Origin of the sequence: Mesorhizobium sp. M1E.F.Ca.ET.041.01.1.1, assembly GCF_003997355.1 — a bacterium.
Classification (GTDB): Bacteria; Pseudomonadota; Alphaproteobacteria; order Rhizobiales; family Rhizobiaceae; genus Mesorhizobium.
In genome coordinates this window covers 1-55687 of the sequence record NZ_RZSL01000002.1, presented here as the reverse complement: position 1 = coordinate 55687, position 55687 = coordinate 1, and the positions used below count along the sequence as shown (strand labels likewise).

Annotated in this window: 55 protein-coding genes and 1 pseudogene; 27 read left to right on the top strand and 29 right to left on the bottom strand. The window is 60.8% G+C overall.

Translation table 11 applies throughout. The features are described from left to right. Positions 1–784: 784 nt before the first annotated feature. The 4 genes from EOA38_RS00640 to EOA38_RS41055 form a co-directional block, all read right to left on the bottom strand. Positions 785–1060, bottom strand: coding sequence for a hypothetical protein (locus EOA38_RS00640; protein WP_126090128.1), 276 nt, complete (start codon positions 1058–1060; stop codon positions 785–787). A 268-nt stretch (positions 1061–1328) separates the two neighbouring features. Then, positions 1329–2153, bottom strand: coding sequence for a Ku protein (locus tag EOA38_RS00635; protein ID WP_127298271.1), 825 nt, complete (start codon positions 2151–2153; stop codon positions 1329–1331). A 547-nt stretch (positions 2154–2700) separates the two neighbouring features. Further along, positions 2701–3396: an ATP-dependent DNA ligase gene (locus EOA38_RS00630; RefSeq protein WP_348627500.1), complete on the bottom strand. Its 696-nt coding sequence runs from the start codon at positions 3394–3396 to the stop codon at positions 2701–2703. A 24-nt stretch (positions 3397–3420) separates the two neighbouring features. Then, a complete protein-coding gene (locus tag EOA38_RS41055) occupies positions 3421–3579 on the bottom strand; it encodes a hypothetical protein (protein ID WP_348627499.1) in 159 nt (52 codons plus the stop codon). A 126-nt stretch (positions 3580–3705) separates the two neighbouring features. Between EOA38_RS41055 and EOA38_RS00625 the strand changes: the two genes are divergently transcribed. Next, a complete protein-coding gene (locus EOA38_RS00625; protein WP_126090125.1) occupies positions 3706–3897 on the top strand; it encodes a DUF3606 domain-containing protein in 192 nt (63 codons plus the stop codon). A gap of 120 nt (positions 3898–4017) precedes the next feature. On the opposite strand, the gene EOA38_RS41050 is transcribed toward EOA38_RS00625, so the two are convergent. The 4 genes from EOA38_RS41050 to EOA38_RS00600 all read right to left on the bottom strand — a co-directional run bounded on the left by EOA38_RS41050 (position 4018) and on the right by EOA38_RS00600 (position 7230). After that, entirely contained in the window at positions 4018–4161 is a 144-nt protein-coding gene (locus EOA38_RS41050; protein ID WP_348627498.1) for a hypothetical protein, read from the bottom strand. Positions 4162–4539: 378 nt separating this feature from the next. Beyond that, on the bottom strand, positions 4540–4743 hold the full coding sequence (locus EOA38_RS00610) for a CsbD family protein (RefSeq protein ID WP_126090123.1): 204 nt from the start codon (positions 4741–4743) through the stop codon (positions 4540–4542). Positions 4744–5147: 404 nt separating this feature from the next. After that, complete coding sequence (locus tag EOA38_RS00605) at positions 5148–6698, bottom strand: FAD-dependent oxidoreductase (protein ID WP_127298270.1); 1551 nt, start codon at positions 6696–6698, stop codon at positions 5148–5150. 25 nt (positions 6699–6723) lie between these two features. Continuing rightward, positions 6724–7230, bottom strand: a complete 507-nt coding sequence (locus tag EOA38_RS00600) for a ferritin-like domain-containing protein (protein ID WP_127298274.1) — start codon at positions 7228–7230, stop codon at positions 6724–6726. Positions 7231–7493: 263 nt separating this feature from the next. Here EOA38_RS00600 and EOA38_RS00595 point away from each other — a divergent pair, with 263 nt between their 5' ends. After that, positions 7494–7997, top strand: a complete 504-nt coding sequence (locus EOA38_RS00595; protein ID WP_245464809.1) for a c-type cytochrome — start codon at positions 7494–7496, stop codon at positions 7995–7997. Here the strand turns inward: EOA38_RS00595 and EOA38_RS00590 are convergent. The 6 genes from EOA38_RS00590 to EOA38_RS00565 form a co-directional block, all read right to left on the bottom strand. Further along, positions 7969–9447: a cytochrome c gene (locus EOA38_RS00590; protein WP_189434371.1), complete on the bottom strand. Its 1479-nt coding sequence runs from the start codon at positions 9445–9447 to the stop codon at positions 7969–7971. The genes EOA38_RS00595 and EOA38_RS00590 overlap by 29 nt on opposite strands. 74 nt (positions 9448–9521) lie before the next feature. Further along, on the bottom strand, positions 9522–9863 hold the full coding sequence (locus EOA38_RS00585) for a hypothetical protein (RefSeq protein ID WP_127220943.1): 342 nt from the start codon (positions 9861–9863) through the stop codon (positions 9522–9524). A 1-nt stretch (position 9864) separates the two neighbouring features. Continuing rightward, positions 9865–10467: a cytochrome C oxidase subunit III gene (locus EOA38_RS00580; RefSeq protein ID WP_126090121.1), complete on the bottom strand. Its 603-nt coding sequence runs from the start codon at positions 10465–10467 to the stop codon at positions 9865–9867. Continuing rightward, entirely contained in the window at positions 10464–12407 is a 1944-nt protein-coding gene (ctaD, locus tag EOA38_RS00575; RefSeq protein ID WP_127298269.1) for a cytochrome c oxidase subunit I, read from the bottom strand. Before ctaD ends, EOA38_RS00580 begins: the two co-directional genes overlap by 4 nt. Then, positions 12404–13534 carry a cytochrome c oxidase subunit II gene (gene coxB / locus EOA38_RS00570; protein ID WP_245464808.1) on the bottom strand — a complete coding sequence of 377 codons (1131 nt, stop codon included), beginning with the start codon at positions 13532–13534 and terminating at the stop codon, positions 12404–12406. Before coxB ends, ctaD begins: the two co-directional genes overlap by 4 nt. A gap of 322 nt (positions 13535–13856) precedes the next feature. Then, the gene (locus EOA38_RS00565; RefSeq protein WP_126090119.1) at positions 13857–16187 is read right to left on the bottom strand and encodes an FdhF/YdeP family oxidoreductase; all 2331 of its coding nucleotides are present in this window, start codon (positions 16185–16187) and stop codon (positions 13857–13859) included. A gap of 248 nt (positions 16188–16435) precedes the next feature. On the opposite strand from EOA38_RS00565, the gene EOA38_RS00560 reads away from it, so the two are divergent. The 4 genes from EOA38_RS00560 to EOA38_RS00545 are packed head-to-tail and all read left to right on the top strand — an operon-like array spanning position 16436 to position 18910. Next, positions 16436–16960, top strand: a complete 525-nt coding sequence (locus tag EOA38_RS00560; protein WP_245480721.1) for a hypothetical protein — start codon at positions 16436–16438, stop codon at positions 16958–16960. Beyond that, positions 16957–18177 (top strand): divalent metal cation transporter, encoded by a 1221-nt coding sequence (locus tag EOA38_RS00555; RefSeq protein WP_126090118.1) that lies wholly within the window; start codon positions 16957–16959, stop codon positions 18175–18177. Before EOA38_RS00560 ends, EOA38_RS00555 begins: the two co-directional genes overlap by 4 nt. Then, positions 18177–18539: a hypothetical protein gene (locus EOA38_RS00550; RefSeq protein WP_127298268.1), complete on the top strand. Its 363-nt coding sequence runs from the start codon at positions 18177–18179 to the stop codon at positions 18537–18539. Before EOA38_RS00555 ends, EOA38_RS00550 begins: the two co-directional genes overlap by 1 nt. Further along, a complete protein-coding gene (locus tag EOA38_RS00545) occupies positions 18539–18910 on the top strand; it encodes a hypothetical protein (protein WP_126090116.1) in 372 nt (123 codons plus the stop codon). The genes EOA38_RS00550 and EOA38_RS00545 overlap by 1 nt, the downstream gene beginning before the upstream one ends. Here EOA38_RS00545 and EOA38_RS00540 read toward each other — a convergent pair. Together EOA38_RS00540 and EOA38_RS00535 are read right to left on the bottom strand one after the other, a co-directional pair. Beyond that, positions 18907–19221, bottom strand: coding sequence for a hypothetical protein (locus EOA38_RS00540; RefSeq protein ID WP_127220196.1), 315 nt, complete (start codon positions 19219–19221; stop codon positions 18907–18909). The two genes, EOA38_RS00545 and EOA38_RS00540, sit on opposite strands and share 4 nt — an antisense overlap. Before the next feature lie 388 nt (positions 19222–19609). Then, positions 19610–20518 carry a cytochrome c oxidase assembly protein gene (locus EOA38_RS00535; RefSeq protein WP_127298267.1) on the bottom strand — a complete coding sequence of 303 codons (909 nt, stop codon included), beginning with the start codon at positions 20516–20518 and terminating at the stop codon, positions 19610–19612. 438 nt (positions 20519–20956) lie between these two features. On the opposite strand from EOA38_RS00535, the gene EOA38_RS00530 reads away from it, so the two are divergent. The 5 genes from EOA38_RS00530 to EOA38_RS00510 all read left to right on the top strand — a co-directional run bounded on the left by EOA38_RS00530 (position 20957) and on the right by EOA38_RS00510 (position 24242). Continuing rightward, the gene (locus tag EOA38_RS00530) at positions 20957–22120 is read left to right on the top strand and encodes a divalent metal cation transporter (protein ID WP_348627496.1); all 1164 of its coding nucleotides are present in this window, start codon (positions 20957–20959) and stop codon (positions 22118–22120) included. Between the two features lie 576 nt (positions 22121–22696). Beyond that, on the top strand, positions 22697–23128 hold the full coding sequence (locus EOA38_RS00525) for a hypothetical protein (RefSeq protein WP_127220198.1): 432 nt from the start codon (positions 22697–22699) through the stop codon (positions 23126–23128). 313 nt (positions 23129–23441) lie between these two features. Next, positions 23442–23726, top strand: coding sequence for a PRC-barrel domain containing protein (locus tag EOA38_RS00520; RefSeq protein ID WP_126090112.1), 285 nt, complete (start codon positions 23442–23444; stop codon positions 23724–23726). A 9-nt stretch (positions 23727–23735) separates the two neighbouring features. Continuing rightward, positions 23736–23933 carry a hypothetical protein gene (locus tag EOA38_RS00515; protein WP_126090111.1) on the top strand — a complete coding sequence of 66 codons (198 nt, stop codon included), beginning with the start codon at positions 23736–23738 and terminating at the stop codon, positions 23931–23933. A gap of 9 nt (positions 23934–23942) precedes the next feature. Continuing rightward, positions 23943–24242, top strand: coding sequence for a plasmid stabilization protein (locus tag EOA38_RS00510; protein ID WP_126090110.1), 300 nt, complete (start codon positions 23943–23945; stop codon positions 24240–24242). A 476-nt stretch (positions 24243–24718) separates the two neighbouring features. Here the strand turns inward: EOA38_RS00510 and EOA38_RS00505 are convergent, their stop codons facing one another. Then, the gene (locus tag EOA38_RS00505; protein ID WP_126090109.1) at positions 24719–25183 is read right to left on the bottom strand and encodes a hypothetical protein; all 465 of its coding nucleotides are present in this window, start codon (positions 25181–25183) and stop codon (positions 24719–24721) included. Between the two features lie 970 nt (positions 25184–26153). On the opposite strand from EOA38_RS00505, the gene EOA38_RS00495 reads away from it, so the two are divergent. After that, positions 26154–27365 carry an FAD-binding oxidoreductase gene (locus tag EOA38_RS00495; protein WP_126090108.1) on the top strand — a complete coding sequence of 404 codons (1212 nt, stop codon included), beginning with the start codon at positions 26154–26156 and terminating at the stop codon, positions 27363–27365. 23 nt (positions 27366–27388) lie between these two features. Here the strand turns inward: EOA38_RS00495 and EOA38_RS00490 are convergent, their stop codons facing one another. After that, complete coding sequence (locus tag EOA38_RS00490; protein ID WP_281059661.1) at positions 27389–28438, bottom strand: ATP-dependent DNA ligase; 1050 nt, start codon at positions 28436–28438, stop codon at positions 27389–27391. A gap of 70 nt (positions 28439–28508) precedes the next feature. Next, complete coding sequence (locus tag EOA38_RS00485) at positions 28509–28925, bottom strand: HD domain-containing protein (RefSeq protein WP_126090106.1); 417 nt, start codon at positions 28923–28925, stop codon at positions 28509–28511. A 231-nt stretch (positions 28926–29156) separates the two neighbouring features. Here EOA38_RS00485 and EOA38_RS00480 point away from each other — a divergent pair, with 231 nt between their 5' ends. Next, positions 29157–29765, top strand: coding sequence for an isochorismatase family cysteine hydrolase (locus EOA38_RS00480; RefSeq protein ID WP_126090105.1), 609 nt, complete (start codon positions 29157–29159; stop codon positions 29763–29765). Positions 29766–29997: 232 nt separating this feature from the next. On the opposite strand, the gene EOA38_RS00475 is transcribed toward EOA38_RS00480, so the two are convergent. Continuing rightward, positions 29998–30162, bottom strand: coding sequence for a DUF3309 family protein (locus tag EOA38_RS00475; protein WP_126090104.1), 165 nt, complete (start codon positions 30160–30162; stop codon positions 29998–30000). A gap of 72 nt (positions 30163–30234) precedes the next feature. Continuing rightward, the gene (locus tag EOA38_RS00470; protein ID WP_245480720.1) at positions 30235–30450 is read right to left on the bottom strand and encodes a hypothetical protein; all 216 of its coding nucleotides are present in this window, start codon (positions 30448–30450) and stop codon (positions 30235–30237) included. A gap of 303 nt (positions 30451–30753) precedes the next feature. Between EOA38_RS00470 and EOA38_RS00465 the strand changes: the two genes are divergently transcribed. The 4 genes from EOA38_RS00465 (at position 30754) to EOA38_RS00450 (ending at position 32646) form a co-directional block, all read left to right on the top strand. Beyond that, complete coding sequence (locus EOA38_RS00465) at positions 30754–31038, top strand: hypothetical protein (protein ID WP_127298266.1); 285 nt, start codon at positions 30754–30756, stop codon at positions 31036–31038. A gap of 446 nt (positions 31039–31484) precedes the next feature. Continuing rightward, positions 31485–31841: a KTSC domain-containing protein gene (locus EOA38_RS00460; protein ID WP_126090102.1), complete on the top strand. Its 357-nt coding sequence runs from the start codon at positions 31485–31487 to the stop codon at positions 31839–31841. Further along, positions 31768–32046: a hypothetical protein gene (locus tag EOA38_RS00455; RefSeq protein ID WP_127298265.1), complete on the top strand. Its 279-nt coding sequence runs from the start codon at positions 31768–31770 to the stop codon at positions 32044–32046. The genes EOA38_RS00460 and EOA38_RS00455 overlap by 74 nt, the downstream gene beginning before the upstream one ends. Positions 32047–32430: 384 nt before the next feature. Next, entirely contained in the window at positions 32431–32646 is a 216-nt protein-coding gene (locus tag EOA38_RS00450; RefSeq protein WP_127220201.1) for a KTSC domain-containing protein, read from the top strand. Positions 32647–32844: 198 nt separating this feature from the next. Here the strand turns inward: EOA38_RS00450 and EOA38_RS00440 are convergent, their stop codons facing one another. After that, complete coding sequence (locus tag EOA38_RS00440) at positions 32845–33147, bottom strand: hypothetical protein (protein WP_127298264.1); 303 nt, start codon at positions 33145–33147, stop codon at positions 32845–32847. Between the two features lie 2121 nt (positions 33148–35268). On the opposite strand from EOA38_RS00440, the gene EOA38_RS00430 reads away from it, so the two are divergent. From EOA38_RS00430 to EOA38_RS00420, 3 genes are read left to right on the top strand one after another with little or no spacing between them, the layout of a single operon-like run. After that, entirely contained in the window at positions 35269–36369 is a 1101-nt protein-coding gene (locus EOA38_RS00430) for a chemotaxis protein CheB (RefSeq protein ID WP_126095626.1), read from the top strand. Then, entirely contained in the window at positions 36323–39928 is a 3606-nt protein-coding gene (locus tag EOA38_RS00425) for a CheR family methyltransferase (protein WP_127298262.1), read from the top strand. Before EOA38_RS00430 ends, EOA38_RS00425 begins: the two co-directional genes overlap by 47 nt. Beyond that, a complete protein-coding gene (locus EOA38_RS00420) occupies positions 39925–40299 on the top strand; it encodes a response regulator (protein ID WP_127298261.1) in 375 nt (124 codons plus the stop codon). Before EOA38_RS00425 ends, EOA38_RS00420 begins: the two co-directional genes overlap by 4 nt. A gap of 560 nt (positions 40300–40859) precedes the next feature. Here the strand turns inward: EOA38_RS00420 and EOA38_RS00415 are convergent. From EOA38_RS00415 to EOA38_RS00405, 3 genes are all read right to left on the bottom strand, one after another. After that, positions 40860–41474 (bottom strand): methyltransferase domain-containing protein, encoded by a 615-nt coding sequence (locus EOA38_RS00415; protein ID WP_127298260.1) that lies wholly within the window; start codon positions 41472–41474, stop codon positions 40860–40862. Positions 41475–41594: 120 nt separating this feature from the next. Then, on the bottom strand, positions 41595–41912 hold the full coding sequence (locus tag EOA38_RS00410) for a YMGG-like glycine zipper-containing protein (protein WP_127221297.1): 318 nt from the start codon (positions 41910–41912) through the stop codon (positions 41595–41597). A 581-nt stretch (positions 41913–42493) separates the two neighbouring features. After that, a complete protein-coding gene (locus tag EOA38_RS00405; protein ID WP_126090094.1) occupies positions 42494–42778 on the bottom strand; it encodes a type II toxin-antitoxin system HicB family antitoxin in 285 nt (94 codons plus the stop codon). 722 nt (positions 42779–43500) lie between these two features. Between EOA38_RS00405 and EOA38_RS00400 the strand changes: the two genes are divergently transcribed. Then, positions 43501–44676, top strand: coding sequence for a Fic family protein (locus tag EOA38_RS00400; RefSeq protein WP_127298259.1), 1176 nt, complete (start codon positions 43501–43503; stop codon positions 44674–44676). Between the two features lie 269 nt (positions 44677–44945). On the opposite strand, the pseudogene EOA38_RS40050 reads toward EOA38_RS00400, so the two are convergent. After that, positions 44946–45437, bottom strand: a pseudogene (locus EOA38_RS40050) (tyrosine-type recombinase/integrase); the annotation flags it as partial. A gap of 169 nt (positions 45438–45606) precedes the next feature. Here EOA38_RS40050 and EOA38_RS40045 point away from each other — a divergent pair. Beyond that, positions 45607–45747, top strand: coding sequence for a hypothetical protein (locus EOA38_RS40045; RefSeq protein ID WP_189478921.1), 141 nt, complete (start codon positions 45607–45609; stop codon positions 45745–45747). Positions 45748–46057: 310 nt separating this feature from the next. Here the strand turns inward: EOA38_RS40045 and EOA38_RS00390 are convergent, their stop codons facing one another. Next, complete coding sequence (locus EOA38_RS00390) at positions 46058–46306, bottom strand: hypothetical protein (protein WP_127221238.1); 249 nt, start codon at positions 46304–46306, stop codon at positions 46058–46060. A 571-nt stretch (positions 46307–46877) separates the two neighbouring features. Next, complete coding sequence (locus tag EOA38_RS00385; protein WP_127298258.1) at positions 46878–47996, bottom strand: FAD-binding oxidoreductase; 1119 nt, start codon at positions 47994–47996, stop codon at positions 46878–46880. 98 nt (positions 47997–48094) lie between these two features. Between EOA38_RS00385 and EOA38_RS00380 the strand changes: the two genes are divergently transcribed. From EOA38_RS00380 to EOA38_RS00360, 5 genes are all read left to right on the top strand, one after another. Beyond that, a complete protein-coding gene (locus tag EOA38_RS00380) occupies positions 48095–49000 on the top strand; it encodes a LysR family transcriptional regulator (protein ID WP_127298257.1) in 906 nt (301 codons plus the stop codon). Positions 49001–49089: 89 nt separating this feature from the next. Continuing rightward, complete coding sequence (locus tag EOA38_RS00375) at positions 49090–51168, top strand: hydantoinase/oxoprolinase family protein (RefSeq protein WP_127298256.1); 2079 nt, start codon at positions 49090–49092, stop codon at positions 51166–51168. A 4-nt stretch (positions 51169–51172) separates the two neighbouring features. Continuing rightward, positions 51173–53158 carry a hydantoinase B/oxoprolinase family protein gene (locus tag EOA38_RS00370; protein ID WP_127298255.1) on the top strand — a complete coding sequence of 662 codons (1986 nt, stop codon included), beginning with the start codon at positions 51173–51175 and terminating at the stop codon, positions 53156–53158. Next, a complete protein-coding gene (locus EOA38_RS00365) occupies positions 53155–53457 on the top strand; it encodes a (2Fe-2S)-binding protein (protein WP_127298254.1) in 303 nt (100 codons plus the stop codon). Before EOA38_RS00370 ends, EOA38_RS00365 begins: the two co-directional genes overlap by 4 nt. Next, complete coding sequence (locus tag EOA38_RS00360) at positions 53454–54821, top strand: FAD/NAD(P)-binding oxidoreductase (RefSeq protein WP_127298253.1); 1368 nt, start codon at positions 53454–53456, stop codon at positions 54819–54821. The genes EOA38_RS00365 and EOA38_RS00360 overlap by 4 nt, the downstream gene beginning before the upstream one ends. A gap of 38 nt (positions 54822–54859) precedes the next feature. Here EOA38_RS00360 and EOA38_RS00355 read toward each other — a convergent pair. Then, positions 54860–55687: FAD-binding oxidoreductase (locus EOA38_RS00355; protein WP_145965907.1), on the bottom strand; the 828-nt coding region annotated here is incomplete at its 5' end.

The following is a 55687-nucleotide window of genomic DNA, read 5'->3' as shown; positions in this document are numbered from 1 at the left end:
CTGGGCACACGGTCCCAGTCGGAATAGACCGAAGTCCCAGCGGGGCGCTCAGGTGGCCCGTCGGAGCGCTTGAGCGCACTGCCTTGCCCGGCCAAGCGATCCTGCAAGCCATGTCGAAATCAGCGCTTTTTCGTGGTGGCTCGCCAACAGCGATGCTGGCTAAGGCTCTGCTTCAAGCAGGCGCCGCTCCGAATCGGGAGATGGGTGCTTTAATGCAATCCGCAATTTGTAGACTCCGGCGATGCATCGGCAGCTAGTGACTCCGTCCAGGCTAAAGGAGGGAGATGCCCGCGAACCGGGAGGAAAACGATGTCTGTCCAAGAAAAAGACTATCGAACGAACAGAGCCGACTATGCGGTCGCCTCAATGCAAGGGCGATCGGCCGCTGATGACGATCGCCATGAGACACTGGAAAGCAAGAAATCTCTGTGGCTAAGAGATCGGCGAATCGCTCGATTGGCTGCAAATCCGTGTGAAAGCTTGCCACCAAGAGCCAGGCCCCAGCGCGGGAATTAGGTCGTTGGTGCTTCGTTAGTCTGTGCCGTGTCTCGCCCCCCGAGCCCTACCTAGTCAGGTCTGGCGTGTGCTGGCCTAGCCCACCAGCCTTGCCGGACCGCTAGCACTTGGCCTTGAATCCGTAACGTCAGGACCCTTCGTTCGCATGACGGAATGCTCTCCCGAGAGCTGATATAACCCGGCCAGCCGGTGTGCGGTTTGTTTTGAGTTCCAGCCACCGGTCGGCCCGGTGGGTCTTCCTGAGCTGGCTTGCCGGGCCGCTCCCGCTTCAAGGACAAAGCGTCCAGCCTTTGCGCTTGCCCGGCGTCACCGCATGGTTGGTGAAATGCAGGTTGCGGTCATCGCGGCCGGCGTCGCGGCATTCATGGCAATAGAGCACCTTGAGCAGGTCATAGTGCATGCACGACTGGTCCGGCCCGAGCCGGCGCACCAATTCTGCAACGTCAAGGATCGCATGACGCCGGCAAGTGAGGCAGTCGACCGACATGCCCGTGCCGGCTTCGAGCTTCTTGCCGAGCGTGTCTTCTGTGAAGGGGAATTTCATCGTCTAGGGCGATCCTCGTGAGATGGGTCGCCGCACCAAAAAGGATGATATTCCTAATTCGGCACTTTGCCAAGGTTGCCTTGCATACGCATCGGAAGCGAACCGGATACCCGGCCTGTCGGGGAAGTCGAGGGGCGACTTGGGCGTACAGGCCAGGCCTTACCCCGGTCTCGGACCCGGGGCAGATGCATATTATGCGCTACCTTGAAGCGCCCGGCATTAACAACGTTAGGCTTAGCTAATAAAAAGCCCCGCCGCCGGAGGACAGTCACGCCGACTTGCGGCCGGCCTTTGCTTTGTGCTGTCGCTTGATGCCTTCTTTCTCCAGGCTCTGGCGAAGCACTGAAGCGAGATCGACGACGTTCTCTTTTGGCTGTGGCACGGGTTTTGGCGCCTTCTTGCCCTTGCGCTTGGCATCGATCATGGCAATCAGCGCGTCTTCATAGGTGTCCTCAAATTTCGACGGATCGAACTTGGTCACTTTCTTGTCTATCAGAAGGCTGGCAATTTCGAGCAAATCCTCATCGTATTTCGGGCTTTTCAGATCGTCGAAAACGCTGCTCTCGGAAACCATCTCGTTGGGGGTACGCAGCTCGGTCAGAAGCATTCCCTTTCCGAAGGGCTGGATGACCACTTCTCGACCGCGTTGGTAGAGGACGACGCAAGACCGGGCCGCGACGCGCTTCCTCTTCATTGCCTCACGGAGCACTGTGAAGGCCTCGACCGCAGCTCCGTCGGCCGGAATGACATAATAGGGTTTTTCGAGATAGCGAGTGTCGATGTCGTCAAGGGCGACGAACTCGCTCACCTCAAGCGTGTGTTGCGAGGTCAACTTCAACTTCTTGATCTCGTCGGGCTCGATCTCGATGAAGTCGCCCTTTTCGGCCTCGTAGCCTTTGATCTGGTCTTCCGACGGGACAACATCGCCGGTCTCTTCATCGACGTAGGCGCTCTTGACCGGCAGACCGTCCTCCCGGTTGAGGATCTTGAAATGGACCTTTCCGGCCTCGCTGGTCGCCCCTACGAGCTTAACGCCGCAAGAAACCGAACCGACCTTCAGAAAACCTTTCCAAACCGCGCGTGGGGCCGCCATGTTCCAATCCCGTGATCATCCGATCAACAGGAACACCTGGCGCCGAGCGTGGTTCCAGCCGTCGAGTTTTCTTCCAAAAGTCCTTCAGCAGGCGTGGAGTCGGCAGGACAAGGCGTCGTCGGTTGCGTAGGCTGAATAGCCCGGCCTGCTTATCTTTGGATGACACAGGATTCGCAGGACCGGGCTACCCAGCGAGGCCAGGTTTGCTAGCCTACCTTTCAAGCTCTAGGGAAAGCTGATCTGGGTCGACTATGCCCTGTTGGAAAAGGTCCATTACCTTCACCGCTATTCGTTCGCGGTCAACCATGCACGCGAGCTTATGCTTCGCGCAGTAGTCGGTGACAGCTTTTGCAAGGATTGCGAGCTGGGCGGAGTCCGCCACACAATATGCCGGCATGCTTGTCTTCCCAAAAGCATGATAGCCGCTCCCAAGCGCCCGCGTGCCTCTACCCGGTACGGACGACCCGCGTATCATCGACTCAAATGTGACTGCTACGAGTCAATTCGAGGTGCAATTGACATGGGCCTAATCGGAGTGCCGGGACCATCAGGTTTGCTCCCGGAAATCCTTGAGCGAGGCGTGGCGAAGCTTCTCCTCGCCCTTCAAGAACTTCACCCGACCGACTAGGCCGGGCTTGAGCCATTCGGCCTTTTCCTTAGTCAAGCCCTTCGGCGGCGGCGCGCCGGTCTTGACCTTCACGCGGTCCCATAGGGCCTGCCGTTTGTCCGCTTTGAACGTGACGAACGCGCCGCCCATATAGCGGCCGTTGTCGGCCACAAGCACCATCGCCGGCTTCCCCGTCTCGCGCTTCACGCCGATGATATCCATCTCCTTCTCGACGTAGCACTTGATCTTGCGCCAGTTCATCGTCGAACCGCTGCGGTAGACGCTGTCCAGCCGTTTCGAGACGATGCCTTCCAGGCCCGCTTCGCAAGCCAGGTGGTAGACGGCATCGCCGGCGCCCGGCAGGGCCTCGCTGAATTGAACATGGCCGGCGGCAGGGATCAGGGCTTGGAGGACTTCGCGCCGATCCTGCAGCGCCATATCGCGCAGATCGTGGCCGTTGAGGTGGAGAAGATCGAACGCGACTAGATAGAGGTCTTGCGGTCGTCTGGTGATGGCCGACCGCAGCGCGTGGAAGGCGGACAGTCCGGCCTCATTGGTGACGATCACTTCACCCTCGATGATGAAGCTTTCCGCATCGAGTGCACTGGCCTCCTCAGCAAGCGGCCGATATTTCAACGTCCAGTCTATGCCGGTCTTGGTTTAGAGCCGGATGCCGCTGGCATCCTTGACCATTTGGGTGCGATAGCCGTCGAATTTAACCTCGTGGCTCCATTCGTCGCCCCTGGGCGGCTGTTCAACCAGCTCGGGCTCCATCGGACGAATGAAGGACAGCCGGGCGCCGCCGGCAGGCTTACACATCGGAACCCCACGCAACTCGAATTTGATTCAATATCGCAGATCCATAAGCGTTCCATTAGCTATTCGTAAAAAGCGAACGGAACGTTCTGTCTCGTTCGCTGTTCCTTCTAACCAGGAGGAGCAACCATGACGGACGACGACAAAACCAAGCGAGATTTTCGTGACCGCGACCGCGTCGCAGGTGACGAGGAATACGAGGTGGGGTATCTCGCCAGCAAGTTCGGGCTCACAATTCCTGAAGTCCGGAAACTCATCAAAGAGCACGGCAATGACCGGGAGGTGCTGGAGCGGGAAGCCAAGGCGCTAGGCGCACGGTGACAAAGCTTTCTGATCAAGGCCCAATGATCACCGGCAGGCGCAATGGCGGCCCGCTTGAGAACGAAGCCGATTATTTTTACCTGAGTCCGATCTGTGGGCAGCCGGTCGATATGCAGGATCTCAGCCAAGTGATGTGGCACGACAGGCCCGTGCACTATCGGTTAGAAATAGACGGTCGCCATCATTAGGAATCGCTTCGGCGATACCGGAACGGTTGCTGATCTGACTGTTGAAGTAGCGGCCCTTGCCGAAGGCCGATCGCAACGCGGCAAAGGTCTCTGGCGGGACGTCCTCAAACTCGTAGAGTCCCTGGCACGAACCACACCGAGAGTATCCGACTGTCCGGATCGTACTCTATTTTGCGTGTCAGGGTCGACGGCATGAGAGTAAACCACTCGGCAGCCGACGTGTTCCGATTTGCCAGGTCAGTATGCCGCCCGCCTGGCGGCAGAGATCGATAGCCGTCGATGGGTATTTGAGCGCGTGCGAGGTGCATTTCCCATGCATGGCGAGGGTCCCTGCAGGCATGTTCTTGCCCTGTCCGCCATAAAAGCGGCCTACCTGCGACGCGACCTCCGAGGCGGCTTACTTTGCCCGCAGAACGGCATCACCCCGGAACGACTGCGAATAGTGCGTGAAGCGCTACCAACCTTGGCGGGCGTACCAGTCATCGATATCGCGGCGGACGCGGTCCTTCTCGATGCCGTAGCGTTCCTGAATCTTGCCTTCGAGCTGGTCGCGCTTGCCGGCGATGCGGTCGAGGTCGTCGTCGGTGAGCTTGCCCCACTGTTCCTTGACCTTGCCCTTGACCTGCTTCCAGTTTCCTTCGACGCGGTTCCAATCCATGGTACGGACCTCCTTTGACTGCATAGGGACTAACGGCGGCACCGGCCCGGAGTTCCTGACATAGCGAGGGAACATTTAGACGCTGCTGATGTTCCTGTTGAAGCACGGCGCGCAGTCTCTCCACCCCCCGCGAAAGGCGCGCTGCGGATTGGGTGAGCCCGGTCCAGCCCGCCCCGGTCACCCCGCCGGGGTGGGCATTTAATTGAGAGATCGACCAAGCCTTCGGGCCCCGCCCAGCTCGAGATCTATTTGTCGGAAATATTCCAGGAACCAAATTTTTCAGCTGCCTTCAACCGCTGTCGATTTAGTATCCTCGATCAGCCAGCGTCTCCCTCGTCAGGAAGGACAGGCGCGGGGTTGGCGAACCGCCTATTAGAGCGCGCTGTCACAGATCGAAATCCAGACTACTCCCGCATCGGAGAGTCGATCCGCTGCAGCGGAAGCACAGCGGGGCCGTTCAGAACAGCCCCATCCCGGCCGAAATGTGATCCATGGCAGGAGCAGTCCCAGCACTGCTCTGTCGAGTTCCAGGCGACTTCGCACCCCGCGTGCGTGCACCCGGCGGCATGTAGGTGAACGTTACCGGCCATGTCGCGACAAGCGGCGATCTTGCGCATTCCATCCCGCAAAATTCCACCTTGACCATGAGAGAGCTCATCGAGCGACTTCAATTCGCCAGGCAGCAGGTACCCGGCGAGATTTGTCACCGCCGAGGCGTTTTCTCGAACATAATTGACCAGGCCGGAAGGCGTTTTGCGTGAAGGTTCGTAAACTTCGCTCCAGGGATTGGATTCGCCGAGGATCAGATCCTTCAAAAGAAGTCCGGCAAGCGCGCCATGCGTGATGCCTTGTCCGGAGTCGCCAGTGACGACATAGACCGATGTGCTGCCGGGGTTGAGACCGATGAAGGCGCAATAATCGATCGTGTCGAGAACTTGTCCAGACCATCGCGTTACCTCTTTGCCCAAAGTTGGCACCAGCGAGCGTATCCATGCCTCGATCGCTTCGAACCGGATGTCGCCGTCGTCAGCTTCGCCCGATTTGTGGTCGGCGCCACCTACAATGAGATAGTCCACCGAGCCGGGGCCTGGGTTTATCCGGACGTAGTGATAGGGATCGCCAGTGTCCCAGAAGAGCGCATCTGGAAGATCGCCATGAGGCAGAGTGAAGGCCATCGCATACGTTCGGTATGGCGACATCTTAGTGTGCAGGCGAAAACGATTGTTGATCGGCGAATTGGTGGCAACGACGGCGTGTGATGCCGCGATCGATCCGCCGTTCTCAGTGGAGACGCGCACCCCGCCTTCCGCCAGTTCCTCAAGCGCCACCACGGTGCTGTTGGCAAAGATAAGACCGCCCCTCTCGCGTATAGCCGCGGCAAGTCCTCGAAGATACCGCAGCGGGTGGAAGGTTGCCTGGTTCGGATAACGAAGAACGGGCGCCTCTTCGAAGCCTTTGAGCGGCACACCGGTCACGAGTTTAGCAGCTGCACCTATCTTTCGCGCGGCATCGAACTCCTCCTGGCGCTGATTGAGGGCGGTTTTCGGCCGAATACCCATCGCCGGAAACAGGAAGGCATCCAGCCGGCGGAAGTTACAATCGATGCCCAGCTCGCCGGCGATCTCCTCAAGACGGGCGACCGCCGCTTCCTGGCTCTGCTGGAACAGTCGAGCCATCTCCTCACCGCGAATATTGATCAGTGCACCCAGCCCGTCGTCGCAAATCGGCGCGAGATGCGCTGTCGTTCGCGACGTCATGCCGGCGGCAATGGGGCCGCGATCAATCAGGACAACAGTCTCGCCCAGGGCGCTCAGTTCGTAGGCCACGGACAGTCCTGCAATTCCGGATCCTATGATTACCGTGTCGCAACGCTGCGTCCCTGAGAAACTTGGAGCGGCGGGATCGACCTCCACCTTCATCCAGAGAGACCGGGTCTGTTCGCCATGCGCGTTCATGCTCTAACTTTCGATCCCCCGATGCTCAGCGAGCAGCTTTCTGATTGACTTTCCGCTGGGCGATCGTGGTGAGCTTCTTGTCGGCCGCTTTTTCCTCGGTCAGAGTTGTGGCCAAAAGCTTCGCGACCGCATCTTTGCCGGTTTGTTCCGCCCAGGCGATGAGCGTTCCATATCGGCTGATCTCATAGTGCTCGACGGCTTGTGCTGCGATGATGAGCGCGGCATCGAGCACCTTCTTCTCGGCAACGTCTCCCGCGATCTCCTTCGCCTGCTTGATGATGCCGTCGATCGCTGGGCAAGCGGTTCCCTTCGGCGATTCCCCGATCAACTCGAAAGCTTGTTCGAGACGTTGAACGTGTCTCTCGGTCTCTTCGAGGTGGCTCTTGAAAGCTGCAGTCAGGTCGCGGTTTGTCGCTTTCTGGACCATGTTGGGCAGCGCTTTCAGGATCTGCTCCTCAGCATAGTAGGTGTCCTGCAGCACATGCAGAAACAGATCGTCCATCGTCTTGATGTCTTTCGTGAAAAGTCCCATCGAGGCGCTCCTGACAGTTTGGGCGATAAGCTCCGGAACAACGCGGGGCAACAGCGGCTGTTCCAAATGGCGCGACCGGCGCTTCGTACCAAGCCAGCGCGGGGCAAGGTCCAACAATCAAGGAAATGAGGCTGACAATGCGTGCTTTCACAACGCGCTGAATTGGGTCTGGCGACCCTATTTTTTGCCGTTGTCGAACCGTTCCGGAACAATGCTGCCGAGTGTCAGTTTTGCTTAGCCGTTTGGCGCACGCGCCATCTGGCTTGGGCGAAATTGCATCGCACGTGCTCAGAATGAAGGCGACAACAATGGCGAAGAGGCGGAAACCAGCGACGCGGCCGACCACTGCTGATCGGCGGCCACATTCGTCAACGTTCTGGTGGACGGCGTGGGTAACGGCAGGTGTCGCTGTTGTACTAGTCGGCACGACAGGGACCATCCGCAGCAACAGCTCGCATGAGGCCGCCGTCGTGCAGCAAGTCGGCGGCGATGCCGAGCGCGCCATTCCGGCAATGATCCGCAATGGTTGCGGCGGATGCCATGAAATTCCCGGTGTGCCCGGCGCTCATGGGAGCGTCGGCCCGTCCCTGCAGGGCGTTGCTGAAAGAGCTTATATCGGCGGGCATGGGGGTCGGACCTCTTCCGATGCGATGATGCGTTGGATCAGCAGGGCGCGGGATGTCGATCCGAAGACGGCCATGCCGAACACCAACCTTTCGCCCCAGGAGGCGCGCGACATCACGGCGTATCTCTATGCGCGGACGTGAAATAGGAAAGACGTGGTACAAGTCGAAGACGGGCTGCTATCAGAAGGAGCAAGCCGAGCGATAAACCGGCACCGATGATCACCAGTACCTGGGCCGCCAGCAGGATGATCGTCTGTTCCGTTGTCGAGCCTGCCCGCATCTGGTGCACGTCGGCTGCCGTGACACTGAGTTCCGGATTTCCGAAACGGGCGGTCACATAATTGGCAAGGCTTGCCACCTGGCCGTCATCCAGCCAATCCGCGAAGGCCGCCATTGATTTGCGACCTGCTACGTCGCCCGCCTTGACTCCGGTTAGGATCGCCATGACGACATTCTCAGGAGTAGCCGCGCCGAGAGTGCTGTTGTGGGTCAGCGTGACATAGGAAGAGTCAGGCGACCCGCTGCCATCAAATCCATGGCAACCCGAACACAGGGATCCGTAAAGATGGCCCGCCGTGTTGGTGCTGGCTTGCGCCGCGTTGCTCGGTTCGGCAGCGCTAGCCGTAATCGTCCCACTCCATGAGAAACGGGGCTGCTGCTCGGCTCCGGATCGGGGAGGGACGTCCCTGAGATAGGCGACGATGGCGCGGATGTCGTCATCCGAAAGATGTTGCAGGCTGTTCATCACCGTTTCCGCCATTGGACCGCTGGCATAAGCCTTTCCAGCCGCGGCGCCTGTCTTGAGAAAGCGAAATAGCTCATCGTCGCTCCAGCCGCCGATGCCCGCCGTCTTATCGCCGGTGATGTTAAAGGCCTGCCAGATGCCCGCGGCACCGCCGGCGAGCTTGTGATCGTCATCCTCGCCGAATGTCACATTCCTCGGCGTGTGGCAGGCACCGCAGTGGCCGAGCACATCTACCAGATAGGCCCCCCGGTTCCAGGCCTCGGATCGACTTCGATCCAGCGTGAAGCTGCCGGGACGGTAGTTCGCGAGTTTCCACAGCCCGAGCGCCCAGCGCTGGTTGAATGGGAACGGCAGGGTATTTCGCGGTCGTGGCTGAATGATCGGCGTTTGCGCAAGGAGATAGGTCCTGATCGCGAGCACCTCCTCGCGGCTCATCCTGGCGAAGCTGTCGTACGGCATGGCCGGATAAAGATTGGTCCCGTCCCGCCTTACGCCTTCCCGGACGGCTCGCACGAATTCGTCTTCGGAATAGCGTCCAATGCCTGTGTCATGGTCCGGCGTGATGTTGGTAGAATAGACATCGCCGAAGGGCGTCGGCACACGATAGCCGCCGGCGAACAGTCGACTTGGGTTGGAGGTGTGACACCCGACGCAGTCGGCGGCTCGTGCAAGATATTCACCCCTCAGGATTTCATTTGCTGACAGTTCGCCGCAAAGGGCCAACAATGCCAGGCTGGCAGCGATGAGCCGGAGGACGGTGGCTGCGAAAGCCTGAAGCAGGGCAGAACTGGAGCAGAGGAGCCCGCCGCACAGCATAGGGCAGCGCGGGCTCAGGCCGGTGCCCACGGTTTCCGGCCCTCGCGCGGGCCAGTGCGACTGCCGTTGGCAGCAGATCGGCCGCCGCAGGCATCCCGGCACACTCACAGTTCGCACCCACTGAAGATCAGCCCGGCCGCCATTTGCGCGAGCATGGCGAGTGCAAACAGCGCTCCGATGCCGACCGAGGCTCTGGCGAGAAAGCGCCTCGCGCGCGCCTGCAGAGGCGGGCTTGTGCCGTAGCTGGCGTGGCGGAGCGCGCGCCAGGACAGCAGGGTACCTGCCAATGCGGCGGCGGCAGCCAACAGCGAGAACAGTGCCGTGGGACGAAAGCCGGCATGGCACTGCCAGTCGGCAATCGCATAGTCGAGCTGCAGCGACACTGCCCAAGCGGTTGGCCCGCTGGCAAAGCCAGCCCAGGAAATGCCATTGCGGATCGCCTGCATATCACATCCTCGGCGTCCAATAGATGACGAGATAGAGCACCATCCACGAGGCGACTACGAAGTCCCAGTAGAACACATTGTCCGACACGTCGCTGAGGCGGCGGCCGGCCTTGCCCTTTTGCGTGAACATCAGGACAGCGAGTACGATCGTGTCTCCGACGTCGGTGAGAAGATGTGATGTGTGCAGCGAGAGGAGGAACCAAACGATCGAACCGTAGGCGTTCTGGTCCCACGAGATGTGAAGCGCGGGAAATTCCCAGATACGCACGATCAGGGGAAGAATCCCTACGATCGTCATTACGACCATGCCGGCGCGGACCTTTTGAAGGTCGTGCTGTCTAGCCCAGCGGTCGACTATATGATTGGGGACAATGCTAACGAGCAGAATAATCAATATTGCCGTGCCCGGTGCAAGATCAGGTGCGGGTGCCGCAATCGGCCAGTGCCGGGCCAGGACAGCCAGGTAGAAATAGGTACCAATCGCCAGAGCGAAACCGGCCGCTTCAAGGGCAATGAAGGCGAGTGTTCCCCACCACATCGGGCTCGCCGCGCCGAAGTCATATGTGGGGAGGTGGCTGACATCGACGATAGGGCGTTTTTTCATTCCACGTCCTCCGGTTCGTCCTTCGGCCAGAACCAGCAGATGAAGCCGAATGAGACCGGTATCGCACCCCACACCACAGCCCATGGGGTGTAGATTGAGGCGAAGAATGTACCGCCTACGGCGATCGCTGAGAGCAGAGGCCAGATCGAATTATCAGCCGATGGCACGCGCAATTGCGGCACAGCGTCCGCAACCGTGCCGCCGACCACTTCGCGCGTATCGACACGCAAACCCTCGATAACTGGGAGTGTGTCGGGCTCTGCCCAAAGTGGATCGCGATGAGTCACCACCGGCAAGTGCGCAAAATTATAGGACGGCGGCGGTGACGTCGCAGCCCATTCGAGCGTGCTCGCACCCCACGGATTGTCGCCGGCGAGGCGGCCGCTCCGAAGGCTGAGCAGCATGTCCAGAAAGAAGAGCGCGAAGCCGGCGAACAGAACCATTGATGAAAGACTGATGAAGAGGTTCACGCTGCCCCAGCCGCTTTCCAGCGGATAGGTGTAGACACGGCGCGGCATGCCCTGCAGCCCGAGGATGTGCATCGGGAAGAAGGTGAGGTTGAAGCCGACGAATACAAACCAGAAATTCCAGTGGCCGAGCCGCTCCGAAAGCAAGCGGCCGGTGACCTTGGGAAACCAGTAGTAGACGGCGCCGAGAAGGGGAAAGACAGCGCCGCCGACAAGCACATAATGGAAGTGCGCGACCACAAAATAGGTGTCGTGCACCTGCAGGTCGAGCGGCACCGAGGCGACCATGACTCCCGTCAGGCCGCCGATGACGAAGGTGAAGATGAAGCCGAGCACGAAAAGCAGCGGTGTGGCAAAGATGGGCTTGCCACCCCAGATCGTCGCAATCCAGCAGAATATCTGGATGCCGCTCGGGATGGCGATCATCATCGAGGAGGCGGTGAAGAAGCTTTCGCCAAGCTGCGGCAGACCGGTGGCGAACATGTGATGCACCCACAGTCCAAAAGAGAGGAAGCCGATTGCAATCAACGACAACACAATCCCGAGATAGCCGAAGACGGGGCGACGGACGAAGGTGGGCAGAATCGCCGAGACAAAGCCGGTCGCTGGAATAAATATGATATAAACTTCGGGGTGACCGAAGAACCAGAACAGATGCTGCCAGAGCAGCACATCGCCCCCCGCGGCTGAATCGAAGAACTTGGTGCCGACAAGCCGGTCGAGGATCAACATTGTGCTCGAGACCATTACGGCCGGCATGGCGAATAGTATGACAAAGGCTGTGACCAGCACCGACCAGACATAGAGCGGAATGCGGTCGAGGGTCATGCCGGGGGCGCGCTGTTTGAATACCGTCGCAATGATCTCGACGGCAACCGCCAGAGCCGATACTTCCGTGTAGGTCACCATCTGCGCCCAGAAGTCCGGGCGCTTGCCAATGCCATAGTCCGGTCCGGCGAGCGGAACGTAGGAAAACCAGCCGGCATCTGCGCCTGTATTGAAGGCGAATGCTATCCAAATCATCATCCCGCCTGAAACGTAGATCCAGTAGCTAAAGGCATTGAGGCGGGGGAAGGCCACGTTGCGCGTGCCAATCATCAGCGGTACCAGGTAGACGGCGAACGCCTCCATTACCGGCACGGCGAACAGAAACATCATCGTCGTGCCATGCATGGTGAAGAGCTGATTGTAGAAGTCTGGGCTTATACGGCCAGCCTCGGGCGCAGCGAGCTGAAAGCGCATGGCGAGTGCTGACAGACCCGCAAGAATGAGAAACAAGAAAGCCGTCACGACGTAGCGCCGGCCGATCAGCTTATGATCGACCGTGGCCAGCCAGCCATACAGCCCTTTTGGTGTCTGCCAGGCATGTGCGAGAAAAGCGCGCAGCCTCGCCTCGTCGAGGCCGGTGTCGCGAATGCCTTGCGGCCCCACTTCCAGTATTCGCTCTGCCTTCTTTTCCCCAATGCCACTCATTCAAGGCTTCCAAGATAGGTAGCAACCGCGTTGAGATCGTCGGCGCTAAGGGCAATGCGCGGCATCTTCGCGCCAGGCTTTATCGATTGAGGATCGGCAATCCACGCAGCAAGGGCGCCCGGCGTCATGGCAAGCGTATCGGCGGCTAGTGAGCGGCGGCCAGCCACGTGGGTCAGGTCAGGTCCGACCGTCCCACTGGCAGGTGTGCCCCTGATCGCATGGCAGAGCGCGCAGCCAGTCCCGAGAAAAGCCGCCTGGCCGCGGCGTTCTTCATCGGCGGTGGGCATGGCCGCGTCGGTGTCTTGCCTGGATCGCCAGGCGTCAAACGCTTCGCGGCTTTCCGCGACAACAGTGATCGCCATATGGGCATGCTGGTAGCCGCAGAACTCGGCGCACTGACCGCGATATATGCCGGGCTTGTCGGCGATGAAGGTCAGTTCGCTCGGCCGGCCCGGAATGAGGTCCCTTTTTCCTGCAAGGCTTGGAACCCAGAAGCTGTGAATGACATCCAGCGAATCGAGTTTGACCTTCACGGACTCGCCGACCGGAACATGGATCTCATTCGCCGTGACGATCGCCTGCGACGAATCGGTTTTGGGATAGCGTATCTCCCACCACCATTGATGACCTGTGACACGGACGGTGACCGTCTCGCTTCCGCTCAGCGAAGCGATCGACTTGCCAGCAAAAAAGCTTCCTATCGTCAACGCAATGAGAACCACCACTGTCAAAGCCGTGGCGCTTCCGACAGCACGGATCAGCCGGCGTTCTTGATGAGAATCGATCTGCAGCGGTGATCGCGACGTCTCCGCCAAGTGGCGTCGGAAAAGCGCCATTGCCAGGACCAGCATGACAAGAAGCCACGTCGTTACGGCAACCGCGCCGAAGGTCCAGATGAGATCAAATATTTTTCGGGCGTTCGCACCATGCGCATGAAGCGTCGATTGCCAGTCGCTGCATCCCGTTAGAAACAATGTCGACGCAGCAGTTGCTCCTCTCAGGCCCTGTCCCGCACCCTTTTCCGAAAGGGTGGCGACAAAATTTCTGGATGAGATCTGAATTCTATGTGCAAAGGCGGGGAGGATTGAGGATCGTCTCCGCTTCCGACGGCAGATTAACGAGCTCATGCACCTTGCCATGACGAATCTACCATCAAGCCGAGAACATAACGCGGCCGGTTGTAAAAGGATGCTCAGCACCGTCGTTTCTGGTTCGAAATCGGTGCGATGTCATGCGGCAACACCTGACGCCAAGGCATGCTTGAAAACCCAGCTAAATGAGTCCTCTGGAGGGCCGTGGACATGTGCCCATTTAAGTGAAGGGCAAGGTGAAACGACTCAACAGCGCATATCAGGGGAGATATTCGCTACGGCAACCCATTCTCAGGGATGCTAATATTTCAGCCGCCTTCAGCAAGGCGTCTGAGGGGATCAGAACGAGATCTATACTTCAAAGGAGACCATTACGGGCCGGGGTCTTTCGGGGAACAACTCTGACTGGTAACGATTTCCCTGCTGGAACATGAGCTTTCTTTGCCCGATGCCAGAGTGGAACCAACGGGTTGAGTTCCGGATAGTAGCCGGCACAGTTCCCCTCGGGAATCGAATAGGATGTGACCCGTAAACCGCGCACGCGCCGCTCCACACCATCATCGGCATGGGTTTCGAGATCGATTTCCTGCCCCGCACTTAACCCGAAACGCTGGATGTCCGCCTCATTCATGAGCAGCACCATGCGGGTTCCGTAGATGCCGCGCAGCCTGTCGTCATAGCCGTAGACGGTGGTGTTGAACTGATCATTGGAGCGAACTGTGATCAGCGTCAGCACATTGTCACCCGAGAGATCGATATCGGGATTTGCCTCGAGCATCGACGGCAACTTGAAATTGGCTTTCTTGTTCGGTGTCTCCCACACGCGTTTCGACGCCTTGATATCACGGTGAAAGCCGCCGGGGTCGAGAAACCGCGTGTTGAAATCGCGGAAGTGCTGAGGATAGCACCGTTCGATCTCATTGCGGATACGCGAATAATCAGCAACCCATTGGTCCCATGGGATGGAACTTTTGTTCGGCACCGTGGCCTTGGCAAGTTCGGCGACGATCTTTGGCTCCGAAAGCAGGTTTGGCGACGCGGGAGGCCGCGATCCAAAGGAGCCGTGGATGCATGCGGTCGAATCTTCTATCGAGACGGTCTGGTCGCCGCTTGCCTGGTGATCTCTTTCCAGCCGCGACAGGCAGGGGAGAAGATAGGTGACGGCTCCCGGGATGAGATGGCTGCGGTTGAGCTTGGTTGCGATCTCGACATGAATGCCCAGTCCACGCCAAGCCTTTTCGACCAGGCCGGTTTCCGGCACTGCGCGAACGAAATTGCCTCCCAGTCCGATGAAGCCATTCACCCATCCCCCGATAACGCCTTCGCAGGTCTCGACCGTGTCGAGGCCTTTCTCGCGCGGTGGCTCGAAGGCGTAGAACTCGGCGAATCTGTCCAAGGGAGCGAGTTCGGGTTTTTCAGTTATGCCGACAGTGCGCTGGCCTTGAACATTTGAATGGCCGCGCAGTGGCGAAATGCCGGCCCCGGGTTTGCCCATATTGCCGCGCATCAGCAGCAGGTTGCATAGCATCTGGACATTCTCGGTGCCATGCCGGTGCTGCGTCAGGCCCATGCCGTAATTTCCGATTACAGCACGGGAAAGGCTGTAGATTTTCGCGACATGCTCCAGATCGGCCTGAGCGATACCGGAGCGTCTGACGATATCGTTCCAGCTGGCGTCGCGCAGATACGATTCGAATTCGGCAAAGCCGTGGGTGTGCTCGGCGATGAAATCGACGTCCAGGACACGCTGACTTGCGCGCTCACACGCAGCATCGTCGAGCGCAAGCACCGCCTTGGCGATACCAGTCATGGCTGCGATGTCACCACCGCAACGAACCTGGAAGAAGTCGCTGGACATCTTGGTGCCAGGCCCCGGCGATAACATGTCGACAGGGTTTTGCGGATTCTTGAACCGCTTCAGACCTCGCTCGGGCAAAGGATTGAAAGTGAACACTGGCACCTGTCGTTGGCGTGCCTCCTGCAATGGATGCAGCAGCCGCGGCGCCGTGACGCCGGTGTTATGGCCGAAGAAGAACATCATGTCAGTTTTCGAGAAGTCCTCGAGTTGAACGGTCCCAACCGGGGAGCCGATCGACTCGGGCAGGCCGACCGAGGTCGATTCGTGGCACATGTTCGACGAATCCGGCAGGTTGGATGAACCGTAGATGCGCGCGAAAAGCTGATACATGAATGAGGCCTCCAGCGAGGCACGGCCGGAGGAGTAGAAGACAACCGATTTCGGATTGAGCCGCTGGAGCTCGACGGCGATCTCGCGGAATGCACTTTCCCAGGCAACCGGTTCATACTGGTCGGTGACCGGATTGTAGCGCATGGGGTCCGTCAAGCGGCCTTGCTTTTCCAAGTCCCGGTCCGGCCAATCGAGCAACTCCGCGACCTTGTGCTGCGCGAAGAAATCCGGCCCGCAGCGCAGTTTCGTCTGATCCCACATCGTGGCCTTAGCGCCGTTTTCACAGAACTCGAAAGGCCTCGGATCAGCCGGTTTCGCCCATGAGCAGGACACGCACATATAGCCGTCTGCCTTGTTCTGCTTGAGCAGCGTGCTCCATATTCCCGAGATCAACAGGCCTTCGCTGCGCGCGTGACGCGCCAGGGAACGAAGCGACCCCCAGCCCCCGGTCGGGTGTTCGTATTTCTTTATTTCGATGTGATCGGCCACGGCAGGTTTCATGGAGGGCACCTAGCAAGAGACAAAAAATAGAACCCCGCCCTCGACCGATTGTTCCCGTCGGGCCGGCCAAGCCACCGAGTCCCTTTGAGCAAACCGGACTGCCGACCGAATACTCCTTCGCCACATACAGCGCTGCGGAACATTTTCCTCAGTCATCGATTGAAACACGAGCCGGAGAATTCGGCCGGGTGTGGATCGCGTATTCAGTCTGACTCGACAAAACGCGTCGGTACGGTCGCGAGATTCAATTGTCGCGTGGTAAGAAGATGGGATTGTTCTCTGTCAGCAAGAGAAATCAGGGTGCCAGCAACTCGGCTATTCCTAGTGTAAACACCACAAAATTCAGCTACTCTATACTTAATTTACTGTGCTTTGTCCTGATGCCGGCTGTGTTATCGGCATGCTCCTCATCGGAAGACCAGATTGGCAGCCAATTGAGAACTGCGGCTTCCGCCGCAGAAACGGCATCGATGGCCCTGGACGCCTGGCTCGCGGGGGCGGCTCCTCAAAATTATACGTCACGCACGCTGCAATCGATCAGCCGGAAGCTCTCCGATGCCGAAACCCAAATCCAATCAGCCGATTCACCTGAGGTCTCCGAGCGAGCCAGACTGATCACGGCCATCAGCCGCCTGGCGGCCGCGGTAGCGAACGCAGAGGTGGGATTACAGGACAACAACCCCGCGAAAGTGGAGCGAGCGCAGCGGGATGTGCGAAACGCTATTGCCGCCCTGGCCGCCACCTATACCAAATCCTTTAGCCCGCACCCATGAAGAAGGTCCTCGAAATATCGTTGGGTGTTGTCACCAGCGTTGGTGGTTTTCTCGAAGTCGGTTCACTGACGACAGCCGTTCAAGCCGGTGCAGCATTCCATTTCCAGCTGATCTGGGCGATCGTTCTGGGGACGATCTGCATCATCTTCCTCGTCGAGATGGCAGGCCGCTTCGCTGCCGTGAGCCATCATACCATCGCCGATGGGATTCGGGAGCGATTTGGCTTCAACGCCTTCCTCTGGCCGCTTCTGGCGGTCCTTCTGGTCAATCTCCTGGTCATGTCGGCTGAGATCGGCGGCGTTGCCATTGCGCTCGAACTTGCCACCGGAATCGGCTTCCAATGGTGGGCGCTTCTGGTGGCATTGCTGGCCTGGGTGTTTCTCTGGAAAGGCACGTTCGGCTTTATCGAAAAAGGCGTTTCGATTCTCGGGCTGGTCACACTGTGTTTTGTGGTCGGCGCGGTGATGCTTAAGCCCGGTTGGGGTCAGGTCGCGGCGGGCGCTATTCCCACTGTGCCAAACCATGACGCGGCCAATTACTGGTTCATGGCCGTCAGCATTCTTGGGGCGTCAATTTCGCCTTATCTATTCATGTTTTACTCCTCGGGAGCGATCGAGGACCGGTGGGACGAAAGCTATCTCGGGGCCAATCGCGCCATTGCGGCGATGGGTATGAGCTTTGGCGGCACGATTTCCGTCAGCGTGCTGATCGTCGCCGCGCTTGTGCTTTCCCCACACGGCATAGACCAGGTGGACGACTACCATCAGTTGCCGCTGATCCTGATCCCGATATTCGGCTTCTGGGGCTTTGTCCTGTTCATTGCTTCGCTCGGTATAGCTTGCTTCGGTGCTGTGCTCGAAGTTGGACTGCAGCAGGCCTATCTCATGGCCCAAGGTTTCGGCTGGACATGGGGCGAGGACCAGAAACCGCGCGACAATCCTGGCTTCAGCACGGTTTACACGGTGGCGTTGTTTCTCAGCGCCCTACCGATTGCGGCCGGCCTTGACCCGCTGAAGCTCACGATCTTCTCAATGGCGCTGACGGCTGCCAGCCTGCCTCTCAGCGTGATTCCCTTCCTCTTCCTGATGAACGACAAGCGCTATGTCGGCAAGCATCGCAATGGGATGGTCTCGAATGCCGCGGTCATCTTTGTTATTGCGCTTGGCTTCGTGCTGGCGATTGTGGCGATCCCCTTGCAAATATTCGGAGGCACGTGATGGATCTGGTCCGCGACATTTTGGACAAGCAAGTGATCGACCGCGAGCAGGTCAAGATCGGCAAGGTCGATGGCCTGGTGGCGGAACTGAGGCAAGGCAAGCCACCAAGGATCGTTGCGATCGAACTAGGATCGATTGCGCTGGCACGCCGGCTAGGTGCACGGCCCGGACGCTGGATGGCGGGACTGTCGGCAAGGCTGGGCGGCAAACGCCACGGCGAGCCGCATCGGATCGCCTGGAACAAGGTGCGCGACATCGGCATCGATATCGAGTTCGACATCGACGTCCGCGAGACGGCAATCTTCGATTGGCAAAACTGGTTGCGCGACCACGTCGTCGGCCGCATCCCGGGAGCAGGCTGATGGCCACAACCATCAATCTCGAGCGGCTGGTTGGCCGATGCGTGTTATCGCCACGCGGGAAAAGCATCGGCTACATCGAGGAGATTCTCGCCGAAAAGGACGGGCACGATCTCGTCATTACCGAATTCCATATCGGCATCTACGCCGCATTCGAGCGACTTTCCGCTTCCGCGATAGGCGCGGCAGTGCTCGATGCATTTCGGTTACGCCGTGACGGTGGCTTTTATCGAATTCCTTGGGACAAGATCGATATATCCAACCCCACGCAGCCGAGGCTTTTGTGTCCGATGGCGGACCTTGCCCGCATGAAAGGGGACATCGGACAGTCGCAAGATCAAAAGAAGTCCCGCAAAAGCCAGGCAAAGCGCTAGCGCACGAGGCTCGCCACAACGAAGACCGCCGCTGCAATAAAAACCAACGCGGCAATCACCAGCAATGGCCAGTTGCTGCCGGGCCGGGCTTCGACTTCATCCTCCATCGGTCGCATGGCATCGGCAAAGCTAGCTTCGTTCTTGAATCGCGGAGCGTTCTCTGGAGGCTTATGTCCAGCGAGGTTTGGCGCATCTGCCGCTTCTGCGTCGGTACTGAGAGGCGCGGCGGCAGGGTCAAATCCCGGAGTCTTGTCAGGCCCAGCCTGAGCATGGGCATTCTCTGCCGGCGTTTGACGTGGCGGTGTTGCCATGGACGGCTCCTTTGCAGTCAAACTTCGGTTCGGCCCCGCGGTTCCAATCTCCTGCGAATATTTGAACCCGACCCCATGGAATTGCCGGAACATGCCTTTGGCGGGGGCGTTGAATTGTCGGACGACGACCCTCGAGGGGACGAGTCTCGCTATTGAAAGATTAGCCGAATGTATCCCTTTGCTTCCTTCCATGATCTGGCCGCGGGCAGAGGCGACGGCCTTCGCCCCGAGCTTGTCCGAATGCTGAAGATACGCGCCGCGCTGGCAGGGTCAGATGTGCTGCAGCTTAACGCCAAGCGCGGGGACGGTTTCGAACAAGCGGGGCCAAATCCCGTTGGAGATATCGAAAGTGCGCTTCCGGACGGCGTTTTGCGTTATCCCGCCGACGTCAAGACGAAACATCCGTCGAAACGCCGGCGCCGATCTCGATGACGCGAAGCGGTGTCTGCTCCCGTCCACTTGTACGAATCCAGAGACCGGCCAGGAACAACGCTACTCCGCCATAAATCAGGCCAGACGGGATCCACATCACGAGGCCCGCAAGCTGCTGGTCTTCGAGGGGTGCAAGACCCCACAAGCTTGAGCCGACTGCATTTTCGGAATACCAAAGCCGCGGCGAGACCACAAGCAAGGCCCCGAGCAGGCCGGTATGCAACGAGGTCAAAAAAAGATGTATGACCGCGCTGCCGCAAGCACGTCTTCGGCGCGGGTGAGGCAGCAGTGCCCACCAGAATAAAAGACCGGTGCCGAAAAAGCTGGCATGCTGCGCATAGTGCCAGAGACCGTTTTGCAATGCAGCCTCGAAAAGCGCCGGCACATGCCACACCCATATCGCGACGCCATGCAGAATGGTGGCGATTAGGGGTCGACTCATGAAGATCCAGATCGCCCCAAGCATGCGTATATGCCCGGCTGCGCGGAGCGCCTGGCGTAATCGCATGGGTAGGGCCCATATCATTGGCGCCGCTGGACATGAAGCAATTACGAGGGGCGCCGCCACCGCCATCAGCAATTCGTGTTCAATCATGTGAGCGGTGAACAGCCGCTCGCCCAATGCATGAAGCGGGCTCACCAAGGCTCCCACCAATGCGACCCAGCCGGCGGCGAACAGTAGGGCTTGCCGAAAACGCAAAGGGCGAGCGCGCCCGCTCCGTTGCCATAGCCGGATGGCGCCTACGACATAAAGCAATGCGACTGCCGCCAATGCAAAGATAATGGAAAGCGTGAACGTCCAGCCGGCATCTGGGCCGCCTGGGCCATAACAGAGCGAGGTCGAGAAGAGAGAATCGAAGCTCATCGCCTGCAGCCGTCAATGCTAGGGGGACAACCGTGAGCGCGGCGGCCGCCACGATATTTTTGTCGCAATCCGCAATGGGTCGGCGCCACTCTATGATTGGGAAGCCTGATCACCGTTCATCATCCTTGGCGCATTTGTTGAACACGCCTCAACGCGCGAAAGGCATAGAAGTGCCAAGCACAAAACACCGCCCTGGGGCGATTTCAGTCAGATCCAAACATGCAGGCTCCGCAGGGTAGGCTGCTAGCTTGTCTGAAGGATCAAGCACGCGAACCAAGCGCCCTTGTCGACCTCGACGCCGGCAATGGCGGCGTCACCCCGGCCATCCGCTTAGCTATCGCCGAGCGCCACCAACATCGATCTGGAACTAGCAGCGCCATGTCGGGTTTTGATTGATGCGCGGTCACTGCATCGGGACCGAGTTCTTGGAGTAATGCGATGGGCGACATCGGCGCCGAACTCCGCGAAAAACAGACAATTAGGCTGGAAAAAGGGCCATTTCAGAGATATCTGCGCACAATTGGGCCCGGCGTTATTGCAGGCGCTGCAGACGATGATCCTTCGGGTATCGGCACTTACGGCCAAGCGGGTGCTCAGCTTGGGTTCAATATTGGCTGGACAATGATATTCACCTTTCCGCTCATGGCCGCGATCCAGGAGATTGCGGCGCGGATTGGCCGGACGACAGGTCGAGGTATCTCTGGAAACCTCTCTCGACACTATCCTGCAGAACTAATGTATTTTGTGGTCTCCTTGTTGTTCGTTGCCAATGTTATCAATATTGGCGCGGACCTGAGCGCGATGGCGGACGCGCTCCAATTGCTGGTGGGTGGCCCCAGTTCGCTCTACGTGGTTGGGTTCGGCTTGGCATCTATTGCTGCAATCGTCTTTCTCGACTACAGCCGGTATGTCACGGTGTTGAAATGGACGACGCTCAGCCTCTTCGCCTTCGTTGTGGCCGCGTTCATGGCGCACATCCCCTGGAGAGAGGCGCTTAAAGGCATTCTCGTCCCGCACGTAGAATGGAATGGGTCCTTTTTCACCACGTTTCTTGCCATTCTGGGTACCACGATTTCCCCTTATCTTTTCTTCTGGCAGTCGTCGCAAGAGGTGGAAGAGGAGACGGTGGACCCGAAAGCCAAGCCGTTGAAATGCGCGCCATGGCAAGCATCTGGCGCCTTCCTGCGTATTCGCGCAGACACTTTGGTCGGCATGGCATTTTCGAACGTGATAGCGATCGCGATCATCGTTACAGCGGCCGCCACCTTACACAAGGCGGGAGTTACCGAGATCAATTCCTCGACCGACGCTGCCAAAGCGCTGGAGCCGGTTGCAGGCAAGTTCGCGCTTATGGTCTTCGCGACCGGCATCATTGGCACCGGACTACTTGCGGTGCCGATTCTCGCAGGTTCGGCGGCATTCGCCGTGGGTGAAGCGTGCCGATGGCCGGTGGGGCTGGAGCGACAGCCCAAGGAGGCGATTGCGTTTAATACGACATTGGCTGCGGCGGCCATGCTCGGAATGGCTATCATCTTCACACCGATCGATCCAATCAAGGCGCTGTATTGGATGTCATCAACGGCATATGCGCGGTTCCGTTGATGGTCGTCATGATGCAAATGACTGGGCGCTCCGACGTGATGGGCGAGTTCCCTGTGCAGGGTTGGCTACGGGCTCTCGGATGGCTCGCGACCAGCACGATGGTCATTTCCGTGCTTGGCCTCGCGCTTCAATGGATAGTTTGAAATGGCGCTAACCGAGTCTCGCTTGCGCCTATGAATGCAACGTGGGGCCTGCTCGGGGCTCACTGCATGTTCGTTTGCTGCAGGGGGGTAGGACCGCCGCCACACGGTCGCGACGGCGGTCTCCCCACGATGCTTGACCGTCTCGGATTCCGCACAGCAGGTTTGGTTTCTCCTCCCGTGACGGGGCAAACCGCTGTTGCCTGGCGTACAAGCAACTTCCCTCCGTTTTCCGCGTTGGAACATCCGAGGGCACCTTTAAGGTTCGGAGAATCCCATGATCGTGTCCAGTGCCAGCGCGCTCGAAATCGAGTCAAGCCAGCCCACGCAACCGCATCAGTGCGGCACAGCAGCCTCCGATCTTTCCAATGAGCTAAATAGAGACCGTCGATGCCAGCCCTCGGAGTGACGCCCGGCCTTTCAACAGGAGTCAAACATGAGACATCAAACACTAAATCAGCTACAAGCAATTGCCGACGTTAACTCGCTGGCGCCAACATCAACTATGACCAGAACGCAACGGATTGAGCGCTGGGCAGATCTTCTTGATGAACGTCCCGTGCGAATCCTCGGAATGCTGACCGGCACCGAATATTTGCCAGCGGAGGCCCGAGAACTAGCACGGGCAGATGGTTCCCCCATTACCGTTGCATTCGAAGATCCTTTGCTGCGTGCTGCAGGTCTCAAAAATGACACTTATGGAGAAGCCAAGCGCTTCTTCGAACTGAGCGACTGGCAACTGCATGACATAGTCTGTAGTTGCCATGCTGGTACCCTGACAGAAGGCAAATCTGCCGCCGCGACGGTCCGGCGGAGCCTCAACGGGCGCAGATTTCTTGTTTGGCTGAGATATGTGCTCATGCACTGAGGGTGTCGCTGGATACGACATGTCGGCGTTGTCGGGCGCGGCGAGGATTAGGCCAAGGTCGGTTGAACCCTCTTTTGAAATAGGCGGGGTAAAACTCACTGATGCGAGGATCAGCGCGCGAACAACGGCAATCGCCACAACGGCGGTTCTTAATAGCAAGCCTGTAGCAGACTCGCGCGATAGGACCGGTCACTGAGATGCGCGGCCGGTCAATCGTTGCTCGCCACGGAATTTGGCCCCTGTCGTCCGTTCGCAGGGGAACTGTTCTTCCCTCCGCCGGTTATTTGAATCTCACCCAGCGGAGATGCGAGCCATGGACCACACAAACCACGTAAGGCTAACAAACGCCGAACTCACCCCGGACATCCTCGAAGGCGCAGCCATCTATGGGCCCCAGGACGAGAAGATCGGCTCTGTCGATCATGTCCACGGTAGCCAGGTCGTCATCGATGTCGGCGGCTTTCTCGGGATTGGCGCCAAGCCTGTTGCCGTTGCCGTAAACCAGCTCGACTTCATGCGCGACGAAGACGGTAACGTCCACGCTGTGACCTCGTGGACGAAGGACCAGCTCAAGGACATGCCGGAACACCGCGATTAGGAGGTCAATATGACTACCCCGCGCCACGGTGCTCCAGGCACCACCGAACAGAAACCGCGCTGGGAGGGCCCGCCGGAAAACCGGCCTCCGGGCTATCTGCCAGCCAAAGACGATCCAGACGAAGATCGCGATGCCGCCGGCGAAAACCTCAAGGACCCTGACAAACGCGATCTCGGAGATGCGCTGAAAACGAAACGAAACAAATAGGAGGCATGCATGCCACGCGGAGACAAGTCGAAATACACCGACAAGCAGGAACGCAAGGCCGATCATATCGCCGAAGGTTACGAGAAGCGCGGTATTTCGGAAAAGGAGGCCGAGCGGCGCGCCTGGGCGACCGTCAACAAGGACGATGGCGGTGGCAAAAAGGAAGGCGGCTCCGGCAGGGGCAAGCACACCGGAAATCCAGCCGCTCATAAGGGCGGAAGGAAGGGTGGCGCCGCCTCAGCCAATCGCTCGGCTTCCGAACGCTCGGCGTCAGCAAAGAAGGCGGCGAGAACAAGAGCGCATCAATGACGATCATGCTTCCCGCTGACGCCACCGCACTCGGAACGCAGCGTCTTCGACGATCTGAAAAGCCCCGGATACGACAAGGATCTCCTTGAGATCGCGGAACTCCTGATCGACAATAGCCGCCCAGAAACGTGCCGGGTGCCAATCCCTTTTCGTGGAGCGTGAAGCCACGCTTGAGCGCTTCGAAAACCAATAGCTTCATCGCGTTTGAGTTTTGGCCCGCGTCCACATTCTGCATTCGACCGGCACATAAGGAAAGCCCGTCGCCTATTGTGGGGAACGTTGGCGACGGGCTTTTGCTGCTTGAGGCGGCCACATCCTGAAGAAAAATCGACCGCTTGGTGGATCAATTCACAGGAGCGTTCTCGGTTCCATTTAATGAGTCGAATTTTCAACTGAGACACGCCGCGTCGGATGCTGAGATCGGGCGTCAGGGACATCCCGAAAAGCAGACGGTCGAGCCGCAACCGCAGCTTCGACTATTCCCTGGCGTGAGCGAAAAAGCGAATTGCCGGCCAACCGGCGATCGTCTCCCGCAGTTTGCTGAAAAGCTTTCCATCTTCGTTGGTGGCGGCCCGGACCTGCACGGCAACCCAGCTGGCTTTCATGGTGGCGCCGACATGACAATGGCAAACAATGGCATGCAACTGCCATTCCGATAGTTCGAAAAAACGCCTCGCCTCGCCATAGGTGTCCCCCTTCAAACCCTGCGCGCGCAAGATTGGATCAGCGAAAGCGATGCTAAGCGGAGATTCGGTACATTGTGCTTTGTCTCGTACATCCAGCCTCATGTACTCGGTGCCGGGCAGTGCTCCCAGGCACCGGTCGGGATCGCGCTCGAGAAGTGCGGCCCAGTGTTCCAATCGCTGGCTCCGCGTCATCGCCGGGCATGCTGCATCGATCTCCGCGACTGCATTTAGTTCTTCGCGTGTTTGGTGTCTCATGGCCGTCTCCTGTTCGTGAGCCGCTCTGCCTGCTGCAAAGCGCGCCACAGGTAGGAGTAGCCCAGTTCGTCCCTATGGCGCTCGAACCTCCATTTCATCGGAAAGTTCCCCGCCACAAAAAATTTGTTCCAGAGGAGCCCTAAGTGAAGCCATTTCATCCTGGCAGCCGCAGTCCCTAGCGGCGCCGTCTTCGTCGGCGAACACGGCAGTTGGAACCGCCATCGCTTCAACGTCTACGGCGTCGTCTTTTTCAGCGAGGGTCACCCGAACGGGATGGCGAGGGACGTGGTGACCAGCTTCCTCGACGACAAGGGCGAGGCGCGAGGTCGTCCGGTCGGTGTCGCCGTCAGAAGTTCGGTGCTGGCGGTGAGTCCACGACCTGGCGTAGACCACAGTCGCAGCGCAGGCCGAAGCCGGCAACCTGCCGGTTGGCAAAGGCCCTGGAAATCGCGGCTGACCGCTTCGGCTCCTTCGTCACGGGTCTCAATACCGGTTGATAGCGGAATCCTTCGGAAAGTTGTGGCCCGCCGAAAAGATCGCTTTGGGCGGCGGGCGCCGCAAGCATTGTACTAAACCTCGTCGAACTGGTTCCCTTCCTTTGACGGGTCTCGTGACAGCTCGCACTCCTCTTCCTCGTCGGGCAGGGCTTTGTCACTGTTCTGGTGGCGTTGTCGTCGTCTTCTTCGGGAAGCGTTCCTTCTGTTTCCCAAACCGCGACGACGCTGTCTGGAAGCACCTTGCTGCCTTCCAGGACGTCCCAGTCGTGGTGTTCGATGGTCGGGGCCTACCTCGCCCTGCTGCAGGGATCTTTGCTTGTTACGCGGTTCTATAAAAGTCTCCGACGATTGATGATTCGTGCGGTTAGCTCGATGGATGAATCCGCCCACCCGGCCGGTTCTTTCGTCCTCTGATCGGGGACGGTGGAACGGCAAGGCTTCGACCGACTTATGGTAGGGAAGTCGGGGGTTCCATGCAGCGTAAACTCGATCTCAGAAGCGGCACTCCTGTCTGGTCTGCCTACCGATCGCCGTCCGTGCCCATGGGCCGCCTAGCCCGCGACGTGAAAGCCGACGTGCTGATCGTCGGCATGGGGATCAGCGGCGCTATGATGGCCGAAGCGCTGACGCGTGATGCGCTTTCCGTCATCTGCATCGACAGGCGTGGGCCTTTGCAAGGATCGACGGCCGCGACAACTGCATTGGTACAGTTCGAAATCGATCAGCCGCTGACGAAGCTGTCGAAGATGATCGGCGGCGCTGCTGCCCAGCAGGCATGGCGGCGTTCGCGGCTTGCTGTGATCAACCTTGAAGGGCGGATAGCGGAACTCTGCATCCGCTGCAGCCAGGTGAGCACCCAGTCACTTTACCTGGCTGGCACTACGCTCGGTCCAACGGACCTGCGCAAGGAAGCTGAGGCACGTCGGCGAGCCGGTATCGGCGCATCGTTTCTAATCCGTGCACGGTTGCGGGATGAATTCGGCATTGATCGTGGCGGCGCCATTCTCAGCCACGACAATCTGGCGCTTGATCCGCGAAAGCTTACTGCCGGTCTGCTGCTGGCCGCGCTCAACAGAAAGGCGCGCTTGTACGCTCCAGCCGAGGCGATGGCGATCGAGCACAATCGCCTTGGCGTAGCCGTAGTCACGCGCCAGGGGCCCACAATCACAGCTCGCCATCTCATTCTGACGACCGGCTATGAGCTGCTCGATGTCGTGCCGGCCGTCAGCCACAAAATCATTTCGACATGGGCGATCGCGACCCGGCAACAACCAGGAAAGATTTGGCCAGGCGCTGCTATGATCTGGGAAGCCTCCGACCCGTATCTCTATGTCCGTGCGACGGACGATGGGCGTGTGATTTGCGGCGGCGAGGACGAGGATTTCACTGATGAAGAGCGCCGCAACGCACTAACGGACAAAAAGGCAGCGCAGCTCTCGAAGAAGCTCAAGCGGATTTTCCCGTTGCTCGACACCAAGGCGGAGTTCGCCTGGAGCGGATCGTTCGGCGCGATAGGCACCGGGCTGCCGATCATCGGTGCATTACCCGACCATCCTCGCATACATGCGGTGATGGGCTATGGCGGCAATGGCATCCTCTTTTCACAGATCGCTTCTGAGGTCGTCTCGGCGTCGATCAAGGGCGGAGAAGATACGGATGCGGACCTGTTCGCGTTCAAGGCTTAATTCCGGGATCACTGCCGACGCAATCACCGCCGCATTGGCGAGGGGCCTTTGATCGCGGTCTCGTCGATTTGTTCGAATGTGCACTGGCGAGGCGCCTTGTCCGGCCGCCACCGTAAGAGCTTGGTTCCGTGCCGGAAGCGCTCGCCAGTGATGTGGTCGAAGCGAACCTCGACGACCAACTCCGGCTGCACAGGTTCCCATTGCCCGCTGCGATCGGTGCTCCAGCGGCTCGGACCGCCCGGCGCCTTGCCGGTGAAACCTGGCTCGCCGCGCAACGCCTCGAGCTTCTCCGTTATCGCCGCACGCTCGTCATTGCCGATAGTCGCGGTGAAACCGACATGGTCAAGTAAACCGCGCTCATTATAGAGGCCAAGTAGCAGCGACCCGACCTGCCGCTTGCTGTTCAGGTAGCGAAACCCGCCCACCACGCAGTCGGCGGTGCGCAGCCGCTTGACCTTGACCATCGCGCGCTCACCCGGCTGATAGCGCTCGGCCAGCGCCTTGGCGACGACACCATCGGTCGAGCCATGACCAGCGCCTTGCAGCCATCGTTTTGCAGTCGCCAGAGCCGTAGTGGCGGGCGATAGTCGCAAAGAGTTCTTGTCTGCTTTCACCACGAAATCCTCGATTGCTGCTCTCCGCTCCACCAAGTCTTTCTCTATGAGGATCTTGCCGTCCGATGCGACGAGCATATCGAACAGGATCAGTTGCGCTGGCGTTTCCAAGCTCAGCTTGCGGATTCGACTTTGCGCAGGATGCAGTCGCATCTGCAGCGCATCGAACGAAGCATGCCCGTCGACCTCAATCACGATCTCGCCATCGACGACGAAATTTTCCGCGTCGAGGTCACCCAACAGCGCTGTCAATTCCGGGAAATACCGGCCCAGCGGCTTGCCGGATTTTGCCCTGAGATCCACGACCTTGCTGCCCTTGAAGGCGAGGCAACGAAAGCCATCCCATTTCGGCTCATACTGCCAAGATCCATTCCCTTCCGGCAGCGCATCGGCTGTCCGCGCCTCCATTGGAGGCGTGTCGAGAGGCAGAGGGAACCGGTTGCCGGACGCCTTTACCACCGCTCTTCGGTGTGGTGATGCGGCAGGTCGATGCCGAAGGCTGGGCTTGCCGTCGCCAGAAAGGCAGGCATCAATTGGGGAACTCTTCATCCAGGACTCGCAAACCCTCCTGGTATTTTGATGTCGCGGCTCCAGTCTGGCGCGCCTGCCGGAGATTGTCGACAAGGTCTGCCCGCTTGACCGGGAGTGCCAACGGATTGGCAGCTGCCCTACGTATGAAAGCGAGATCGTCTTCGTCGGATCTTCTGGTGAGCGCATCTACAGCCGACACGATCGATGGTCCGAGGCCGATCCTTTCGAGGCGATCGCGATTCCAGCCGTCGCCCTTCTCCAGAACATCACGCAGGTAGGCAACAGCCTTCTGATCAACCGTTTCGACGGCGTCCGCAACCCGGCGGCAATGTTCGATGAAGGGTTGTCCGGTCTTGTCTGTCTGACCAGCGTGAGCCTGTTCGGCGATTTTTGCCGCACGATAAAGCACGCTCATAGCTTCGATCCTGCATTTGCCTCTTGCATCTAACCGAGAATATGGCCGCCGGTTCCATACGCTGCACGGCTCGCATTTCCTTCCGAGGGAGAGCTGTCATCGCCGTTGCAGGAACGAAGCCCGGTGCATCGCGTTTGTCGGCAGAGCAGGACCGAAATGGGTAACCGCTATGGTCAAGGTTGAACGCCGGCGGCTAGCCGCCGCTCTGATTGCGCGCGCGACGGCGTCCTGATGTCTGCGCCCGGACTGGCCTACGGTCCGTTGGGTGACAGGTGCATGCATCTTTGCGTCGACATGCAGCGCCTCTTTGCCGAACCATCGCCTTGGGCGACGCCTTGGATCACCCGTGTCTTGCCGCGGGTCGAAAGTCTTGTCGAACGACGCGCCGCCCAGACCGTATTTACCCGTTTCCTCCCAGCTCGCAAACCAGGCCAAGGCATCGGTACCTGGAAGCGCTACTATCAACGTTGGGCGTCAATGACCCTGGGGGAGATTGGCTTCGAAATGGCCGATCTTCTGCCGTCGCTGGCGCACCACTGTCCACCCGCAGCCATTATTGACAAGCACGTCTACTCGCCTTGGTTCGAGGGCAAGCTCACGAGTCTTCTGACGGAGAGGAAAACTGACACGTTGGTGATCACCGGCGGCGAGACCGACGTATGTGTGCTCGCCACCGTATTGGGAGCGATCGACTTCGGCTTCCGTGTGGTGCTGGTAACCGACGCGCTGTGTAGCTCGTCCGACGCCACCCATGATGCACTGCTGACGGTCTATCACCAGCGGTTTGCACAGCAGGTCGAAACGGTGGAAATGGAGACGATCCTGTCAAGCTGGACTTGATGCAAAAGTCGAGATTCCGCCTCCCGGGCTGATTGCGAAACATTTTGACACGTCAATGCTTCGCGACCGCACGTGTCGACGGAGCGCAAAGGCGCTGGGAGTGTCTAGACGGCCCCGTGACTGTTGAAATCCAGTTGTCCGGTGCGCTAAGCGCCTGCGGCGACCCGGTTGAGGACTACAAATCTCAAAACACGTCGCGTGAACCGTCCGGGTTCGGTTCGCCTAGTTCTCGCTACAGGCGACCGAGGAAAACCAGGATAATGATGATCAGCAACACCAATCCCAAACCTCCGCCCCCATAGTAACCGGTGCCGTAAAACGGACTGCCACCGAGGCTGCTGAAGCCGCCAATCAATAGAAGAATCAGTATAACTATCAAAATTGTGCCGAGACTCATGGGACTCTCTCTCTCTGTTTGCGCGCCCGTGCATCCTGAGCGCACTGCTTCACTGTTGATCAGAATATTAACTCAATGCGCGGTTGTGGGTGGCGCCATTTTCAATAGTCGCCGCCGAGCTGCTTTTGCACGCGCTTGCCCGGCCCGGATGCGGCTGCAAAGCGCAAGACTGACCGCGAGCCCGTGGTTGTCGTCGAGCATGGCCTTTGCCTGCTTAAGGGAGAGTTCGGCTCGCTTCGCGCGCAACCTTGCGACTGCCATTTCCAGGGTCAAAAGTTCAACCATCATGTATCCTCGTTGCTAGGCCTTCGATTAGAAAACCCTCACTTTCCGCTTAGGTTCCGCTTGCCGCGAGGGGGCGCATGTACGGCATCCCTCATAGCGTGCGGGATTGGATGGTTCCGAAAGTGACCACGACACCAAACGGGATTTAGAAGGGCGCTGTTTGTCCAGTCGACAGCACCGCTTCGTTTCAACAGCACCGGCGCCAGCCTGACGGGGGATCAGGCCCCGTGTCGAGCGCACTAGGAACTGTTTCCCCGTTCTCCAGTTTGGAAACTGAAGGGACATTTCCCCAAACAGGAGATCAGCATGAAACGGCTTCTTATCGCGTCAGCCATGATGGCGTTGTCCGCCGGCCTTGCTTTCGCGCAGTCGAGCAACTCGACGAGCGGATCCTCGTCCGCTACGACAACAATGCCGACCGACCAGAATACGGATTCAACAACCACCAAGTCGACCAATCCGAATTCGGCGAAGGACTGCGCGCCCGGCCAGCAGACCGGCAGTGCGAAGCAAGCAGCGCCCGGCCAGCAGGACACCGACGCCAAGACGGCGGCGCCGGGCCAGATGAAAACGACGACAGAAGGTTGCTAACAGCGCTTTGTCGATTGCTTGAACAAACGCACTCGAGACGCGTTGAAGTAAACTCTGGCCACTCCCGCTGGCTCCGGCCGGCGGGCTTTCTTCTTGTTCGGAACAAGCAAATCGGATGGCTGTTGGTTTCTTAGCAGTGCGCGGGTGCCTAGGAGCGCGCTGCCTCGGGTCGCCTCTTGACGGCCCGAGAGTCCGACCGGTCCCTCAAACGGGCGGACTCGCCCACATTTAATCGAGGCGTTTGGCACATGTACTGAAAGAAAGACCGCCGGGCTGGGAACTCCAATCCTAGCCCGGCGAAGTTCCTGATCCCCATCAGGACACCGGTGGAGGAATACCTCTTCAGCGCAATACCGGTGCCAACATTCTGATCCCGACGTGGGACAGGCGAGCGCTCCGTTTCGGGGCCGTCTGGAAACAAAGGCTGGCGCGATCGCTTTGGCGTCATGCCCTCCACCTCGATTAGCAAAACTGCCTATGACCGGGAGAGCAGAACCTTGCCCGTGTGGTTTGTGGCCACTGGCAAGCGATACGACTTTGAAGGTGTACCGACGACGACTTTTGCGGCGCTGGATGCCTTGCCCCTGAAGCGGGAACGGCCGGCTGGCCAGCTCAGGAAAGCCGCCGGACCGACCGGCGCGGCGAGATTTATAAAACCGCGCGCGGTTGGCCGGATTTTTATTAACGCTCGCCAAACATTCCGTCATGCGAACGAAGGACCCTTCATAGATGATCACCGAAGTGCCATTTTTGGACGGATCCTGGCATTCATCTTGCAGCGCCATCCTTTTTCGGGAGGCTGATGCGATGGCTCTTTCACCTGAACTGTTCGACCAAGACATGATCCTTAATTGCCCAATCTGCAATCGGGCGATGGTCAGGAAGGGTTACTGGATCAAGAGCGTCAAGGCATTCACCTGCGACGGATGCCATAACGAGATGCGGCTTACCTACGGGCAGAAAATTGCAATCTTCGAGCGACACCGGCAGGCGGCTGCCAAGCGCTAGCGGCCCTGCAATGCTGGCGGTAGGCCGATATGCGAAGCATGTGAACGAAGGACGCTGGCGCCCTCGGAATTCGCGGTTCTACCTATAGCTAGCCAAACTCCGCCTCGAGGTTCTGCTACAATCCCGAATGGCCGTCCGAATGGTAGTTGTCCTGGCGCTTCTTTTCGCCTTCGCATACGGATTCGCGAAACTCGTGGAACGCTATGGCGGCGTTGGCGATCGGCCCCCGCCGTGTGAGCAATTGGCTGATTGCCCCAGCCCGAACGCGCCGCATCCAGAGCCCGAATCTAAGCCGAGTTAGCAGCCGGCCCTTAGCGGACGTCGTGGACTCTGAAACAAAAGCCGGGTCGGATCGTTTGCAATGCGCCAGACCACGGTTGCGCCATGCCATCTACCTCGATCAGCAAAACGGAATACGACCCGGCCAACAGAATTCTTTCGGTGTGGTTCGTGGCCAGCGGCAAACGCTACGCGTTTGAGGGTGTGCCACCGGAGACCGTCGCGGCATTCCGAGCAGCCTTCGCCAAGGGCCGCTTTTTCAACCGCCACATCCGCAATCACTTCCGGCATCGTCGAATTTCAGGCGATGAAGATCCCTGATGCACGGGTCGCGACACCCACTAGGCGTCCATCCCCAGCGGCTTGTGGCTCGGTTGCTCGTGCCAGATGGCCTGCCGTAGATCGCGCCGGTCAACCTGTGACCAAAAACCGGGCACTTGTTGAAATGATCGGCTTCACTGCCCATTTCCCTTCCGTGCCGCGTTCCGATGATCGGTGGGTCAAGCTGCGAAAGGTTCGTCATGTTGCATTGTCCGAGAGAGGCGTCTTCTGCTTCGGCGGAACGTAGCGTGTTACAAGCCTGACGGCATTCACGGTGACTGGTATGCCCAGATTCACCGTGACCCTGCCTTCGTCGACGTGGGTGACATCGCCCACCAGTTCGATCGGCTGTCCCTTAGTCACCTTCGATGTTCGGTCAACAACGGAATGCGGCTGCCCGTAGGATGGGATCGATACGCTCACCCGATCTTCCGTGACCCGCTTGCGAACAGTTGCGATGATGGCGACCTCGTCGCCGACGTGGATGCTGTTCTTCGCCATGGACATGAGTCTGGCGCGGGCGGCCGCTTCGTCAAGCAGATGCTAATATTTTCGCATGTACATGGAACAGACCTCCGCGATTGCTGGTTGTAGCTGGCAGCGGTCATGTCCGCTCCTGGGTCGCTAGAGAAGCTCGTCGCCGTATGTCCGGCGACGGGCTTTTATTAGCTAAGACTAAAATTAGTAGTGCCAGTTTGAAAACCGGCGCATAATGGATGTCTGCCCCGCGATCCGGGGTAAGGGGCCCGGCCTGTACGTCCCCTAGTCAACCCCGACTCCCCGACAGGCCGGGTACCGTTGGCTCCCAGCTCCTTGGGCGGCCAGTTACGGCGCTTGTCATCTGGCAAGCGATGAGGAATAAAATCCTCGCCGGTGCGGTGACCTCATTTCGGAGATCGCCTTGACGATGCAAGAAGCCAGGCACTGGCATGTCGGTCGATTGCCTACCTGTAGGCGGAAGGCTGTTGTTGAATCGCCGAACTGGTGAGGCGACTCAAAGCGGACCAACCTTGCGTGCATTGGGATCGGCCCGGCACGGCTGGCGGGGTAGGCCAGCACACGCCGGACCTGACCAGCAAAGGCTCGCATCGCACCGGCTGAGGTGGAGGTTATCAGCCGCCGCCAATCTATCCGCCATACAAACGAAGGATACTTTAGCGCGAGAGTACGTAGATGGTGAGGGAATCACATTGACATTTGCAGCTGCGCTTTCTGGCTTTGCACATATCGATTATGCAACATCTGCGCATCTTCAGAGCCGTAAGCCGAGCCGCCGAGTGAATGCTGCACCTTCGACGCCCATCCGTCAAAGATGAATCGCAATATATTATTCCAATGCGCCCCTTATCGATGGCTTTGAGACTAAGGGCGAGAAGCCAGACTTCAGTCGCAACGCGAAGAGATTGGCCACAGGATCGACCGACGTCATCAGTTAGTTGACCAACCAACCCGCCATCGATCCTGCGCCCCAAAAGAAATGGAACCGACCACGCACCTCGGGCCTTTGCCTCTGAACGGACGCAGGAAGGAGCCTCATCATGAACCATCACGAAAACAGTGTCCTGGAAGCTGGCTGGCTCTTGGCGGTCCCGTTTTCGCTAGCCGTTGCCGTGTTGGTCGCAGGATTGGTGTTGAGCTAGTGAATAACACCAAGGACGCGCCCGCACACACCTAACCTAACAACGCTCGCCGGCCGTCAAAAAACCCGGGGTCGCGCCTCTGCCGCGGTGCAGAATCAAGGCGGCCGCTACCGCCGCGCTTTCCGCCATGCCGCCGCGGCATCAGCCTCGCTACAAAATCAGCGCTCGCTACTACCCGTGGAAATCGCTATCCGGTCGTGACTCCTGACGCCGACTTTTCTCAAACAGGGCAAGCTTGGCCGCATAGCCAAGCCGCACCCTGGTCCTGCAGGCATCGCATCTGAACAGGCTCACTGCCTTGAACCATGAACCCTTCTTCACAATCGGATGATTGCAAATCGGGCACTCGAACGTAACGGGGACGTCGCGCAACTCATCGGATATTGGCAATGCACCGCCTCACCATTCATCGCAGATGGATGCCCACCACGAACGCAGGAAGATGGCAGGCACCCATGAACTGACGATGAAGGGACCTTTTCGCCAGCACCCGTTCAAACGAGACTTCGAAGGAGATGTTTCATCCTTCGGACCAAAAAGGTGATACATAAGACATTCGTCTCACATACAAGGGACAAGAGGCCAAAGACCGAAAATTGAAGGAACTGGTCGGGAGCGCAACTTGTAGTTTGGTGCCTGCTGCGCACTTCGCCAGGCTGCGCATCTAGGGTCATTGCACCAACCCAGCCGGTTGCGAACACAGCGGAGCCGATGTCTTCAGTTCGTCTGAAATTGCGTTGCTGCGCCGCGTATTCGACAGGTTGAAAGGTGAGCATCAATCTCTGGAGCGACGGGAAGCGCTCGCCTCCCGATCGCATCGCCCTCAAGGCACGGACAGATGGCCGTCGCATGCCGGAATCGCTCGCCACGGCAACGGCTCGCGGCTACGCGCGACCGTCACATGCAGCGATAGGGCGCGCCATGGAACCTAGTGCCCCTTCGCCGACTTATGACTAAGGCGGGGGCGCGACCCACGAGTGCCATGGCCGACGTTCGAAACCGTATTTCATCTGCCCGCGAGAACGAGACGAGCTCGCCGAAAGGGGAGGCGCGTAACCGCTTCATCATTGTCATCGGCGCGTCGGCGGGCGGAGTCGAACCGCTGAAGAGGATCGTCGGCGACCTGCCCGCCGATCTGCCGGCAGCCGTGTTCGTCGTGCTGCATGTCGGCCAGGTCAGCTACCTGCCGGAAATCCTTGACCGCGCGGGTACGCTGAAGGCTTTGGTGGCCAAGAACGGCGCGACCTTCAGGACCGGCAATATCTATGTGGCGCCACCCGGCTTCCACCTCCTTCTGCATGGCGATCACATGATGCTGCGGCGGGGCCCGCGCGAAAACCTCGCCCGGCCAGCGATAGACCCGCTGTTCCGCTCGGCGGCGCTGAGCTACGGCGCCAGCGTCATCGGCGTGCTGCTCTCCGGTTCGCTCGCCGACGGCACCGCCGGCTTGAGGGCCATCAAGGCTGTCGGAGGGCTTACGGTCGTCCAGCACCCGAAGGACACGCTGGTTCCTTCCATGGTGGAGAGCGCGCTGCACTATGTCGAGGTCGATCATTGCCTGCCGGCCGCGAAGCTTGGCGGCTTGCTGGCGAACCTGGCCGCCGAACCAGCCGGTGAAACCCTCCCGGCGCCACCGGGGGTGAGGCTGGAAGCGGCGATCGCCGCTCAGGAGCATTCGACCATGAAAAATGAAGATCGACTTGGCGAACTGTCGGTGTTTACATGCCCGGAATGCCACGGGCCGCTGTGGGAGATCGAAGACGGTGACATGCTGCGCTATCGGTGCCATACCGGGCACGCCTTTACCGCCGACGCGGTGATGGAAGCGCAGGCGATCGAGGCCGACGAGATCTTATGGAGCCTGCTGCGATCGCACCAGCAGCGGGCAGAGTTTGCCCGGCGCATGGCCGAGCGACAAAAGACGCAGCATCGCTCCGAACTCGCCAGCGAGTTTGGCAAGCGAGCCAAGGAATACGAAGCGGATGCCGCTCTGATCGAGCGTATTCTCGAAAGCAGGCGGGTGCAGGCAACAGACAATGGCGCAGGCGGCGAGGAAGGCAAGCACACGCAAAGCAAGGGCTAGCTTACGCGAGGCCGAGAAAGAGCCCGCGCCCTTCCCCACCATCGGCATCGGAGCGTCGGCGGGCGGCATCGGAGCACTGCAGACATTCTTTCCGGAAGTTCCGGTCGACAGCGGCTTTGCCTATGTCGTGATCCAGCATCTCGACGCCGAGCATGAAAGCGTGCTCGCCAGCATCATCCAGCGCTCAACCGCAATCGAGACGCAGACTGCGGCCGAGGGCCTGGAGATCGAGCCGAACCACATCTACGTGACCCCTCCCGGCGTCTCGGTGACCATCGAGAACCAGCGTTTTCACGTGGTCAGAATGACCACCACGCGCGCCAGACGCACGCCGATCGACGATTTCTTCACCTCGCTGGCGCAGGACCAGGCGGAGAATGCGGCCGGGATCATTCTTTCCGGAACGGGCAGCGACGGCACCATCGGCCTGAGGGCGATCAAGGAGCGCGACGGGCTGACGCTGGCGCAGGAAAGCGCCGAATATGACGGCATGATGCGCAGCGCCGTCCAGAGCGGCCTCGTCGACATGGTGCTTCCCGCGGAAGAAATGGCCGCGAAGCTGGTCGGCTATTTCAGCCATGCCAACCGCACCGAAAGCGAGCGCGACCGCCGCAAGCGCGAGGTGGCCGAACAGCTTTCGCGCATCGCGGCGCTGCTTCGCACACGCACCGGCCACGATTTCAGCGGCTACAAGGACAATACCATCCTGCGGCGCATCCAGCGCCGCATGCAGGTGCTGCAGATCGACGATCCGACCACCTTCTACGAGCGGCTTCGCGAAGAACCGCAGCAGGTCGACCTTCTGTTCCAGGATCTGCTGATCGGCGTGACCAGCTTCTTCCGCGACACACAGGCCTTCGAATCGCTCGAACGCTTCGTCATCCCCAAACTTTTCGAGGATCGCAAGCCGGACGAGACGATCAGGGTTTGGGTTCCGGGCTGCGCCACCGGCGAGGAAGCCTATTCGATCGCCATGCTTTTGAAGGAGAGCGCGCCGCGCGGAGCTGCCTCCCCCAACCTTCAGATCTTTGCCACCGACATCGACGAGCGCGCGCTGGAAGTTGCGCGCGCCGGCCGCTATCCGGCGACGATCGCGACCGACGTGACGCCGAAGCGGCTGAAGGAATTCTTCTCGCGCGAGGACGGCACCTATCGCGTTTCCGCCGAATTGCGGGAGGTCTGCCTGTTTTCGGCGCACAATCTGTTGGGCGACCCGCCCTTTTCCAAGCTCGACCTGATCGCCTGCCGGAACCTCTTGATCTACATGGGACCGGAACTGCAGGAGAAGATCGTCCCGATCTTCCACTACGCGCTGCGCAACAACGGCTATCTCTTTCTTGGTTCCTCGGAAAACGTCACGCGCCACGCGCGCCTGTTCTCGACCATCGACAAGGCGAGCCGCATCTTCCAGAAGCGTGGCGGGGTCGCGATGCAGCGGCTGCCGGAGTTCCCGCTGGCTGCCGCTGCCAGGCAGGCGCCCCCTCTTGCGCGCCGGGGGGCCACGGCGGCAACCTTGCCAGAGGTTGCGGAACGGGTTCTCGTCGAACGCTATGCGCCCGCCTATGTGGTCATCAACGCCGACGGCGAGGTGATGCACAGCTCGGGAGGCACGGGCAAATATCTGGAGCTCGCGGCCGGCGCTCCCGATCACAACGTCTTCTCCATGGCGCGGCGCGGGCTGCGCATGGATCTGAGGGCGGCGCTCCACAAGGCGGTCAGCACCGGACACGTAGCCGTCCAGAACAAGATCAGCATCGGCACCAATGGCGGACGCCAGACGATCAGCCTCGCGGTGCAGCCGCTGCCGGCCGATGGCTCGTCCGAACCGCTCTACATGCTGGTCTTCCGGGATGTCGGCGGAATCACGCCGGAAACCGAGGACGAGCCCGTCCACACCACCGACGACGTCGAAAGCGCCAATGTCAGCCAGCTCGAAAAGGAGCTGCGGGAAACCAGGGAGCGGCTGCAGATCACCACGGAGGAGCTCGAATCCTCCAATGAGGAGTTGAAGTCCTCCAACGAGGAGCTGTCCTCGATCAATGAGGAGCTGCAGTCGTCCAACGAGGAACTGGAAACCTCCAAGGAAGAGCTGCAGTCGATCAACGAGGAGCTGCAGACCGTCAATGCTGAGCTCAACATCCGCGTCGACGAGCTCAGCCGCGCCAACAACGACATGGCGAATCTGCTCGAAAGCACCCAGATCGCGACCGTGTTCCTCGATCGCGATTTGTGCATCAACAGCTTTACGCCGACGGCGCGCGATCTGTTCAGGCTGGTCGAAAGCGACGTCGGCCGGCCGCTTGCGCATGTGCGCCCGCGTTTCGCCGCCGACGGGTTGCAGGCCGACATGGAGCAGGTGCTGCATCGGCTCGGCACGATCGAGCGCCAGATCGAAGGCGCCGACAGCGGCAAGCGCTACATCATGCGCGTGCTGCCCTACCGTACCGTCGACAATGTCATCGCCGGCGTCGTCGTCACCTTCGTCGACGTCACCCAGATCGCGCGGGCGGAGGAAAAGATCAGCGTGCTGACCCACGACCTGCGCAACCGTGTCGAAAGCCTGGAGACCCTGCTGGACCTGGTGCCGGTGGGCATCTTCATCGCCGAGGACGGCAATGGCGAGGAAATCCGCGCCAACCGCCACGCGGTTGAGCTTTCCGGCCGGCGCGCCACGGACGGCAAGCTCAGTTCCATGCCTGCCGTGCTGCCACTGATGTTGAACGGCACCCCGGTGGATGCCGCCGACCAGCCTTTGCTGAAGGCGATGCGGACAGGCAAGGCCATTCCCGGATATGAAGCGCGGATCATGCGGAGTAAGGGCGACGGCATCGATGTCATGATGTCGGCCAATCCGCTGTTCGACGAATTCGGCAAGGTGCGCGGCGCGATCGGTGCCCTGATCGACATATCAAACCACAAGAACGCCGAGCGCAACCAGGAACGGCTGCTCCATGAATTGCAGCATCGCGTAAAGAACATCCTCGCCACCGTCACCGCGCTGACGTCACGTATGGTGCGTTCCTCGGAATCGCTCGACGATTTCGCGAGCGCCTTTCAGGCCCGTCTCCAGGCGATGGCTCGCACGCACGAATTGCTGGCCTCTTACCAATGGGGAGGCGCCGATCTCGAAGGGCTGGTGCGGGCGACGCTGTCTTCCTATGGCGGCAAGACGGGCCAGAACGTCGTCGTTCGGGGCGACCCGTTCCAGCTCAACGCGAGTGCGGCGGCCACGCTCGGCCTGGTCTTCTTCGAGCTGGCCAGCAACGCGACCAAATATGGCGCGTTCACCAGCGACAAAGGCCGGGTCGACATTTCTTGGCGCGTCGAAAAGCCGGGCACACTGTCGATCGCCTGGAAGGAAATCGGCGGCCCCAAGGTGAAGGAGCCGACGAAGAGGAGTTTTGGAACCACTTTCATCCAGCAGAGTTTGGAATACGAGCTAGGCGGAAAGGTCAATCTGAGCTTCAAGCGGAACGGTTTGGAGTGTCTTTTGCAGATACCGTTGCCCAGGTCCGAAACGACCGATTACTTGTCGCCCCCTGCTTCAGGCAAGGTATGAATAAGCAAGCCTCCTTATCGGGTCTTCAGATCCTTATCGTCGAGGATGCTTTTCTGATAGCGCTGGATCTCTCCGACCTGCTGACGGATTCGGGATGCGAGGTGGTCGGTCCCGCGGCTTCGGTGAAAGAGGCGCTGCAGCAGATCGACGGTATCGCGCTTGATGGAGCGGTGCTCGACGTCAACCTCAACGGAGAACGGAGTTTCCCTTTGGCCGAGTTGCTCGCCTCGCGGGGCATTCCCTTTCTTTTCGTCACCGGCTACGACAGTCCGACGATCTTTCCCGATGAGTTCCGGCAGGCGCCAAGGCTATCGAAGCCGGTCGACCCCAAGGAGCTAACCGCAGCCGTCGCGCGTTTTCGCCGATCGTAATGGAGCCGCCGGCGCCGGTGGCTCCACCTCTGTAAGGGGAGCCTACCTTCTCGTCCGGAACCCCGCCCATCCATCTGCCTTTGTTCGGTGGCGTCTGCAAGGCGGTGGGGGGAAGCGATCTGGTCGCGCTCGTACCGAAACAATTCGCGCGCAAGGTGGTATCCGCCTGGGGCTGGCATCTACATTCTGCCCGTGCCGACCATTCGACACGGGAGGACTGGAGCCGTCTGCAGGCCGAGGCGCTGGCTGAGATGTGCGATCCTAATCGTCGATCCTCTCACGGGCTTACGCGCTTTGCGCGGTCGCCACGACATTGAAGAAATTGAGTAACAATTAGTTCCCGTCGACGGTCCGCGCGTCCAAGGGGTATGGTAGCGCGGGCGAAACAGAGAAGGCGGATGCAGCGACATAGGTAGATGGCAGAACGGCTGCTCTGGTCAGCCAACCGACAGCCGACGGTTACGGCCCGGTCGGGAGATTCGCTTTGCTATCCGGCTCAGGCATTGCGCCCGCGACAGATCGCCGTCGCCTTGTGCGGGCCGACACGCGCGCGGGCGAATTCACGCCTTCCTGGCAAATGCCCACACCATCAGCGGGTACTCCTCGTCATTACTCAGGTCTCTCCACAAGCCATAGGCCCTCACCGGCCCGCCGATATGCGCCTTGGCGCAGGCCTTGTTGCCCCAGCCGAACACCTGCACGTCCTCCTCCGCAAAGCCGCCCTCGACCATCAGCTGCTTCAGTCCTGCCGGCGTCCAGCGGTTGTAGTCGTGTGGTCGCGCATGCACGCGGAACAGGAACGGCGTCGCCACCATCGCCCAGCCGCCTGGCCTGGTCATCGCGTGGATATTGGCGGCGGCCGCCAGTGGCCGCTGCACGTGCTCCAACACCTGGTCGGCAATCACAATGGAAAATTGCTCGTCGGTGCGGTCGCGGCAGATGTCGAAGTCTGGGAAATCGACCGAGCGGTAGTTTGGGCATATCGCCCGCCAGTAGCGGTTCCAGCCCGGCGAGATCTCGATCACATCGCGGGATTTGCGGTTCGCCGCCTCGAGGAATGTGGTGAAAGCTTCGATCTGGCGAATGCGCAGCCAGTTGCGGGAATCATACCCGATCAGCCGCTTCACCGCCCGCTTGCTACGGTCTTTCAGCGCGCCGGCAAGGCTCGTCGTCATTTCGACCTCCTCCACAGCCCGCCGCAAGAATGATTCTATATCGAGAAGCGTACAAAAGCATGACGGACGAGGGGAGTCGGCGCAGAAAACCGCCGTCTCCCATAGTCAAAGACTCGGAGGTCAATAGTCGCCGTTATAATAGCGGTCGTCGCAGGGCGCGGTGTAAATGCGGCCGTAGCGATCCTGATAACGGCAGAGCTGCTCGCCACGCCGCTGCGGCGTCGTCGCGCTGCCGACGACGGCGCCGAGCAGCGCGCCACTCGCCGCACCGATGACGGTGCTCTTGGTGTTGCCACCGATGGCCTGGCCGACTAGTGCGCCGCCGGCGCCGCCGACCAGCGCGCCGGTGGTGGCCCGCTGCTGGCCTTCGGTTTGCGTCTCGCATCCGGCAAGTGCTGCGCTCATCAGCACCGCTACCAAAACCTTCTTCATCATCATCTCCAGAACTCCTTCGAAGCCCCAAAGACCAAAAGAAACAGGGGCGTACCTAGCCGCAGTGGGCTCGCATTGCGGCGGAACGGCGGCGCGCTTTCTCACGAAATGAGTCATGGTTTCCCGGCTGTTGAAGAGCATGGTCGCCAAACTGGAAAGACGGCCCGGACACCGAACGAGATTGATACCCCGCATCGGCGAGTGTGATGCCTTTCATAGCGCGGTGGCCGGGATCGGCGGAACGTTCGCCGGCGAATGATGTTTACAAGGAATTGTTATTTTAGAAGAACCTTAATTTCCTTATGTTAATGTCGGCAAACGGCTGGTGGGGCCAGTCGATGTTCCCGTTTGGGGTTGGGCGCGTTGCAAGGCAACGCTGAAGGGGTCGGGGCAAATGAAACTGGCATTATCCGAAGGCAAGTGCCAAGGCTGCGGCGGCACAGGTACGATGTTCGAATGTCCGAGATGGCAAAGCTCCAACGGCCATTGCTGCCCGGCGGGGACGCATCAGGACGGATGTCCCGGCGTCAGCGTGCGCTGCGCGGAGTGCGAAGGGACGGGCTCCGGCGCCGAGGGATACGCGAAGTTCAGCTCGGCCGACGTGGTAACTGCCTGACGTATCGAGCCTTCAGACGCACTTGGATAGTCGTGAGTGCGCCTCTATCGGTCACCACGCGCTCCGGTGACGTCGGCTCTGGAATGGGTTGGCCGTCCTCCATAAGTCCCTCGACGTGAAAAGCGAGCGCCTGCTCGGCGAGCTGACGCACCTCCAAGATCGTCCGGCCGGCCGTGACGACACCGGGGAAGTCGGGAAAAGAAAGCCCGAAGTCGCTGTTGCCCTCTTTGTGGATCACACCAACGTATCGGCGCATTCCATTCCCCATAGCTTGTCAGCCACGCCAGCGGACCTATTTCAAAGCCGCGGACAGGATCGGGCCGAATTCCAACCGGCTCACCTACCCTCAGGTGGCAAAGTCGCTGGATCAAGGCATCGGTACGACGGCGCGAAGCGATGGACAAGGCTGCAGCGGCCCGCAACACCCCTCAAGCGAGGCTGAGGGTTCGCGCTGCCCAGTATCTGCGGATGTCCACCGACCGACAGGCTTACTCCATTGCAGGCCTTCAGACGAGCACGCGCTAGTCTAGGCGCATCACCAATGAGCAGATGCTGGTCGAGGCGGCCAATGTGCTGAAAGAGAGAGGGGCGTTGTCGGGCTCAATACTTACCGCCGCGCCCAACTGTCGATCGGCCAGCCATTACATGCACCGCTTCGGAACCCTCCAGGCGGTTCTTCGAGCCTCCCGGCGTCGAGGCCTTCCTCAATGTAAACTTGACCCTCATATGTGCCTCCCTGGACTTCAAACCGACCAACGACGCAGTTGGCAGCTTTAGCGTTAGGTGGAGCCGGAGTCACATCAGGGGCCGAAAAGCCACCCCGGGTCGTCGGCAACAATCTATCAAGCGCGCTAAGAACGATTTCTTGACTAACGCTCAGCGCTAGTAAAGACTTCTTTCCCAGAGAGGTCGCCAAGGAACGCTGTCGTTCCTTGCTCGCCTCGATCCGAACGAAGCTGTTCCCAATTGGGTCATGAAATGCCGAAGCGAACAACGGGCCGATACGAGAGCGTAACCGCAGGCGCAGAGAACGTCCATGCGTTCATCCCGTTCGATCTGCCGCCTGCGCGTCCGGCACTCTCTGTTGAGGGCAAGCTCGAACATCGTCTCCGGGAAGCCGAGCAGTCGCTCGTTCGTCTCGATCTCGCAGGCGATATGGTGCCTTCCCTCGATTGGTTCATCTATGCCTTCGTGCGCAAGGAGGCCGTGATCTCGTCGCAGATCGAGGGCACGCAGGCGTCACTCGTGGACCTTCTCGCTTTCGAGGCCGAAGAGGGGCCGGCACCCAATGCCGACGTGGAAGAGGTCACGAACTACCTCGACGCGCTCGCCTATGCCCGCGACCAGCTTGCGTCGAAGCAGGGGTTGCCAATTTCCATGCGGCTCCTGAACGAGGCGCACAAGCGGTTGATGCGCGGCGTGCGCGGTTCGAACAAGCAGCCCGGAGACGTGCGCCGCAGCCAGAACTGGATCGGGGGAAGCCGGCCAGGCAATGCGGTCTACGTTCCGCCGCCACCGGATAAGCTTCCCCAGCTTCTCAGCGAATTTGAGAAATACATCCACGTCGACGATCCGCTACCGAAGCTGATGCGGGCGGGTCTTCTCCACGTGCAGTTCGAGACCATTCATCCCTATCTCGACGGCAACGGGCGAATCGGGCGGCTCCTGATCGCGCTGCTCTTGGAGCACTGGGGCTTGCTGAAAGCGCCGCTCCTCTATCTCAGCCTGTTTTTCAAACGCCACCGGGAAGAGTACTACCGGCGCCTCAATCTGGTCCGGCTGGAAGGGAACTGGGAGGGCTGGATCGACTTCTTTCTCGATGGGGTCGCCACGATTTCCGATGAAGCCGTCACCTCGGCGCGGGAACTGTTCAATCTCGTCTCCGCGGACCGGGTGCGATTGCTCGAAGCCCATTCCGCCTCCGTCTCGGCAGTGAGACTGTTCGAGCAATTGCCGCGTCACCCAATCGTGAGCGTTGCCTCGGTCACAAAGTTGATCGGCGCAAGCAAGCCGACCGCGATCCGTGCGATCGAGGCGCTGACCGAAACCAATATTCTCGTGGAAACTACAGGAAAGAAGCGCGACCGCAGCTTCGCCTATCGCGCCTATCTTGAGTGCCTGCGAACCGGAACGGAATTGGACAGCGGCGGCTGATCGCTACCAACCGCGAAATCATGCCAAGCAAAGCCCACATCCTAGGAGCTTGCATGAAGCCCTATCCCGTGCCGCGTCCTTTGCTTAGGCGCGGGACCATAGGGAGCGATACGGGAAGATTTCCTATTTTGGCCCACGAAAAAGACAATGAAATCAGAGATGTGAATACGTCCTCCGGGCCCACCATTGTCGTTATTTATCAATGATTTATAGGGCGGTTCGCCACGAGGTTCGCCAATAGGTTCGCCAAGCATCGGCTTGCGCGTGACCAGACGCACGACCCGGTCCATGCCCTGGACGGCCAAACGCACCTGCGAGGCCTCCCTGGAATAGAGCTCAGCATGGTCGATGTCGTCGTGGCCGAGGACGTCCATCATCTGCCTGGTGGATGCTTCCGCTTCGGCGAGATAGACCCCGAGTGACTTCCTCAATCCGTGCAGAGTGAGGCCCTTCGGCAATCCAGCGAGAGCGCACCAGTGCGCCATGGCACCGGCTAAGGACTGCGCCGAGAAAGGCTGGCCATATCCGGTGAGCAAGACTGTTTCTCCGCGCCGGTCGGCCGCCTCCAGGATCTCAGCGAGCATGGGAGTTACTGGAACGAAAAGCCGCTTCCCTCCGGTCCTTCCCTTGTTCTTGGTCTGCACGATATTGAATCCGTCGAACTGGCGCTCAACTCCGTCGATCAGGACGCGACGCGTGACGCGCTGATCCCATCGCAGCCCGGCAACGTCGCCTCGGCGGTTCCCCAGCCACAGTGCCAGCCCATAGCAGGTTCGCGCCGCAGTGCCGGGCGGCCAGCGCTTTTCGAATTGCGCCATGGCCTCGCGCGACCATGCTTTCCAGCCGCCATAGGCGGGCCGCCACTCAACCGCCGCCATGGGATCGATTTCGATCCAATCTTGGCGTAGCGCGACATAGACCAGCTTGCGTATGCCTACCAAGCAGGTGCTTGGCCTTGTGGGGCGTGGCGATGAAGCGGCCAAGAAGCTCTTCAACATGGATACGCCGAAGATTCTTAACCGCTACATCCCGCCAGATGAGCGGGTGATCAGGGACCACTCGCAGTTCTAGAAATTCTTCGATCACCCGTGTGTTCTTGCGCTTGCTGGCTTCGTCAAGCGCCAACCACTTGACCGAGATCTTCAACCGTTGAAAGGCCGCTCCAAACGTGCCGGGCAGAGCGGCTCCAGGCATGACGACGGGAGCCTTGGGGACTTTCCGGCCCTCGACCGCTGCCTGGTAGGCCTCCTTGAAACCCGCCTGATTGGGGGCCGGCAGACTAAGCACACGCTCCTTCGTCCGATAGCGCCAGCGAACTTTGCCATGGCGGTCTTTGTAGGAGGAGAGGCCGGGGATATTTGTCGGTCATGGCAGAATGAATCTATTCCCTGCGATGATTCCCTTGCAACAGGAAGTCGACGATATTTTCTTCCTCGTCTCCAGGTAGTTCGGTAAACGCGGCTTCGAGTTTTAAGCGATCCCAGATCACGCGGCTGTCAACCTTCTTCGGCTTTGGCATGCGGCGGTCAGCGACCATTTGGTCGAATTTTGTTGCGCCCACGCCAATGTACCGGGCGGCCTCTTCGCGTGAGAGGCCGCGAGGAGGATAGGAGAGGGGATCGCTTTTCATGATCTCGCCACTGGCATGTGTCCGCCCTGGTTCGGGGACTTCTGTTCAGAGATCAGGATCTATTCTAGATTGTATCAACCTCCGCCGGAAGAGAGCCGATCAAGCCGTGCGGTAAATTGCGGTCAGGGCGTATAAATAGGATGTAAGTTCAGGGGTTCGAGTCGGGAGAGTGCTACCGCCAATACAGCGCTTCAACCGAGTTCTTCTGTTGAAGGGGCTTCGCAAGCGAGGCCAGCAGGTTCAAATCCTGTCCCCGCAACCAATTCTATCATAAATCTATAACCGTCCCGGTCTAACCGGGGCGGTTTTTTGCGTTTGGAAGGGCACGCAATCGCCGCGGCACACCAGAGGGCGCATCACCGCGCCGAGGAGTGGCGCTAAACGGGAGCGCGGCAACCTAGCGCGTCTAGGCGCGGTGTACCGCGCCTTTAGACGTAACCTTAATATAGAGCACCAAGGCCGATGGCGAAAAAGCAGCTATGCGCCCAATGTCCGCCATAGCGCTAAGCTCTGCCGTCCCTGAAACCGGTCATTGCTGTGTCCTGGAAAGGCCAATCTTATCGATTCGTCGTCAGGCCGCGCGGCCAAACCGATCCACCCTGAAATCGTCGAGCGGCGTTGCGCAACGGCCGGTCGTTATGAGTTCCGCCATGGCGTCGCCAACGCCGGGACCGAGTTGGAAGCCGTGACCGCAGAACCCGAAGGCGTGGAACAGGCCCGGCGTCGTGGCCGATTGCCCCATCACCGGCAGCATATCTCGAACATAACCCTCGCAGCCCGACCATGTGCGGATTACTGCGACCCGTGCGATGGCGGGCATGAGCCGCGCGACGGCGCGCAATTGTATCGGCAGCCGCATCGGATCGGCGCTCGCGTGGCCTGGATCGAGGTCGACCGATACCCTTTCGGCCGCCCCGCCGAAGACGATGTTGCCTCGCTCGACCTGACGCAGATAAGCGCCATAATCCTTGTCGCGAGTCCAGATGCCGACCACCGGCAGGACCCGATATGGCAGCGGCTCGGTCACGCCCATCTGCGGACCGCGTGCGTCGAGCGGCACCATTTCGCCGAATTGCGCGGCGACGCGCGCACCCCAGGCGCCGGCGGCGTTAAGCAGGCATTCGGCGGCGAACGACCCTCTCGAAGTGGCGACAAGGAAACCGGAGACGGTGTGCTTGATCGTCTCAACTTCGGCCTCCTCGACGAGTTCCGCGCCGAGCTTTTGGACTGCCTCAGCAAAAGCCAGCGCGATCAGCCGCGGATTGCCGCTGCCGTCATCCGGCGAGAACGACGCCGCGATCGCTTCAGGACCGAGGCCGGGAAACCGGGAGCGGATTTCGCGCGAGCCAAGTTCCTCCAGCTCCAGCCCCCAGGGCCTCGCGGCTTGAGCGTAGGCCCGCATGTCGGCAAGACTTCCCTCATCGAAGATCAGTCGGATGTGGCCGGTGGCGCGGAATTCGACGTCGCGGCCAAGCATCTTTTCAGCCTCGCCCCACAGGCTGAGCGAGCGGTGGGCGAGCGGAAGCTGCGACAGGTGACGCCCGGTGCGCCGGATGTTGCCGAACGAGGCGACGGTCGCCCCAGTGCCGATCCGGTTGCGTTCGATCAGTGTCACGCGCGCGCCGCGTCTTGCGAGGAAATAGGCCGAAGCCGTCCCCATCAGGCCGCCGCCCAGCACGATCACATCCATAGTCGATCCTTGATCCTTGGATGCATCTTGTCGGCGCCGCGGCATTGCGTCAAAGATGGGTTTGGGCAAGACCCATAAGCTTTACCTATGGAGTGGCAATGCGGGCCCGGCAGCTCGAAGTGTTCATCGCCGTCATGCGCGCCGGCACCGTGACCGCCGCGGCACGGATGCTGAACATCTCCCAGCCTGCGCTCAGCCAGATCCTGCTCCACACCGAGGACGAACTCGGCTTCACGCTGTTCGAGCGGGTTAAGGGCAGGCTGCGACCGACCCCGGAGGCGCTCGAGATCTTCCCCGATGCCGAGAGGCTGTCGGCGGGGCTCGACGGCTTGCGCCGCAAGACCACCGACCTGCGCCTGGGTCGGGCAGGGCTGGTGCGGGTCGCTGCCTCGCCGCCGCCGGCCATGGCGATATTGCCGTGCGCCTTCACCAGGTTCCGGGCGCAGTATCCCAACATATTGCTGCGTTCCCATAGCGCGCCGATCGCCGCAATCGTCGACATGCTGCGCGCCGGCGATGCCAGCCTCGGCGTGGCCATGGACGATCGCCTGCCTCCCGACATCGAGGCCGAGGTGATCGGGAGTATAGGTTTCGCGTGCCTGCTGCCCGCCGGGCATGCGTTGGTCAGGAAAACCGAGCTGACGCTCGCCGATCTCGCCGGCGAGGAGTTGATATCCTATCGCGGAAACACCCGTCCCGCCGACGAGTTGGCCCACGCGGCTCGCGCGCAGGGCGTGGCGCTTTCGCCGTCGCTTGAGATCGACGCATCCATCTCCGCGGTCGGCTTCGTCCAGGCCGGTCTGGGTATCGGCCTGGTCGACGCGCTGCTGCCGTGGCAGCAGTTTGCCGGGCTTGCCGTCAGGCCGCTGGCGGCCGGGCCGGAATTTCCGATCGCGCTGCTTACGTCGCGCGCACGAGCCCTTTCGCGGGCCGACGAGATGATGCGCGACGAAATCCGCGAGGCGTGTGCCGCCGTCCTGGGTGACCATCGCGCGAAAGTATAAGCAAGACTTATATCCTTGCCCGTCATCCATCTTGGACCCTGACCATCCGCTCGTGCCAGGTTTGGTCGACAGACAGGAAGGGACGCATCATGGATGGTGCCATTGCGGCGGATGAGGCGCGGACCAAGGCCGACTGGAAGGTCGGCGTCGATATCGGCGGGACATTCATCGATTTCTGCGCGCTCGAAGCCAATTCCGGACGCGTCGCCTCGCTGAAAGTGCTGACGACGCCGGAAGATCCGGGCGCCGAGCTGATGACGGGTCTCACCCTGCTGGCCGAACGCGAAGGCTTCGATCCGACCCATATGACGCGCTTCGTGCACGGCACGACCGTCGGCATCAACACGATCATCCAGCGCAAGGGCGCGCCGCTGGCGCTGTTCACCAATGCCGGCTTCGAGGACGTGATCGAACTCGCGCGGCTTCGCATGCCGGACATGTATTCGCTGTTCTGCTCGCGGCCGGACCCGCTGATCTCGCGCGACATGGTCTTCGGCATTCCGGCTCGCATGCGTGCTGACGGCAGCGAATCCCGGGCACCGGACACGGCGGCGGTGGAAAGCGCGGTCGCCGCGGCGAAAGCGAGCGGGGCGCAAGGGATCATCGTCTCCTTCCTCCACGCCTGGCGCAACGCCGCGCAGGAGGCTTCGGTGAAGGCGGCGATTGCGCGTCTTGCGCCCGACCTCTTCGTCTTCACCTCGGCCGAGGTCTGGCCGGTCATCCGCGAATATGAGCGCAGCTCGACCGCCATCCTCAATGGCTATGTCCATCCGCGCGTCTCAGGCTATCTGACTGCGCTGGAAGAGCGGCTGAAGGTCCGCGGCGTGCCTGCACGCCCCATGCTGACGAAGTCGAACGGCGGACTGATGAACGCTGCCGAGGGCAAGCGCGCCTGCGTGAACATGCTGCTGTCCGGAACGGCCTCTGGCGTCATCGGCGCCTCTTGGCTGGCGCGCCAGGCAGGTGATGACAAAGTGCTTACCCTCGACATCGGCGGGACCTCGGCCGACTTCGCGCTCATCATCGGCGGCGAGGCGCAGTTCGGGACCGGCGAACTGATCGGCGAATTCCCGCTCCATATCCCGTCCGTGTCGGTGAGCTCGATCGGCGTCGGCGGCGGCTCGATCGCCAGTGTCGACGCGCAGGGCGTGTTGCGCGTCGGACCGGAATCGGCGGGCTCGACGCCGGGACCTGCATGCTATGGCCGTGGTGGCGAGCGGGCAACGGTGACGGACGCCATGGTGGTCTGCGGATGGCTCGGCCACAGCGAGATGGCCTATGGCCAGCTCAGGATCGATACCGGACTGGCGCATCGCGCGGTCGGCGACCTTGCTGCCCGGCTCGGCCGCCCAGTCGAGCAGACTGCGCAGGCGATCCTCGACATCGCGGTGTCGGAAATGTTCGTCGAGGTCGAGAAGCTCGCCTCGCGCGCCGGCGTCGACCTGCGCGAATTCACGCTGATGCCCTTCGGCGGCGGCGGCCCGATGCTCGGCGCCTTCCTGGCTCGCGAGCTCGGCATGAAGCGCGTCATGGCGCCGCGTCGCCCCGGCGTGGTGTCGGCGCTGGGCGGGCTGGTGGCCGATCTGCGCGGAGACTTCATCCGCACGATCTTCAGCCCGTTGTCGGGCGCGTCGCTCCCCGAAATCCGCGAGGCCTTCGAGGCGCTTGCGCGAGAGGGCCGCGACTGGCTCGCGGCGCAGGGGCACGATGCGGCCGCTGAGCTCAATTTCTCCTGCGACATGCGCTATGTCGGGCAGAGCTACGAGATCGAGGTCGTGCTGTCGCCGCAATGGCTGGCGGATGGCGACGCCGCCGCCGTCGAGCAAGCCTTCCACCGAACCCATAATCAGCTCTACGACTTCTATGATCCGGAGGGCGAGATCGAGCTTGTGAACGTCCGACTGTCGGCAATAGGCGCAGGGCCGGCGCTCTTCTTCCCGGAGACCGACGAGATCGACGCCCCGGCCAGTCCGGCGCGCCGGCTCCCGGTCTATACGGGCCAAAGCATCGAGACGGTCGACCTCCACGACCGGCAGACTCTGGTGCCTGGCAGCACGTTCCGAGGACCCGCTGTGGTGGTGCAGGAAGACACGACCTTTGCAATTCCCGCAGGAACGCAGGCACGGGTCGACCGCCACCTCAATCTTCTCCTGACCTTCGCGGAGTGACGCCTTGTTCGACCGGACAAACCTTCAGGTTCTGGCAAACCATGCCCGCGCGGCGGCCGAGAACATGGCGCATACGCTGCATCGCACCGCGCACTCCGCCTTCGTCAAGGAGACGCAGGACTTCACCGTGATGCTGATGGATCGCTCCGGAGCGACCTTCGCCGTCCCGATGGAACTCGGCGCCACCTGGTATCCGGGGCTTTCCTATCACCGCGCGATCGCGATGGTGGGCGGCTACCGGCCGGGGGATGTCGCCTTCACAAACGATCCCTATTCCGGCCACGTCGCCACGCACGCGCCCGACACGCATCTATGGAAGCCGGTCTTCGTCGACGGCGAGATCGTCGCCTGGACCGGAGGCCACATCCACAACACCGATATGGGAGGCGCGGTGCCGGCTTCGCTCAGCCGCGCGCTGACCGAAATCCATCAGGAAGGCATCCGTTTTCCGCCGATGAAGCTGGTGAATGAGGGTGTCTTCGACGAGACGATCCTGCGGATCATGAGCACCAATGTGCGCAAGCCCGACCTCAACATCGGCGACATCAAGGCGCTGGTCGGCGCGCTCAATACCGGCGAGCGCAAGATCCAGGCGATGGTGCGGAAGTTCGGCAAGCCCGGCTTCGTGGAAGGCGTCGCCGCGCTTCTCGACCATGCGGAGGCGCAGGCGCGCGACGTGCTGCGCTCCATGCCAGACGGCACATGGGAGTTCGCCGACTTTGCCGACGAGGATTCGGTCGAGGCCAATCCCTGCCGGCTGAAGCTGAGACTGACGATCAAAGGCGACGAAGCGGTGCTCGACTTCACCGGCTCCGACCCGCAGCTCGGCTCCTCGCTCAACGTGCCATCGGGCGGCGACCCGCGACACACCATGCTGCTGGTCGGCGTCTACTACGTGCTCTACACGCTCAACCCGAAGATCCTGCTCAATACGGGCCTAACCAGGCCGTTCACCTGCATCACGCCGCAAGGCTCGGTGCTGAACCCGGTCCACCCCGCCGCCGTCGGCATGCGCTCGCTCACCTGCGCGCGGCTGCGCTCGGTCATCTTTGGCGCCTTTTCGCAGGCAGTGCCGGAGCGCCTGCCGGCGGCGCCGGCGGGCAACAACTGCATCGTCAACGTCATGACCACGGACGAGCGCACCAGCCGGAGTGTCATCGCGGCAGTGAACCCGGTAGTGGGCGGCGGCGGGGCGATGCCGCATCGCGATGGCACCAACGGATCGGGCGCCGACGCCGCCTATCTCAAGAACACACCGATCGAGATCACCGAGACCGAGACTCCGGTCGAGTTCGTTAAATACGGACTCGCTAAAGATAGCGGCGGTGCGGGCCGCTGGCGCGGCGGGCTGGCGACCGAGATGGCCTTCCGCGTCTTCGCCCCCGACTCCAGGATCACGGCGCGCAACCGTGACCGCAGCTTCTTCCGCCCGTGGGGCGTGCTGGGCGGCAAGGCGGCCGGCCTCTCGGACATGGTCGTCAATCCGGGAACCGGCCACGAGCGGCGGCTGGGCAACATCGACACCGCGGTCCTGCAGCCCGGCGACGTGCTCGAGATCCGCTCCGCCGGCGGTGGCGGGCGCGGCGATCCGCATCAGCGCGAGCCCTGGCGGGTCGCGCAGGACGTGCGGCGTGGCTACGTCTCGGCGGCAGCAGCCGAAAGCGAGTATGGCGTCGTCATTCGCGACGGCGAGGTCGACCGGCAGGCGACGGAGCGGCTGCGCGCCGGACAAAAGCCTTCCGCCGGCCATTTCCATTTCGGCCCGGAGCGCGAAGGCTATGAAGCGCAGTGGACACAGGCTGCCTATGGCCGGCTCCACGCTCTGCTGGACGCCTTGCCGATCCACTGGCGCTTCTTCGCCAAGACGGAGATCTTCCGCCGCATGAAAGGCCGCTCCGGGCCGGAAGGCGTCCAGGCGGCCTTCGACGCGGCCTGCGAACGGTTTCCCGAATTGCCCCGTCCCGGTGCGGTCCGGGAGGCCGCGGAATGAACACCGCCGGCCGCATCGTCCGGCTGGCCGAGTTCGACCGGGCACAGGTGCGCTTCTTTCTCGACGGTGAGATGCGTGGCGCGCTTGCAGGCGACACCGTGCTGATCGCCATTCTGGTTTCAGGACACGCGTTGCGAAACTCCGAGTTCGGACCTGAGCCGCGCGCCGGCTTCTGCCTGATGGGAGCCTGCCAGGATTGCTGGGTGTGGCAGGAGGAGGGGCCGCGTCTGCGGGCATGCACAACCCTTGTCGCTGAAGGTATGCGATTGCGCACGACGCCGCCGGAGAACTGGCCGTGAGCGAGACGTCATCGCCGCGGATCGTGATCGTGGGCGCGGGTCCGGCCGGCATAAGGGCCGCCGCGACGCTGGTCGAGGCCGGGCTCCACCCGGTGGTGATCGACGAAGGGCATTCCGCGGGCGGGCAGATCTATCGTCGTCCGCCTATCGGGTTCGTCCGCACACCGGAACAGCTCTACGGGCCGGAGGCGGCGAAGGCCCGCGCACTGCATGCGCTTTTCGACCGGCTGGCCGAAGAAGGGCGGCTCACTTATTGCGCGCGCAGCTCGGTCATCGCCGCGCATGAGGGTCGGCTGCATGTGCTGGGAGAGGGCGGCGTGCAGGTGATCGGCTATGACCGTCTGATCCTGGCCACCGGCGCATCCGACCGCGTCGCTCCCGTTCCCGGCTGGCAGAGCGCCGGCGTCTACAGCCTTGGCGCGGCGCAGATCGCGCTCAAGGCGCAGGGCGTAGCCCTCGGGAGGCGGATCGTGCTCATCGGATCGGGGCCCTTGCTGACGCTGGTCGGCGCGCAGCTCCTCAAGGCTGGAGCGGATGTGGCGGCGGTGCTCGACACCTCATTTTGGCGCCAGCAGATGCGGGGGCTCTGGGGGCTCTCCGCCCGGCCGATCGTCGCGCTGCGCGGCCTCGCCCTGCGGGCGCGGCTCGGCGGCCGCTATCATGCGGGCGTGACGCTCGGGCGGATCGAGGCCGATACATCGGGCGTCACGGCGATGCGCTGGCGCGATGCCGGCGGCCGGGAGCACCTCACCCCATGCGACATGGTCGGCATGGGCTGGCACCTGCGGGCGGAGACGCATCTGGCCGACCTGACGGGATGCGCCTTCATTTATGACGAGCAGTGGCAACAATGGCTGCCGAAGACGGACGATATGGGCAGGGCCGGCAACGGAGTCTATCTTGCCGGCGATGGGGTTCGTCTCCTCGGGGCGGATGGCGCGGAAATAGCGGGGCGTCTTGCTGCAACGGCGTGCCTTTCCGATCTCGGGCGTCCGGCGCCTTCCGTCAATGCCGATCTGCGCAAGCTGGCGCGGCTCGAACGCTTTGCCCGCGGGCTGGCTCGCGCCTTTCCCTGGCCGTTCGAGATGGTGCGGGCGCTGCCCGACGAGGCGATCGTTTGCCGCTGCGAGAATGTGAGCGCTGGCGCCATACGCGAAAGCGTGGAACGCGGCGGCGGCGAGGCCAACAGGGTGAAATCGCTCTCGCGCGCCGGCATGGGGCGCTGCCAGGGGCGCTATTGCCAGTTGGCGGCCGCCGAACTCGTCGCGGCCCAAGCCGGTTGTGCGCTCCATACCGTCGGCCGGTTTCGCGGGCAGGCTCCTGTGCGGCCGGCGCCGATCGGCGCTTTTCTCGGGGAAGGCTGATGCAATTGCGAAAGCCGGAGATTGGCGTCCGCCACGTCTTAGAAATCGGCAACCTTGCCCCAGGCCGAGTCATCGAAGCGCCGCGGATCGTAAGATGTCGCATCGACGATCGGTTCCGACTGGGTCACCAGATCGGCGACGAGATGCCCGGCGCCCGGCCCGATGCCGAAGCCGTGTCCCGAGAATCCGGCAGCCAGGAAGAAGCCCGGAACGGTATCTATCTCGCCGATGGCGGGCACGCCGTCCGGCGTGCTGTCGATATAGCCGGCCCAGGCGGCGCTGATCCTGGTCTGGCGCAGAGCCGGCAGCAGCTCGAGCGCGCGGGCGTGGGTCAGGCGGATGGTCGCCCGATCCGGGACCGGATCGAGGATGCGCGTGCGCTCCATCGGCGTCGGCCGGTCGAGCCGCCAGCGCTGCAGCGTTTCGTGACCCGAACGCATGCCCTGCAGGCCGCCAGGCGCGAGGCTTCGCCAGCGCTTCAGGAACATCGGGACGAACTGCGAGGAGAAGCGCAGTTGCTGCGGCGTCACGTCCACGCGTCCGCGTCCGCTGATCGCAAGCGTGTAGCCACCGTCGCCACGGCGCGTGACCGAAATCCTTGCCGTGTGCAGCGCATCCGGCAGACCCTCGGCGCCGGGCGAAACGGACAGGATGGAGGAGCGGACCGATGCCTGCGGGAAGCGGAAGCCGAACTGATGGCAAAAGGAGGACGCCCAGGCGCCGCCGGCAAGCACCGCCACCTTCGTCCGGATCGTACCGCTTTCCGTCATCACACCGCTCAAGCGCCCGCCCTCGGTCTCGATGCCGCGCGCAGCACAATTCTGGTGCACGCTGCCGCCGAGCTTGAGGATGGCGCGGGCGACCGC

Bases quoted from the DNA above. Each gene is read 5' to 3' on its own strand.
- EOA38_RS00640 (WP_126090128.1), bottom strand. From the start codon at position 1,060: ATGAAATTCCCCTTCACAGAAGACACGCTCGGCAAGAAGCTCGAAGCC.
- EOA38_RS00635 (WP_127298271.1), bottom strand. From the start codon at position 2,153: ATGGCGGCCCCACGCGCGGTTTGGAAAGGTTTTCTGAAGGTCGGTTCG.
- EOA38_RS41055 (WP_348627499.1), bottom strand. From the start codon at position 3,579: ATGTGTAAGCCTGCCGGCGGCGCCCGGCTGTCCTTCATTCGTCCGATG.
- EOA38_RS00625 (WP_126090125.1), top strand. From the start codon at position 3,706: ATGACGGACGACGACAAAACCAAGCGAGATTTTCGTGACCGCGACCGC.
- EOA38_RS00610 (WP_126090123.1), bottom strand. From the start codon at position 4,743: ATGGATTGGAACCGCGTCGAAGGAAACTGGAAGCAGGTCAAGGGCAAG.
- EOA38_RS00605 (WP_127298270.1), bottom strand. From the start codon at position 6,698: ATGAACGCGCATGGCGAACAGACCCGGTCTCTCTGGATGAAGGTGGAG.
- EOA38_RS00600 (WP_127298274.1), bottom strand. From the start codon at position 7,230: ATGGGACTTTTCACGAAAGACATCAAGACGATGGACGATCTGTTTCTG.
- EOA38_RS00585 (WP_127220943.1), bottom strand. From the start codon at position 9,863: ATGCAGGCGATCCGCAATGGCATTTCCTGGGCTGGCTTTGCCAGCGGG.
- EOA38_RS00580 (WP_126090121.1), bottom strand. From the start codon at position 10,467: ATGAAAAAACGCCCTATCGTCGATGTCAGCCACCTCCCCACATATGAC.
- ctaD (WP_127298269.1), bottom strand. From the start codon at position 12,407: ATGAGTGGCATTGGGGAAAAGAAGGCAGAGCGAATACTGGAAGTGGGG.
- coxB (WP_245464808.1), bottom strand. From the start codon at position 13,534: ATGAGCTCGTTAATCTGCCGTCGGAAGCGGAGACGATCCTCAATCCTC.
- EOA38_RS00565 (WP_126090119.1), bottom strand. From the start codon at position 16,187: ATGAAACCTGCCGTGGCCGATCACATCGAAATAAAGAAATACGAACAC.
- EOA38_RS00555 (WP_126090118.1), top strand. From the start codon at position 16,957: ATGAAGAAGGTCCTCGAAATATCGTTGGGTGTTGTCACCAGCGTTGGT.
- EOA38_RS00550 (WP_127298268.1), top strand. From the start codon at position 18,177: ATGGATCTGGTCCGCGACATTTTGGACAAGCAAGTGATCGACCGCGAG.
- EOA38_RS00545 (WP_126090116.1), top strand. From the start codon at position 18,539: ATGGCCACAACCATCAATCTCGAGCGGCTGGTTGGCCGATGCGTGTTA.
- EOA38_RS00540 (WP_127220196.1), bottom strand. From the start codon at position 19,221: ATGGCAACACCGCCACGTCAAACGCCGGCAGAGAATGCCCATGCTCAG.
- EOA38_RS00535 (WP_127298267.1), bottom strand. From the start codon at position 20,518: ATGAGCTTCGATTCTCTCTTCTCGACCTCGCTCTGTTATGGCCCAGGC.
- EOA38_RS00530 (WP_348627496.1), top strand. From the start codon at position 20,957: ATGGGCGACATCGGCGCCGAACTCCGCGAAAAACAGACAATTAGGCTG.
- EOA38_RS00525 (WP_127220198.1), top strand. From the start codon at position 22,697: ATGAGACATCAAACACTAAATCAGCTACAAGCAATTGCCGACGTTAAC.
- EOA38_RS00520 (WP_126090112.1), top strand. From the start codon at position 23,442: ATGGACCACACAAACCACGTAAGGCTAACAAACGCCGAACTCACCCCG.
- EOA38_RS00515 (WP_126090111.1), top strand. From the start codon at position 23,736: ATGACTACCCCGCGCCACGGTGCTCCAGGCACCACCGAACAGAAACCG.
- EOA38_RS00510 (WP_126090110.1), top strand. From the start codon at position 23,943: ATGCCACGCGGAGACAAGTCGAAATACACCGACAAGCAGGAACGCAAG.
- EOA38_RS00505 (WP_126090109.1), bottom strand. From the start codon at position 25,183: ATGAGACACCAAACACGCGAAGAACTAAATGCAGTCGCGGAGATCGAT.
- EOA38_RS00495 (WP_126090108.1), top strand. From the start codon at position 26,154: ATGCAGCGTAAACTCGATCTCAGAAGCGGCACTCCTGTCTGGTCTGCC.
- EOA38_RS00485 (WP_126090106.1), bottom strand. From the start codon at position 28,925: ATGAGCGTGCTTTATCGTGCGGCAAAAATCGCCGAACAGGCTCACGCT.
- EOA38_RS00480 (WP_126090105.1), top strand. From the start codon at position 29,157: ATGTCTGCGCCCGGACTGGCCTACGGTCCGTTGGGTGACAGGTGCATG.
- EOA38_RS00475 (WP_126090104.1), bottom strand. From the start codon at position 30,162: ATGAGTCTCGGCACAATTTTGATAGTTATACTGATTCTTCTATTGATT.
- EOA38_RS00470 (WP_245480720.1), bottom strand. From the start codon at position 30,450: ATGATGGTTGAACTTTTGACCCTGGAAATGGCAGTCGCAAGGTTGCGC.
- EOA38_RS00465 (WP_127298266.1), top strand. From the start codon at position 30,754: ATGAAACGGCTTCTTATCGCGTCAGCCATGATGGCGTTGTCCGCCGGC.
- EOA38_RS00460 (WP_126090102.1), top strand. From the start codon at position 31,485: ATGCCCTCCACCTCGATTAGCAAAACTGCCTATGACCGGGAGAGCAGA.
- EOA38_RS00455 (WP_127298265.1), top strand. From the start codon at position 31,768: ATGATCACCGAAGTGCCATTTTTGGACGGATCCTGGCATTCATCTTGC.
- EOA38_RS00450 (WP_127220201.1), top strand. From the start codon at position 32,431: ATGCCATCTACCTCGATCAGCAAAACGGAATACGACCCGGCCAACAGA.
- EOA38_RS00440 (WP_127298264.1), bottom strand. From the start codon at position 33,147: ATGGCGAAGAACAGCATCCACGTCGGCGACGAGGTCGCCATCATCGCA.
- EOA38_RS00430 (WP_126095626.1), top strand. From the start codon at position 35,269: ATGGCCGACGTTCGAAACCGTATTTCATCTGCCCGCGAGAACGAGACG.
- EOA38_RS00425 (WP_127298262.1), top strand. From the start codon at position 36,323: ATGGCGCAGGCGGCGAGGAAGGCAAGCACACGCAAAGCAAGGGCTAGC.
- EOA38_RS00420 (WP_127298261.1), top strand. From the start codon at position 39,925: ATGAATAAGCAAGCCTCCTTATCGGGTCTTCAGATCCTTATCGTCGAG.
- EOA38_RS00415 (WP_127298260.1), bottom strand. From the start codon at position 41,474: ATGACGACGAGCCTTGCCGGCGCGCTGAAAGACCGTAGCAAGCGGGCG.
- EOA38_RS00410 (WP_127221297.1), bottom strand. From the start codon at position 41,912: ATGATGATGAAGAAGGTTTTGGTAGCGGTGCTGATGAGCGCAGCACTT.
- EOA38_RS00405 (WP_126090094.1), bottom strand. From the start codon at position 42,778: ATGCGCCGATACGTTGGTGTGATCCACAAAGAGGGCAACAGCGACTTC.
- EOA38_RS00400 (WP_127298259.1), top strand. From the start codon at position 43,501: ATGCCGAAGCGAACAACGGGCCGATACGAGAGCGTAACCGCAGGCGCA.
- EOA38_RS40045 (WP_189478921.1), top strand. From the start codon at position 45,607: ATGCCTACCAAGCAGGTGCTTGGCCTTGTGGGGCGTGGCGATGAAGCG.
- EOA38_RS00390 (WP_127221238.1), bottom strand. From the start codon at position 46,306: ATGAAAAGCGATCCCCTCTCCTATCCTCCTCGCGGCCTCTCACGCGAA.
- EOA38_RS00385 (WP_127298258.1), bottom strand. From the start codon at position 47,996: ATGGATGTGATCGTGCTGGGCGGCGGCCTGATGGGGACGGCTTCGGCC.
- EOA38_RS00380 (WP_127298257.1), top strand. From the start codon at position 48,095: ATGCGGGCCCGGCAGCTCGAAGTGTTCATCGCCGTCATGCGCGCCGGC.
- EOA38_RS00375 (WP_127298256.1), top strand. From the start codon at position 49,090: ATGGATGGTGCCATTGCGGCGGATGAGGCGCGGACCAAGGCCGACTGG.
- EOA38_RS00365 (WP_127298254.1), top strand. From the start codon at position 53,155: ATGAACACCGCCGGCCGCATCGTCCGGCTGGCCGAGTTCGACCGGGCA.